Here is a 54,619-nt window from a genome sequence, read left to right as displayed (position 1 = left end):
CCGGCGTCTCGCTATTGCGATGCGGCAATAACTCCTCTTCCAGTCCCACCAGAAATACCTGCGGAAATTCCAGCCCCTTCGCCGCATGCAGGGTCGACAAGCGCACGACATCGCGATCATCGTCCTCTTCCCGTTCGAGCATGGTATAGAGCATCAGACGTTGCAGCAGCTCACCGAGATCCTTGGGACCATCCTCCTGCTCAAGCAGACGGCCCATCCAATCCAACAATTCCTGCAGATTCTCCCAGCGGCGCCGGGCACTGCGCTCATCTTCCTCGTCCAAAAGATATTGCCAGTAGCCAATCTCTTCTGGGATGCTTTGCAAGACCGGGAGCAATTCTGCAGCGCGCTGTACTTCGTCATTTTTCTGATTGATCCAGTTGGCGAATTCTTCCAAGGCGCTGCGACTGCGCACCGGCAACTCCAAATCTTCCGCAAAGATGCTGGCGAAGAAGGACTGCTCCTGGACCCGCGCATGTTGCCATAGGCGTTCCAGACTTTGACTGCCGATTCCTCGGCGCGGGGTGTTCACGGCCCGCAACAGCGCTGGATCGTCTTCGGGATTGTGGATCAATCGACAATAGGCAAGAAAATCCTTGATTTCCGCACGCTCGAAAAACGAGATCCCACCGGAGACCTGATAGGGGATCCGCGCCGCGCGCAACGCTGCTTCCAGCGGGCGAGACTGATGATTACTGCGGTATAGCACCGCATAATCGCGATACGCACCATCACGTTGAAAGCGGTCACGCAAGATCGTGTTCGCGACTCGCTCCGCCTCATCACTCTCATCCACACAGGCATGCACCTGGATGCGCTCGCCCTCCCCCAGATCCGACCACAATCGTTTTTCGAATAAGTGCTCGTTTTGCGCGATGACGGCATTGGCAGCTCGCAGAATACGGGCCGTAGAGCGATAATTCTGCTCCAGCTTGATCACCTTTAGGGTCGGAAAATCTTCGGCCAGACGATGCAGATTGTCCGCAGCGGCGCCACGCCAGGAGTAGATGCTTTGATCATCGTCTCCCACCGCCGTCAGATTCTGGCGCTGTTGCAACAACACGCGCAGAAGCCGATATTGCGCGCCATTGCTGTCCTGATATTCGTCTACCAGGAGGTAGCGGATGCGATCCTGCCAATAGGCGCGCGCTGCCTCGTCGGTGCTGAGAATGCGGGTGGGCAGCAGAATCAGGTCGTCGAGATCCACGCCATTACAGGCACGCAAGGACTTGTTGTATTCGGGGTAGAGGGCCTGCGCCAACGCACCGATCTGATCTTCGGATACGACTTCTTCCGGCGTCAGGCCATCGTTCTTGAAGCGCGAGATGCGGGCCTGGATCACCTCGGCAAGATCGGCCGCCGCTCCGTTGCTCTCACGCAGCAGTCCGCGCACGATTGCCAGCCCATCACCGGGATCGATGACACTGAAAGCCGGACCGTAGCCCAGGCGCGGCAGCTCTCGTCGTAGAATCTGCAAGCCCAGACGATGAAAGGTCGAGACCATCAGCCCGCGCCCTACTCGCCCCTCCAGACGCTGAAAAACCCGCGCCTTCATCTCGCGCGCCGCTTTGTTGGTGAAGGTAACGGCGGCAATGTGCTGCGCCGCGACCTGCTCGTTCTGAATCAGGTGGATGATCTTCTGGGTGATCACCCGGGTTTTTCCCGAGCCTGCACCGGCCAACACCAGCAGTGGCCCATGCACATGGCGCACTGCTTCCCATTGCGGCCCATTGAGATCGGGACGGCTACTCAGCCTGAGCCTCCAACGGCGCCGGCGCGCTGCCCGCCTGTTCGGCAAAGCCACCACGATAGGCCCACCAAATGATGACCGGCCCGAGAATGATCATGGGAATGGAAAGCACCTGTCCCATGGTCAGCGGACCGAGGACAAAGCCCAACTGAATATCGGGTTGCCGGACGAACTCGACCAGAAAGCGGAACACACCGTAACCAAACACAAACAGTCCACCCACCGCGCCGATGGGACGGGGACGCCGACTGTAGATCGCTAGAATCACGAATAGCAGAACTCCTTCAAGCAGGAATTCATAAAGTTGTGACGGTTGGCGCGGCTGCGGTCCCCCGGCCGGGAAGACCATCGCCCAGGGCAAGTGACTCACCCGGCCAAAGAGCTGATCATTGATGAAGTTGGCGATGCGGCCGAGACCCAAGCCAATGGGAACTGCGGGTGCGATAAAATCGAGCGTGGGTAGGAAGCCATGCTGCGGCTTGCTCCTGGCAAAGAGCCAGCAAGCCAGTACAACCCCCAGCAAACCGCCGTGGAAGGACATGCCGCCATCCCAGATAAAGAGCATGTGCAAGGGATGCTGCACATAGTAGGGGAGGTTGTACCAGAGAATATACCCCACGCGGCCGCCGAGTATGGCGCCGATCGCCACAAAAAATTCGAGATCGACCACCTCGGATTTCTTCCAGGGCGTGTGGCTGCGGCGCCCGCGGCGAATCAGCCACAAGGTGGCAATGACAAAACTAATGATCTCAAGCAGACCATACCAATGGATGGTGATGGGCCCCAATTGAAAACCGATGGGGTTGATATTGGGATAGTGCAGCATGGAACTACTCCCTTACAGATAAGTCACGATGGCCATCTGATACGATTCTGTCAAGCAGAGCCTGCGGCGGGAATCTGCATGGTGACACAATGCAGACTGCCATGCTGGCGCGCTAGTTCGATACAGGGGAGCAGGACGATTTCGCGATCCGGGAACGCCGCCGCCAGCCGCTCCGCCGCTACCGCATCGGCAGGATCATCATAGCTCGGGACCAGCACAGCACCATTGATGATCAGAAAATTGGCATAGCTAAGGGGCAGTCGCTCGCCATCTTCATCATAGCGAGCAGCTGGCCAAGGCAACGGAATCAGGTGATAGGGGCGGCCATCGATCTGGGGAAATCCCGCCAGTTCTGCTGCCATCTGCTGCAGAGCGGCGAAGTGATCGTCCAGGGGATCATCGCAGGACTGATAGGCAATGACGCCCGGGCTGCAAAAACGCGCCAGGGTATCCACATGGGCATCGGTGTCGTCGCCCTGCAAATAGCCCGACTGCAGCCAGAACACCCGCTCGACACCGAGCAGAATGCAAAGTTGGCTGCTGATTTCTTCTCGGGACCATTGCGGATTGCGATTGGGCGAAAGCAGACAGGCCTCCGTGGTCAACAGCGTGCCCTGGCCATCGCTGTCGATACTGCCGCCTTCCAGCACCATACCCAAGGATTGCAGGGGCAGATCACCATACGCTCCCGCAGCGTGCAGGCGCCGCGTCAATTGATTATCGAGGTCGGCGGCAAACTTCAGGCCCCAGGCATTGAAGGCAAAATCCAGCAGTCGACGGCGTCCATCCGGGTGCCGCAGGGTAATGGGGCCATGGTCTCGCGCCCAGGAATCGTTGCTGGGACCACGATGAAAATGGCAACGCGAGAGATCAGCGCCCGCTGCGCGCAGCTGTCGTTCACCTTCGCGCTGGCTGGCATCGTCATGCACGGCCACCAGCAAATCTTCCCGCTGACTGACAGCCGCGCCGATGGCAGCAAAGACCGGTAAGACCTGCTCCAGCCGCGGCGCCCAATCCGTGGCCGGATGCGGCCAAGTCAATTGCACCGCCTGCTGTGCTGCCCACTCTGCAGGCAGGGTAAACCCGTCGGCCATGATCGCTCCCCGAAGAAAAATCAAGCCGCATTGTAGGTCCTCGCCACGCTTCCGTCACCGCCTTTTGGCGGCTACACTCCGCTGATGACCATCAGACAGGAGCGCCTCGACCATCTTCTTTCCCGACTGGGCTATTGCAGCCGCTCGGAGGTACGGGACTGGCTGCGCGCAGGCCGCATCAGCGTCCCCGGTGTAACGGAGAGGCTACGATCTGGAAGCAAGGTCAATGCCGATCAAGTCCGTGTCGATGGCGAGGCCATCGATCCAGCACGCCCTCTCTATCTGCTCTACCACAAAGCTCTGGGCACGGTCTGTGCGCACGACGATCCGCACAGCATCTATGATGACTTGCCCATGCGCTGGCGCTACCGCCGTCCGGTCGTGAGCAGTGCCGGGCGCCTCGATCGCGACACCAGTGGCCTGCTGCTGCTGAGTGACGACGGGCAATGGCTGCACCGCTGGAGTCACGCGCGTAACCTCGTTCCGCGTCACTATCGAGTGCTGCTGGCGGAGCCATTGCGGAACGATGCGGAGCAGATTCTCGCCAGCGGCAATCTGCTTCTGGAGGGCGAAAACACCCCTTGCAAACCGGCGCAGGTACAGAGACTGGGCGAGCGGGAAATCCGCCTGACCCTGCGGGAAGGGCGCTACCATGAGGTACGCCGAATGATGGCAGCTTTGGGCAATCATGTGCAGGCACTGCATCGCGAGGGCTTTGGCCCCTTTACTCTCGGCGATCTGCAGCCCGGTGCCTGGCGCTTTTTGCAGGAAAACGAGATGCAGCAGGAGACCGCCGAATGAGATGGAGCCCGCATGTTACCGTTGCCGCCGTCACCTGCGATACCTCCGGGCGTTTCCTTCTCGTTGAAGAGCTCATCGATGGTGTACCCTGCCTCAACCAACCTGCCGGTCATTGGGAAAGAGGGGAGAGCCTGATCGAGGCCGTCATACGTGAAACCCGGGAAGAGACGGGTTACGATTTTGTCCCGGAAGCCATTTTGGGCATCTACCACTGGCAACATCCGCACAAAGACCTCACCTATCTCCGCATTGCCTTCGCCGGCCACACCAACGGACATGATCCGCTGGCGCCCCTCGACACAGGTATCCTGGGTCCGCGTTGGTTGCGGCGGGAGGAACTCCCCGCAGCAAGGCTACGTACGGTAATGGTAGAGCAATGTATTCAGGATTTTCTTGCCGGACAACGCTGCTCCCTCGATCTCCTTCATTCGCTCTAATCTGCAAATTTGCCATCCGCAAGCGCCCATGACCTCTCCCCAGAATTTTGTTACAGTGGAATAAATTCTGTAGAGAGACACAGCGATGATCGACGCAGACGGCTATCGCCCCAACGTGGGCATGATCATTTGCAACCAAGACAATCAAGTACTCTGGGCAAAAAGAGTAGGTGAGAATGCCTGGCAGTTCCCCCAGGGCGGTATTGATGGCAACGAGAGTCCCGAACAGGCGGTATTCCGTGAGCTCCTGGAAGAAGTCGGCACCAACAAGGTGTGTATTTTGGGCCGTACCCGGGGCTGGCTACGCTACGACGTGCCCAATGCGCGGAATCGCAGTCGGCAACGGCGCTATCGCGGACAAAAACAGATCTGGTTTTTATTGCGCTTTGAGGGTAGTGAGGCGGAAATCAATCTGAAGACGGCGCACCCAGAATTTGAAGACTGGCAGTGGGTGGATTATTGGCGCCCGGCGGCAGAAATCATTGCTTTCAAGCGGCGCGTTTACTGCCTGGCCCTGCAGGAGCTGGCGCCACTGATCGGCGCGCCACCGGCGCCCTTCCCCGTTCCAGAACGGGGCAACACGCTGCCCCATCGGGGAAGTCGTTACCCACAACGTCGTCGGCACCCCAGCAGCGCAACGTAAAAAGGCTGGCCGCGGCGCGGCCAGCCTTTCCGTCCTTCACGAACCTGAATTACTTCTTTTTCAGACAGCTGCTCATGAAAGCCTTGCGCTGCTCGCCCTTCATGCCCTTCGCACGGGCATTGCAGGTCTTCATCTTTTCCTGCTGTGCGGTGAGCTTGCGCGGAGCCTCGGTTTTCTTCTCCACTTTCTTTTCCATCTTGTGCTGCTCTACCTTCTTCTCCATCTTCATCGGCGCGACCGGTGCGGCAGTTTCCGCAAAAGCGGCACCGGAGACCAGGAACGACACGGCAACACAGGAAGCCAATACTTGTTTCAACATGGTGTTCTCCTTTGGTTTTGAGTACAACAGCAACTACAACAATCCTTTCAAGCTTTGCAGGGCCTGATCCAGACCTCCTGCGTCCGGAGTCTGACCTCCCGGCGTCAAACGATCGATGATCCCCGGGAGGACTTGACTCAACCCCTGCGTGAGGGTTTGCGGATCCACACCGATCACGCTGGCGATGTTTTGAATTCGATCACTGCCAATGGCGGATTCGATTTGATCCGCGCTGATCGGCTGGTTCTGTCCATTGGCGATCCACGAATCGACAACTGAACCCAATCCGTTGTCGCGCAGCTGTTGCAAAGTGCCGCTCACCCCGCCTGGCTGGTTCTGCAAAAAGCGCAGTGCAGTGCCCAAAAAGCCATCCTGATCCGCGCCAATGGCCGCCATACCACTGGATAACACATCGTCAAGCAGGCCCATGTCCGCCCTCCCGTTTTCGTATATCCGCGGTGGAAAATACCGCAGAGCATCAGGCCATTCAAGGGTCAGCGTGGAATGCTGCGTCGCTTACGCACTTCCACGGTCACGGATCGTGTGCTCGAACGAGAGGCGGGTTGAGCAGTGACCGGATGCGCCGTCTCCTCCGGGATGGGAAGGTCTTTTGGATACCAGAACTGCGGTCGACCATTCTGATCGGCATTTCCGACAGGCGTCGACTCGGCCGGACGCCGGGGGACGCGCTGATCCGTCCCACTTTCCTGATCCCGCGCACGCTTGCGCTCCGGGGTGATACCATACTGCGGTGCAACGATGGGCATAACGCTCCCTTCTGGGTCAATCCTGACTTACTTGCTCAAGGAGGGGCATGGTGGAGCCTCCCCTACCTTGGAACTCTAGCATAGTTCGCAAGGAAGAAAAAGAAATATCAGGCAGTTCTGGAGGCGAAAAGCGGAGAACCCGCCCGACTCCACCGGGTTAAAGGGCAGGAAAATCAATTTATAAGAGAACTTTAATTTAATAATAATTAAACTTAACCAATAACTATCAATAATAAATGTTATAGGATAATCAGAAAAATAAAAAAATAATAGTTGCTTTGCGTTTTCCATTTGACTATAAAACAGATGAAAGAATGCTTTTTCTCATTCTTTACTAATTTTCGGGACAGGAACAAAGGAGATACACCTATGAATACACAGACACTCGGGCGGGAAGACCGTATCACATTATTCTCCTGGCAACTGCTTTTTGCCCGCGGTATTGCCGCGTTGGCATTCGTGATTGCCGCGCTGCTGGATTTCGGTGCCACCATGACACTGCTCATCTGGTTTTTTGCTATCTATGTCTTTTTTGACGGCGGCTACTCAGCGATTCGTCTGGCACAGAAGGGCTCAGGCGCCTGCCCGCGGGTTTTGATCGCCCTGAAGGCCGTCGTTGGCGTCGCTGCCGGCATCGCCGTTATCATTTTGGCCACGCAGGGCAACATGGTGTTTACCCTGTTGACCGTATTTGCCTGGGTCGCCATCGTCGGCGTGCTGGAAGGGATCTGGGTAATTCGCAATGTCCAGAACAAGGAAATGGTCCTGATCATTGGATCTTCGGCCTACCTCGCCCTGGCCGTTTGTTTGCAGGTGATCTTTGCCGTCGCTCCACAGGCAGGCTCTGGCATCTACAATTGGATCGTCATCGGATTCTCGGCAGCTTTTTCGGCAGCCATGCTGGGTATGAGCTGGGCGATGCGGCGCAATGCCCTGCGCACCAGTGGAGGCAAGCCTTCCGCTGTTGCCGCTCACTAAGATCCATCCACCAGAATTTCCTGTTCCATGGGTGCGAGGAAGTGCTGCAAAGCTTCCTCCACCCTAATTGCCACCCGACAACCGACTACGAATGTTCAACAAAAATACTGAATGTGCTCTGCGCTGTTTGCTGTTCCTTGCGGAGAAGGGGATTGGGGTACCGATTCTCTGTCGCGACATCGCGCACGCCATAGGGGTTTCTGAACCCTGCGTGGCGAGCGTTTTACGGATTCTGGCCAAACGCGGTGTATTGGAGTCCCTCAAGGGTAAGGGTGGCGGCTTTGCGCTGCGACCTGAGGCTGCGAGCCTGAGCGTCTACGACATCCTGCAAGCGGTAAGCACCGCCCCAGAAAAACAGGTACACTGTATTCTCGGACAAAAAGAGTGTTCTGACCTCCACCCCTGCCCTCTGCATACCGCGTGGATGGAGCTGCAGGAACAACAAAACAAGCTGCTCAGGGGATTTCTTCTGGCAAGCCTACTGCCGTCCTGAGAGACAGCAGAGGAGGCGTCAGACATTGAACAGGAAGTTCATTACGTCACCGTCGTGGACGACATAGTCCTTGCCTTCGGCACGCAGTTTGCCGGCCTCTTTGGCACCCGTCTCGCCACGATAGTGAATATAATCTTCGTAAGAGATTGTCTGCGCTCGGATAAAACCACGTTCGAAGTCACTATGAATTACACCGGCGGCCTGTGGGGCGGTGGCCCCTACCGGGATCGTCCAGGCACGCACTTCCTTTTCACCCGCCGTGAAATAGGTCTGTAGACCCAAAAGCTGGTAGGCGGCGCGGATGATTCGGTTGAGTCCTGGCTCCTGCAGTCCCAGGTCCTGCAAAAACGCGAGCTGCTCTTCTGGCTCCAGCTCCGCCAGCTCGGACTCGATGGCGGCACAAACCGGTACCACCCGAGCGCCCCGCTCCCCTGCCCAGGCCTCCAGGGGCGCGCGCCATGGGCCATCTTCGAGCTCGTTCTCGGCTACATTGGCAATGACCATCAACGGCTTCAAGGTCAGCAAAAAGAGTCCGCGTAGCGCTCGGCGTTCCTCTGCCGTCAACGGCGCGCTTTGCGCCGGCTTGCCAGCATCCAGATGCGGCTGCAGTTTATTGATGGCGGCAAGCTCCTCGATCGCCTCCTTGTTGCCGCCCTTGGCTTGCCGGGTTGCGCGCGCCTGTGCCTTTTCCAGGCTGGCCAGATCCGCCAACACCAGCTCCGTCACGACAGTTTCCAGGTCAGCAACGGGATCGATTTGCCCATTCACATGCACCACATTCGGATCGACAAAACACCGGGTCACTAGGGCAATGGCATCGGTCTCGCGAATGTGCGCGAGAAACTGATTGCCCAGACCCTCGCCTTGGGCTGCGCCAGCCACCAGTCCGGCGATATCGACAAACTCCATCACCGCCGGCACCACCTTCTGCGGATGAACGATCTCGGCAAGGGCGTGCAAACGGGAATCGGGGACACTGACCAGCCCCACATTGGGTTCGATGGTACAAAAGGGGTAGTTTTCTGCCGCAATTCCCGCCTTGGTGATGGCGTTGAAAAGAGTGGATTTACCAACGTTGGGGAGACCAACAATGCCACAAGCCAAACTCATGGAGAGCTCCTATTCGCTGTGCAGGGTCTTCATGGCAGCTTCCTGCCGCCCGGCGAGAAAATCATCCAAAACACCCAAGCTGCGGTCGATGGCGGCATGGATTTCCCTTTCTTCCATCGCCCCAGGGCGTGCCAGCACATAATTTACGACACGATCCCGGTGGCCGGGGTGACCGATGCCGATGCGCAGGCGCCAGTAATCCCGCGTACCCAGAGCACGGTCGAGATCGCGCAGGCCGTTGTGCCCACCATGGCCACCCGACCACTTGAAACGCGCCACGCCCACGGGGAGGTCGAGATCATCGTGCACCACGAGGATACGCGCAGGAGGAATTTTGTAGAAGGCGGCAGCGGCCTGCACCGGCGCACCCGAACGATTCATGAAATCCTGCGGCTGTAGCAGGAGGACATCATTGCCGTCCACCTCGATTCGGGCCAACTCCGTCTTCCACGCCTTTTCCAGGCGCCAGGACGCATGCTGACGTAGCGCCAGCTCCTGTACAAAGCAAAAACCCGCATTGTGGCGGGTTTTTGTATAGTCCGACCCGGGATTGCCCAGGCCAGCGATCAGCCAGTCCATGGAATGGTTTACTCTGCCGCGGCGCCTTCCTCTTCGTCAGCCGCCGGACCATGGGGGCATGGATCGACACCACTTCTTTGTCGTCCCCATGCTTGAGCGCGACGAGTACGACACCCGCGGGAAGCGTCAGATTCGACAAGTGGATACTCTCTCCCACCTGCAGCTCTGCCACGTCGACTTCGATGGCTTCCGGCAACTTGCCGACTGGGGCCTGGATCTCGACTTCCGTCAGCGCACGATGCAGCAGACCGCCTCCCATCTTCACTCCCCTAGCGGTCTGTTCGTTACGCAGATGCACAGGCACATTCAAGGTCACCAGCTCGCCCTGATGCACGCGCATGAAGTCCACATGGAGGATCTCATCCTTGTAGGGATGCATCTGCAGGTCGCGAATCAGCACGCTTTCCTTGCGGCCACCCAGCTCCAGGGTGACGACGTTGCTGTATACCTGTTCATTGCCAAGAAACTTGTAGGCGGCAAAGACGTCCAGGCTGATGGATTCCGCCGGCTTGCCGTCGCCATAAACGACCGCCGGGATCCGGCCCGCACGGCGCAAGCGCCGGCTGTTACGGCGCCCTTCTTCACTGCGTGTCTCGGCAGCAAGGACAAAATTTGCTTCGGTCATTGATGATCACTCCTTCTATTGCGTTGTCACGAGCGGGGCGAGGGACGACCGTGCCTTTCTCCCCTGAATGAGGCGCAGACTATACGAGGATCAAGTCCCTGGCGCAAGGTGCTGCTGGCCGCGCCGCAGCAGGATGGTGCGGGTCATTCCCTGCCTGGGGGCCGGCCAGTGACAGCATCTCGGGAATATGCCTCGCCCGTACCGAGGGCCTCGGCACGATCGGCAGGTACGCCGACCTCGCGTGCCGCCTGGGTCATCAGACGCCGATAGTAGTAGCGTGCCAATGCCGGATTCTTGCGCACGCCAAGACCCTTTTCATACGCAAGACCCAAGTCGAAATCGGCCTTCGCCACCCCCAGGTCGGAGGCGATGCGATACCAGTGCAGTGCCTGTTCCCAACTCTTGGGCACCGTGCGTTCCGCTTTGCAAATGGGCGGAGCGTAGAGCGTACCCAGGAAAAACGCGGCCTCAGCATGGCCGCTGCCCGCCGCTTGCTGTAGTCGCGCCAGAGCCTGCGGATCCTGTTCCGCCTGATTACGCAGGGCTTCCCAATCTTGGGCAAACGCCGCCGTTGCAAGAAAAGCGGCGACCAAGGCAACGGCGCGGAGGGGCAATCTCATGCGCCGGCGTGCTCACGGGTAGCATGGAAGGTGATCTCTGGCCAGCGCTCTTGGGTCAGTTCTAGATTCACCCGTGAGGGAGCAAGGTAGGCCAGCCGATTGCCAGCATCTTCCGCCAGATGTTCTTCCAGCTTGCGGCGGAATTCCGCCAGGCGTTTGGCATCCGCGCATTCCACCCAGCGCGCCGTCTGCACATTCACGGGTTCAAAACTGGCCTCGACGGCATATTCGCTTTTCAGCCGCTCTGCAACTACATCAAACTGCAGGACCCCGACCGCACCGAGGATGAGGTCGCCCCCTTGCAGGGGCCGGAAGACTTGCGTTGCGCCCTCCTCCGCCAGCTGCTGCAGGCCTTTTTGCAACTGCTTGGCTTTGAGAGGATTGCGCAGGCGGACGCGACGAAACAGTTCCGGGGCAAAGTACGGGATCCCGGTGAACTGAAGGTCCTCGCCCATGCTGAAGCTGTCACCGATTTGGATACTGCCGTGGTTGTGTAAACCGATGATGTCACCAGCGTAAGCGTCTTCCACCAGTTCACGTTCACGCGCGAGAAAGGTGATGGGATTGTGAATCTGCATCTCCCGACCCAGGCGCAGGTGACGCACGCGCATGCCGCGCTGGAAGTGTCCGGAACAGATGCGTAGAAACGCGACCCGGTCGCGATGCTGCGGGTCCATGTTGGCCTGAATTTTAAAGACAAAGCCCGAGAACTTTTCTTCCTCAGGCGCGACCAGGCGACTGGTAGCAGGACGCGCCAGCGGTCCCGGCGCCCAGTCGACGAGGGCCTGCAGCAATTCGCGCACACCAAAGTTATTGATGGCCGAGCCAAAAAAAACCGGTGTTTGGCGTCCGGCGAGAAACGCCTCGAGATCGAAGGGGTTGGCGGCGGCACGCAACAGCTCGATTTCAGCGCGCAAGTCCGCCATTTCCTCTGGAAATCGCTCGTCTAGCGCAGGATTATCGAGACCAGAGATGATTTCCAACTCCTGCTCACGACTCTCCTGTCCCGGCACAAAAACCAGCATCTCGTCGCGCAGCAGGTGATACACCCCGCGAAAGCGCTTGCCCATGCCCACCGGCCAGGTGACCGGGGCACAAGCGATACCGAGTACGGATTCCACTTCATCCATGAGCTCGGTGGGGTCGCGGCTTTCGCGATCGAATTTGTTCATGAAGGTGATGATCGGGGTGTCGCGCAGCCGACAGACTTCCAGCAGCTTGATGGTCTGCGCTTCGACGCCATTGGCCGCGTCGATGACCATCAGCGCCGAATCCACTGCCGTCAGCACCCGATAGGTATCTTCGGAGAAGTCTTGGTGGCCTGGCGTATCGAGCAGATTGATCACGTGATCGGCATATTCGAACTGCATCACCGAACTAGCTACGGAAATTCCGCGACTCTTTTCGATGGCCATCCAGTCGCTGGTGGCGTGACGATTACTTTTGCGGGCCTTTACCGTCCCTGCCATCTGTATGGCCCCGCCAAAGAGCAGCAGCTTCTCTGTCAGGGTCGTCTTACCGGCATCCGGGTGCGAGATAATGGCAAAGGTACGACGGCGACGAATCTCGTCCAGACTGTGGGGGCGCGCCAGCGCCTCGGCATTTTCCGACATCTCGTTCAACTCTCAGACAAAGTGGGGAGGGCATTGGCCAAGGAGAGGGATAACACCAAGGCGTCCTCGCGACCCTCTTTGTTCCGATAATACTGCAAACGCACGCCGATTTCATGAAAGCCCGCCTGATGGTAGAGCTCCTGCGCAGCGCGGTTAGAAACTCGCACCTCGAGAAACGCCCGTTCGGCGCCCAGTTGTCTGGCACGGCCCAGCAAGTGGTGGAGCATTTCCCGGCCATGTCCACGGCGCCGATGGAAGGGATTGACCCCCAAATTCAGCACATGGGCCTCCGCCGCCCCCACCGAGAGGACGCCAAAACTCAGCAGCTGGTCGCCTGCCACACCCACCCAGGCGTCGTAACCGGCGAGCAGACAGTCCCGAAAAATCCCCCGCGTCCATGGACCGGGAGAAATCTGTTCTTCCAGGGCCGCTACGGCATCGAGATCATCGCTGGTCATGATCCGCAGCGGCATTATTTGCCCTCCTCGGCCTGGGAAGGACGGATGTAATGCGGCTCCAGTGCTTCGGGCGGGATTCCTGGATCGCCGGCAGCGGCGCGCAGGCGGGCAAGTTGCAAGACCTGCAGCGCTTGGGGATACGCGTCACCGCGCCAGCAACGAACCTCGGACCAGTGCTGTGCATAGGGAGTCCAGCCGGTGCCCAGGCCCCGCCACGGCTCTGCTGTTGGCGGCCAAGCGAGGTCTTCAGGGCGGCAGACCCGTTCTGCGTCAAGAAGCTCGGGAACACCAGCGTCATCGGGGCGAAAGGCCGCCGCGTAGACCTCTCCTTTGCGGGCATCGAAGGCTGCCAGAACCCGTTGACCGGGTGTCGAGGCTGCCAGGGCCTGCAGGCTGGAGACGGGATAGAGTGGCCGATCCGTTGCGATGGCCAAACCTTGCAAGGTGCTGATCCCCAGCCGCACAGCAGTGAAGCCGCCCGGACCGACGCCGCAGGCGAGAGCTTCGATTTGCCCGAGCTGCAGGCCGGCGTGAGCCAGGAGGGCATCGATCATCGGCAAAAGCAGATCGCTGTGGCGGTTGGGGGCGATGACCATGTCCTGCCAGAGATCCTGGCCATCCGCAACGGCTACTGAACAGGCCTCGGTCGCGGTCTCGATGGCCAACCAGATGTTCTTCATGCGCTTGCCCGCCAAAAGTCCCGCACTTCTGCGAGCTCACTACTCTGCCGCATGGGCGGCAAACTCTGCAAGAAAATGCGACCGTAGCCCTTACTGCGCAAACGCGGATCACAAAGCATCAACACCCCACGGTCCTGCTCCGAGCGAATCAAACGGCCCGCCCCCTGACACAAGGCAATGACCGCCTGCGGAATCTGCAGGTCGCGAAAGGGGTCTCCACCTCGCTCCCGAATACGCTGCATGCGCGCCTGCAGCACCGGATCGCCCGGACTGGCAAAGGGAAGTTTGTCGATAATCACCGTCGATAGCGCCTCCCCTTGGACATCGATCCCCTCCCAAAAACTTGCCGCTCCGAGCAAGACTGCATCGCCCGCGGCGCGAAAGCGTTCGAGCAAACGCGAGCGCGGCGCCTGCCCCTGCACCAGTAACGGATAGCGCAGACGACTGGAAAGAAGCGTCGCGGCCTCTTGCAGGGCACGATGGCTGGTAAAGAGAAAAAAGGCCCGGCCTGCGCTGGCCTCCAGCACCGGAAGGGCCGCCTCCAGACAGGCGCGGGTATAAGCGGGACTGCTCGGCTCGGGAAGGCCATCGGGCAGATACAGCAAGGCCTGGCGTGCGTAGTCGAAGGGAGCTGCGGCAAGAAAATCCTGACTGTCGTGCAAACCGAAAAGCTTTCGCGTTTGCACGAAATCACCACCGATACGCAAGGTGGCACTGGTGAGCAAGACCGTATCGAATTGCGAAAACAGGTGTTTTTGCATGGTCTCCGCAGGGTCGAGAGGGGTGGCGTGCAGCAAGAGACCACGCCCACGTCGCTCACACCAGCGGACTTCCTGTTCCTCCAGACCGGGGGCGGCGAAATGCGCCAACATACCTTGCAGCTCTTCACCACGGCGCTTGCACTGCTCGAGGCCCTTGCCGCGTATGGCCGCAGCGTGCAACTGCTCCTGCAGGGGTTCGAAACAGCGCAGTAGCGCGCGAAATTGCTGGGCCACGTGCGCATCATCATCGGGTCGCCACTCCTGCCTTCCCTCGCCAGCACTCTCCTGCCAGCTCTGTACGGCACGCTCCCAGTCCTGCACTGCGGTGCACAGGGCAAGATCGTCAGCGGCCTCTGCCAGGGCTGCAACGCGCAGATCTCGCCCCCATTCGCTCAGGCGATGGGCACTCAAATGCCGGCCGAAAAATTGTGCGGTGAGCTCCGGCAGTTGATGCGCCTCGTCGACGATCAGCGCATCGACAGCTGGCAGCAAGTCGCCTTTTCCATCCGCCTTCAGCGCAAGGTCCGACAGCAGAAGATGATGATTGACGACGATCAGCTCCGCTTCCTGCGCCTGGCGCCGGGCCTCGAGGACCGGGCAGGAGGATTGTTCAGGGCAGTCCCCGCCGAGGCAATTGTCTCGGGTCGAAGTCACCAGCGGCCAGACCGCAGAATCCTCGGCCACGCTGCGCAATTCCGCAATATCGCCCTCCCGGCTGCTGGCAGCCCAGTCTGCAACCCGCAGCAAGTCGCGCTGCAGAGCAACCGCCACGCCTCCCCGCAGCGCTTCCTGCAAACGATAGGGACAGAGGTAATTGCTGCGCCCCTTGAGCCGCTGGATACGCAGCGACTGCGGCCACGCCTGGCGCAAGAGCGGCAGATCCTTTTCAATGAGCTGGTCCTGCAAGGCGCGACTGCCAGTAGAGACAATGACCTGCCGACCAGAAAGAAGCGCGGGTAGGAGGTACGCAAAACTTTTGCCCGTTCCCGTGCCCGCCTCTATCAGTGCCACCCCGCCGTCCATCAATAATGCAGCCACCCGCGCCGCCATCTCCTGCTGTTGGCCACGCACGCGAAATCCCGGCAGCAACGCGGCCAGGGGACTTGTCGCGCCCAGTATTTCCTGCCAATCAGACAGACTCCCGGCAGCGCTCAAGGACCGGCCCACCTGAGGCCTCGACAAAAGCAGTGGCGCGATTTACCCTGCCGGGCATGTACAAGCGCCGCGCTCGCATGGTCTTTTTGCACGAACAGCACCCGGAAGTCGCCAAGCGCGCGGTTGCGCTGGCCGAACAGTCTGGCGGAAGATGGCTGGAAGCGCGACATGAGCACCTGGATCGAAATTGGCCTGATTTGTTGATCCTATTGGATGGACGAAGCCCAGACAAGCTGGAACTTTCCCGTCACACTCGCGGGAAGTCGTGGCCCTTGGGGCCAGACTGGGAGTCAGAACTGCAGCAGCGTATCGCCGGCATGATTGGCGGCTTCCGCCTGCTGGCCCGCCTGGATGACAGCAGCGCGCCATCGCAATGACGTCACCGCTGTTTTTGTCCCGACCTGGGCAGTTTTTCGAGCCAAACTGTGCGGCTCGGCCCAGCCGAGACTCGACTATATACTCCAAAGCATGATTCTGCGGATATCCATCCTAAGGTCCCAGAATTGCTACAGGTTGCAAGCAAAATAGCAAAACAGGGAGGCAACCGCATCATGTCTGTTCAACTCGAACAGCAGTATACACGTTATGACAAAACGTTTCCGAGCAATTTCAAACAAAATCTCGCCTGGACGGTCTTTCTCACTGCTGGCGCCCTCGGCATCTGGGTCGTTTTTCGGGCACAGTTCTGGATGTGGCAGTATATCATCCTCGCTCTGTGGTACGCCGGTCTATTGTGGTTCGGCCTGAAATGGCCGCACTTTCGTTTGTTCACTCTGGCAGTGTTGGCGATTGCCAGTGTTGGCGTAGGACTGTATGGCCTCGGCTACCGGAATGGGGATAGCCTGCTTCTGCGCTACTTTCTCCACAGCAACGCCATGTTTGACTGGATGAGCGTCGCCATTCTCTGCAGTGCCGTTGGCTACTATGCCTACCTTTTTCGCGGGAGCGAGACTGGCGGACGCTGGGGCCAACGCTTTGCCTGGGTTGGATCTGCCTTGGGCTTCGCCGGGCTCGCCATTCGCTGGCGGGAAACCTACATCGGACACCCGAGTTGGGGGCACATTCCAGTCAGCAACATCTACGATGTCATGGCCTTGTTCTGTGCCATGACCATCCTGTTCTACCTGTACTATGAAGAAGAGAGCCAGAGCCGTGGCCTGGGAGCGTTTGTTCTGCCCTTGGTGCTGATTGCCGATATCTTCATGTTCTGGGTGGGCGCGGCTTATCACCTCGACCGCATTGCGCCGTTGATTCCCGCACTACAAAGCTTCTGGATGAAGATCCACGTACCCTCGATGTTTGTTGCCTACGCAAATTTCTACATCTCTGCCATGGCCGGTCTTGCCTACCTGCTCAAGGAGCGCGCAGTCAAACGGGGGGGTTTTTTGCGTGATCGGCTGCCCAGTCTGGAAATCCTGGAGCGCAGCTACTCGGGGACCATCGCTTTCGGATTCCTGTTCTTTACGGTCGGCACCATCCTCGGAGCGGTCTGGGCGGCAAAGGCTTGGGGTGGTTTCTGGTCCTGGGACCCAAAAGAGACCTGGGCTTTGATCGTCTGGCTGAATTACGCTGGTTTTCTGCATGCGCGCAGTCAGAAAAACTGGCATGGACGCCCGATGGCCTGGTGGGCGCTGATCAGCCTCATTGTCGTCACCATCTGTTTCATTGGCGTCAATCTTTTCTTGGGCGGTCTCCATTCCTACGGGAAACTCTGAAGCGCAAGGGCACCCCAAAAGGCGAGGCAGCAAGCCTCGCCTCTCATTAGGTGGACATCAGGAAAAGCTGACCCCGTGCGGCAGCCGACGTGCACCATCAAAACGCGCGGCCCAGTAGGGGTCGCTAAGACTGGCTACCTGCACGCCCGTAGCCGGCGTTTGTGCACTCACAAACTTGTCATGACCGATGTAAATGCCAACGTGAGAAAACGCGCGATGCATGGTGTTGAAAAAGACCAGATCGCCCGGCTTCAGGTCCCGGCGGGGGATTGCCGGAAGGCTGGCCGCCTGCGCGTAGGACGTACGCGGCACGAAGATGTCAAACTTGGCGAAGATGTACTTCACGAATCCGCTGCAGTCGAAGCCCGTGCGCGGACTGGTCCCACCCCACACATAAGGCGCACCGATAAAACGCAAAGCAGCGGAAACCAGACCGTGCGGTGAAAGCCAGCTGCCATTGTCGGAGGCAGCTTCCGCCGTCGCGTCCTGAGCTGCCAAAGCCACATCATTGCGCAGTTCAGATCGGGCATTTTCTCCGCCAGCAAAATCCCCTTCCTGCTGCAACGCCTCCAGAGGGTGGCTCGCCCAGTAGTAGGCCTGGCTGGCGAGCATCTGCAAGGCAACACCCAGGGTTCCACCCGGGCGCGACGCTTCGGCATTTCCTTCGGCCGGAGTCACGGCCACGGCCTCACTCGCTTTGACCGCCGGAACGGCAGCCGCAGGCGTGTTGTCTGCCACTTTGTCGAGGATTAGGGAGGCGTTGATGAAGTGCGCCGAATCCACTGCGTGTACTTCGTCAGGGATGGGGCGCGAGAAGGAATAGTGTGGCAGGGGGTTGGGCTGTGGTGCAGCACCCACCCCGGCGAAAGGCACAGGGGAAAGGTGCATCAGTTGTAAGGCGCTTGGAGCCAGGCTATCGAAACTGGCCGACTGACTATCCACAGCATCAGCAACGACTTTGGCCGCGGGGGATTTTCGATAGGCCTTTAGCCCAGCGACCCGCGGCTTATGCTGCCAGCGCTCATGCACAACGTACGTTTTCCGGTGATGGTCAACAACAGCATGCAAGTGTTTGGTGCCTTCGTGATGGCGCGTCGCGGTATGCGCCTGCGCTATGACCGTTCCCGAAAAAAATACCGCCAGCGTTACCGCCACCCCCAACAAACTTCTACGCATTGCGTTTCCTCCAAACGCTCTGGAAGCATCGCTGCATGGGTTCTATCGCGAGAACCACAGGCAGAGACACACCCCGACGACACACCGCACCACGCCACGACGGCAGGTCGCCTCCCTACACCCGATGCACTGTATTAGCCATAACTAACACGAATGCCCCATAACTCTCCTTTGGGAATCTAGGCGAAAATGTTCCATCACGCAAGCCTCTGTAAGCCCCCGAAACAGGAGAAAAAAGTTCCGCTGGCGCAAATCCTGCTTCTTCCTGAGGGACCTGTTCTTGGGGAGGTGTATTGTGGCGACGCGCAAAGCTTTCTGGTCCAGCGTTTTGATGAATTCTATATTTATTATAAAGGGTTACAAAAGTATCCGGCTAGGTTTCGCCCTCACTCTGCTGAGTCTGCTCCTGGTCACTGGCTCGGCACTTGCGCGGGTTGGCGCAGTCCCGGCGAAGGTATGGTCGCAGTTGGGACACAGCCACTGGATCGCGCAAGGGACTGGTACGCGCGTGCTCTATGTGATCTTCGATCCCAACTGTCCTTATTGCCATGTACTCATCGATGAGCTCCAACCCCTGATCCAACCGATGCATCTGCAGGTACGCTACCTGCTGGTCGGGTTTCTGGATCCAGGCAGCAGTGAGGAAAAGGCCGCTTATATCCTGCAGGCGAAGGATCCTCTTGCAGCCATTCTCGAAAATGAAAAGAAGTTCAATATGGAACATTTCGGCGGCGTACCCGAAGTACTTCCCGATGCCCGCAGTGAAAAGATCCTCAAAGACAACCTTGCGTTGCTGACCAGCATCGGGCAGAAACTCGTACCCACCATGATCTACCCGGAAAAGGACGGTAGCTATCAGGTCGTTCAGAAGGCTCTCGGGCCAAATAGCCTGCGTGACGTCCTGAAGGATATCCCGGAGCAAGGTAAGAGCTTGCCAGCTCAGTAGCCCCCACGTATCCTTCGGCGAAGGAAAATCGCGGGGGAATCATGCAAGTACGGGTGGCTGCCATACAGATGGCGATTTCGGAGGAGCGCTCCGCCAACATTGCCAAGGCCGAGCATTGGGTGCGCCAAGCAGCAGCCGCCGGCGCTAACATCATTCTCCTGCAAGAACTGTTCAGCACCCCATATTTTTGCAAGGATCAGAACATCGATTTTTTTGCCCTTGCCCGCCCCCGCACGGATGACCCTGCACTGCTGCGCATGCAGGCCCTCGCGGCCGAACTTGCGGTCGTGCTGCCTGTCAGTTTCTTTGAGCGCGCCGGCAACGCCTATTTCAATAGCCTCGTCACCTTCGATGCCGATGGCCGCGACCTGGGTCTGTATCGCAAAGCGCATATCCCTGATGGTCCCGGCTATCAGGAAAAATTCTATTTTAGTCCTGGAGACACCGGTTTTCAGGTCTTTTCCACTCGCTATGGTCGGCTTGGTGTCGCCATCTGCTGGGATCAGTGGTTTCCTGAAACGGCGCGTATCCTCGCCTTGCAGGGGGCGGAGATACTGCTTTACCCCACCGCCATCGGTTCAGAGCCCATGGCGCCCGAGATCCATAGTCGCGACCACTGGACACGTACCATGCAGGGTCACGCCGCTGCCAACGTCATGCCGGTCATTGCCGCCAACCGCGTTGGCAGAGAGGATGGGGAGAGCGCCAGCATCACTTTCTACGGCGGCTCCTTCATTACCGACGGTACGGGTGCTCTCCTGGCCCAGGCTGATCTGAAAGAAGGATTCATACACGCCGACCTGGATCTGCAGGCCATCGCTCGCCAGCGCATCGATTGGGGACTGTTCCGCGACCGGCGCCCCGATCTCTATGCCCCCATTTGCAGTTTTGACGGCCAAACTGGTAATTGACTTTCCGCAGAAAGGAGACCGACGTGCGCATGATCACCGCTTTCCGCCACGCAGTTTTTCATAATTATGCCCGCTTTGATGGACGCATGTCCCGTGCCGAATTCTGGTGGTTTACCCTTGCCAATTTTCTTATTGTTATGCTTTATGCTCTGTTTGCCGGCTTCATCGGAGCGTTCTCCGCTGGAGAGAATTCCGTACTCGGCGGCCTGGTGATCGCAATCTACGCAATATACATGCTTGCCCTATTGCTACCCAATCTCGCCGCGCAAGCACGTCGCCTACATGACGCTGGGCTTTCAGCTTGGCTACTGCTGCTCAACCTCCTACCGTACATCGGTGGACTCATCCTTTTGATTTTGTATATTTTCCCAGCGCGGGCAACAGGTGAAAAATATGGCCCGTATTACGACAACGTTACGCCCTGACCATACGCCCTACACGGACGCCCGTCGCCGGTTCTGCAGCCAGGCGATAATCGCCGGGAGCAAGGAAATCAGGATGATCAACAACAGGAATGGAGTCAGGTAGGCCTTTACCCAAGGTAAGCTGCCCAAAAAGAACCCAGCAAGGAGCAGACCAACGATCCATAGGACGGCGCCGACCACGTTGAAAGAGGTAAAACGGGCCCAGGGCAAGCGCGCAATACCAGCAACAAAAGGCACAAAGGTGCGGATGATCGGCAAAAAGCGGCCAATGATGATGGCCTTGCCACCGTGCTTGCGATAAAAGGCCTCGGTCATCGCCAGATGACCGGGCTGCAGACGCCAGCGACCCGAAAACAGATGCGGCCCGAAACGTCGGCCCAAGCTGTAATTCAGAGCATCTCCCAGCACTGCCGCGGAAACCAGCAAAGGAATCAGGATCGCCAGCGACATATGGCCCGCTCCGGCCAGAGTGCCACAGACAAAAAGCATGGAGTCACCGGGCAATACGGGCATGATCACCAGCCCCGTCTCGGCAAAGAGGATGAGGAAGAGTCCCAAATAGACCCATGCCCCATATTCTCGCAAAAACAGCGCCAGCCATTGATCGAAATGCAGGACCACCTGCAGCAGGTGCAACATCAAGGCTCGTCGCGATAGCGCTCGTAATGGCGCAGAAAAAGGCTTTCCAGCTCAGCGATTGCTTCTTCTGCGGGCAGGCCACCGACGGCGTGCTTCGACATCACCGAGGCGGTGTCGTTGAGCATCAATTTGGCATCGAGCATGTGGTATGCCTCGCGCAGACGTTTGATGGCCCCAACCACTGTCTCCCCCTCCCGCGCGGGAATCGGCAGAGGCTCATGCAGGGTAGGATTGGCGTTGGCTGCGGTATCCTTCCTGCGACTGACGAGAAACTCGGCGAAAGTCAGTAATTGCTCACGCTGCGAATCATCCAGCTTACGACTCACGCGCAGTAAGCGGCGCTCATAGGCGTTCATGACTTCTCGGCTGGGGCAACGTTGAGAGCAAAGACCCGTGGCTTCCGCTTCTCGGACATCAAGGAAAGTTCCTGCACCAAGGCCACCAGTACTCGATCCGTGGTCTTCTGCATCTCGGGCCAGAGCTCGCGCGCCTGCGCCAGTAACTCCCCAATATTGTCCGGGGTTTCCCGATCTTCTTCCATGAGTATGTCTTCAATCAGGCCCGGCTTCATTTCCGGGCGGAAGAGCATGGCCATGGCGCCGCCGTCCTTCGGTCGGAAGGCAATCCAGCGCCCCTCATCATCGACTACCAGGGGCTGTATGGACTCTGGTAACTTGGCAGTACCCGCAGACCACACCATGACCTGACGTCCATCGACCGCCCGCGCCAGTGGATCGTCACGCCCGGCAGCGGTCGCGTGCGCGGTCGTGAAGTAAGCATTGTGATAAGGCTCCAAGCTAAGCTCCGCACCTTCATACTGTGCGATCAGCAACGCTCCCAGTCCCAAACCGACAATGGGACGTCCAGCCTTGCGAAAGGCACCGATGGTCTGTAATTCCTGTTCCAGCCAAGGATATTTGTCCTGCTCCATGGGCGACATGGGCCCACCAAGCAGAAATAATGCGTCAAAAGTCAGAGCGCTACTCGGCAACTCCTGGCTGAGAAAGACGCGGAAATAACTGAATCCAATATCCCGCTTTTCCAGCTGGCTCTCGATAATGCCCAAGAACTCTGAATAACTATGCTGTACGACGGCAAAATGCTTCATGATCGGATCACCCCGCGTTGCTTTGGCAAGCTGAGGAAGTCCTTGGCACAACGCTCTTTGGAAAATTCGAGGAACTCGTCCATCACCAGACTACGGAATTTCTGCTTTTGGTAGACGAAGAAATAGGGTCGCGCCAGCGGCGGGTCGAGCGGACGGGCGACAATCGAACCCAGGGCGAGCTCCTTGAGGACCGTCGCCTCAGAGACAACTGCAACCCCCAAGCCACCCTCTACGGCACCCTTGACCGCCTCCGGACTGCCCAGTTCCATGGTGATATGCAGATCTTGGGGATCGACACCTTCCTGACTGAGATATTCCATGGTGACTTCCCGGGTGCCAGAACCCTCTTCTCGCGATACGAAGGGGAAGTCGAGCAGCTCTCGAGGCGAAACCGTCTGATGTTCCGCCAGCACATGATCCGCCGGCGCGATGACGATCATGTTGTCCATGCAGCACTTCAGCGTGGCCAGACTCTTATTGGTCACCACCCCTTCGACCAGACCCAGATCGATGCTGTTGTCTTCAATCATGTGTACGATCTTGTCGGTGTTGCCGACGTGCAGCCGCACCTGGACATCCGGGTACTTCATTTTGAAATCGCCCAAGACGCGCGGCAGCATGTATTCGGCAATCGTCGTGCTCGCGCCGATCAGGAGATGGCCGCGGAGGTCTCCTGTCATCTCGCCGACACGGTTGGACATTTCTGAATACAACGATAAAATCCGTTCCGAGTATTCGTACACCACCATGCCCGCCTCCGTGAGGCTGATGCGGTTGTGGGTACGATCGAAGAGGCGGGTATTGAACTGCTCTTCCAGTTGCTTGACCTGGAAGGTCACCGCCGGTTGCGTCATGTGCAGAGTCTCCGCCGCTTTGGTGAAGCTCAACAGACGCGCCACCGTGTGAAAGACCTGCAATCTTCTATCTGCCATACTTTTCCTGTCGCTCGCGACTTTGCCAGAGTTTAGGGGTAATATCAGAGCGGTTCAACACATTTTCCGGGAGAATCACTGGTGCCGAAAGCCTGGGAGAAACTCGACCTCAAGGGCGAGGGGCTGCAGAGCGTGCAGATTCGATTACAACGACTGCAGAAGAAGACCTCTACCGCCTATCTGAGTTGGCTGGGGTTTTTCCTGGGCCTACACCGCTTCTACTTGCAGCAGCCGCTGGCTTGGCTCTATCCAATGGCCAGCCTGGTGGTCGTCATCCTCGCTCTGACACTGCCATGGTCGTTTCCCCTGGGCCTTGGCGTATTGATGCTGCTCTTCGCCCTGATCGACCTGCGCCAATTGGGCAACTGGGTCAGCCGGTTCAACCGCGAGCAACGCAAGGCCGCGTGGTTTGCCCAGCAAACGCCGGCAGCACCCAAAGATTTTCAAGGACGCCCGGAAAATCTCGATGCCGGCCAGCAGTGGGAGAAGGAATTACGGGAATACCGGAACATCAAAGAAAGCGAGCGCGCTGGTCATCCGGCCGCACCAGGTGCAACGAGCAAGGGCTTCACCGCCGGCAGCCGCCGCATGTCCTTTGCCGAACAAGAGCGCCTCCTCACCGAGATCAGTAGAAAGAAAAAGGGAACTGACTCCGATCAGCCATAGGAAACGCGTCCCCTGCTCCGATAATGGCGGCCGCTGCCGTGGGAGAAAGCAAAATTCAACCCAACTACTTATGTTTTGCGAAAAACGGCCCGATTCTCTCGGCTTCTCTCGCAACCCGCTGATTTATCGCGCTTGCATTTAACATGATAATGGCGAAGAAAAGCATCAGACCTACCAACACATTGGCAACCAGTAACGCCACGCAAAGACTTCGCCTTGTGGTTAGACCCTACTTCTCCTTCTCGAACATGGCCAGGAAGCGCTCTTTCTCCAGGGGTGGCTGTTTGGCAACGGCGAGGAAATCAGCCATGTGCAGGGGATTGCTCATCCCCACCAGAGTCACCGCAATTCCTGGCGTCGAGCGGACGAATTGCGTAGCGCGCTGCGCAGCGTTGGCCAGCTCGGGCATGGCCTCTTGCAATGATGGCACCTCTTCCCGCCCGAGAAGCCCTTTGCCGAGCGGGTGACTGGCCATGACCGTCAGTTTGAGCTGATAGGCTGCCTGAATGGTGGAGGCGATGTTACCTTGGCCGGTCACCTGACTGAAACGTGTATAGGCCTCGGGCATCAGGGCGTTGAAGGGCAGCTCAACGATGCGCAGGTGGTGGCGTTTGCCCTCCCCCGCCGCCTTTTCGGCCAGGCCCAGCAGGCTGGTCATCGATTGAAACAGGGGATTATCAGTCTCTACCCGGCAGGCGTTGAAGGTGGAAATTCCGTAGTAGCGCAGTTTGCCCTCCGCCACCGCCCCCTCCAGGGCCGCAAAAACATCGATCAGCTTACGGTAGACCTGCTCCTTGCCAATGACGGGGATCTGCACTTCGGGTTGGTCCACCAAGAAGGCGTCCAGGGTTGCCAAACCGGTCTGCGCGCGCAGCTCATCCAGTTGCCAAAGGAGATATTCTGGGCTGAGGCAGTGGATACCGTGAGCAAGATCTTCTTTTTTGCCGCGTCCTTTGGCCTCGACTTCCTCAGCAAAAAAGGTTTCGAGATTATCTGGTTTCCCGTTGGGAAAAGTGAGAAAGCCCCCCTTGCCCAAAACAAAGAATTCCTCTCGCTTGATCCCCGCTTGTAGGGCCTTGGCAATCCCGGCACCCACCGCACGTCCCGCGTGCCCATAGCGATAGTTGGCGCCGGTATCGATCACATTGATTCCTGACTGCAGGGCCTGCACCACGATGGCAGCCACCGCCAGATCCGTTACCTCGTCGATGGCGCCGGGGAAGGTGCCTACTCCAAGGGAAGAGAGCTTGATACGGGTATTGAGGAAATCGCTGTAGTGTCCCTCGGGCAGGCCCGCGGCAACAAAACGTTCGGCGTACTTCTTGGTCGCCAGACTGTTGGCGGCGCCAGGGATCAAATCAGGGGATTCACTCATGCCCAGACTCTCCTATCGATAAAAAGGGGATGCTGTCGCAAAAGGATTTGCAACCGCTCGCTGATTTCCGGTCGTATCGGGCCCTGATGGGGCAGGTCATCGAGGCGTTCGAATTGACGCGAATAATCCGGGGCATCTTCATCATCCAGTTCCCATTCCACGTCTTCGAGCAACGTACGACCAGTGGCAGGCATGGCGTTGGGCAACTCCCGGCCGGAGAGGATGGCCCAAAGGCCGGTCCAGCAACGCGCCAAGGCAATGGGATGATAGCCGCCCCCTCCGAGTACCAACAAACGCGGACTCTCGGCGACGATGCGCCGCGCCATTTCCCAAAAAAAGACGTTGCTGATACGAAACTTACTCAACGGATCGGGAGCGAGGATATCGGTACCCGCCTGCAGCACCACCACATCGGGAGCAAAGGCCTCCAGCACCCGCGGCCAGAGGCTGGAAAAAACCTGCCGGTACTCGCTGTCGTTGACCTCCGGCGGCAGCGGCAGGTTCACGGCGCCACCCGCTTGGTCCATCAGGCCACCGCCCTGGAAAGGATAGGCATAGGCAGTATCCATGTGGATGGAGACGGTCTGTACCTCGGGGTCGGCGACGAAGGCCGCTTCTACCCCATCACCATGGTGCGCATCGAGATCCCAGTACAGTACCCGCAGACCCGCACGGCGCAATCGCTGAATGGCCAATACGGGATCATTCAAATAGCAGAACCCGCGCGCCTGATGGGGCGCGGCATGGTGCATCCCTCCCGCCGGACTGAAGGCCGTCTGCCCCTGCAAGACGAACTCCGCCGCCTGGATGCTCGACCCCGTTGCGAGATTGGGGGTATCAAAAAATCCCGGGAAACAGGGGTTCTCCAAGGTGCCAAGCTGGTAGACGCGGCGATCTTGATCGGTGACACGACCGCGAAATTGCGCTTTCTCGAAGGCCTGAATGTACTCGCGGGTATGAAAGCCCCAGAGCTCGATATGGCTGGCGGGCCGGCCCAGGCGATACTCCGCCGAGCCCATCGCCCCATAGCTGTTGATGAGATCCAGGGTCAAGGACACGCGCGGAATGGCAAGGGGATGATTTCTGCCGTAGCTATTCCGCCGATAGCGCGCCGCCCCCACGAAGAGCGCCGGACGCGTTGCTGGAATCCGCTCCCGCAGGAGCCGAGCCTCGTTCATCGATGGCCTCGTAGACGCAGATAGATTTCCGGGAGTCGCTGCGGCAAGTGGTCGATCTGGGGCAGGACCAGATAATGCCCCTGCCCGAAGACCAGAGGCAGATAGTCGCCACCGCGTGGGTCAAGGCTGATACAAAAGGCATGCACCCCCAGCTCTCTCGCCTCGCGCACCGCCATACGCGTGTCTTCCTGCAGATAACGGGGATCGCCACCATCGTCATAATCGGCAGGACGGCCGTCGGAGAGGATCAGGAGCAAGCGCCGCTGTGCAGGGCTGCGCAACAACTGGCGGGTACTGTGACGAATCGCCGCTCCCATACGCGTCGCCAGACGTCCGCTCAAGCCCCCGAGGACCGCCCGCGCCCGCGCGTCGAAGCGCTCGTCGAAGCGCTTGATCGGATAGAGCAATACCTCCTGATGGTACTTGCTGGCAAAGCCATAGAGGGCGAAGGGATCACCTACCTCGACCAAGGCCTCGCCAAAGAGCAGCATGGCCGCGCGGAGACGATCGACGACGCGGATGCCGGTATCTGCCGCCTCGGCCATGATCGAAGTGGAGAGATCGGCAAGCAGGAGCACCGCGGTATCGCGCTGCAAGGGCCGACGTTGTCGGTAGATATTGGCCTTGGGGCTCTGCCCGGCGCGCCGCTCGACGACAAACTGTACGGCGGCGTCAATGTCTGGCTCTTCCCCCTCCTTTTGTCGCCGCAGAGGTGACATGCGCGTGGGCTTCTGTGCCTGCAGGGCCTTCTTTAGACGGCGCATGGTGCCGTCATATTCCGCAGCAATCTCCACCGCTCGTGCCTCGTCATGCTCCCGCAGTTTGCGCTCGTGTACCCGCGCCCAGTGATCTTTGTACTTTTCCTGCCGATAGTCCCACTCCTTGTAGGGCCAACCACCCTTCGGGCCTTTTACGGCGCGGCCACTGCCATGGACCTTGGCAGGCATGGGAATCCCCACTCCTACCCGACCGCCAGTACCTTGAATGTCCTCGGGCGGAATCTCCAGATCCGGGTCGTTGCCTTCTGCTTGCTGCGGCGCCTCGCGCGGCTTTTCTTTGTGGCCGGCTGCACCGAGCTGTCCCCCGGCGTCCATCTCCACCGCCTCACTCTTACCCTGTTTACGAGGGTAGACCGGGCGTGCCGCATTGGGGGAGTGTCCGGGCAGGAATGCTGCCGCCCGTTCCGCCAGAGTGATGGGAGGAAGCTCGGTGTGCGCGTAGCGCGCCAGCGCCAAGCGGAAGGCGTCGAGGATACCCGCAGACGGAGATGCGAGAATGGCCAACTCCGCCGGAAGCTGGGCGGACGCCGCTAGACGAGTGAGATGCAGGGCTTCGCGCCAGTAGGCCCCGGCCGCACCCGGGGGCAGCGCTCGCTGCCCCGCGGCGCGCAACAGCCGCGCCAAATACCCCGGCATTTCCCGCTCCATGGCGAGATCGACGCGCAAATCTTCCAAGATATCGAAGATCAACTGAAAGCGCAGCAGATCCGCACCGAACTGGGCAAAAAGCGGACGCCAGGTGATGCGCTGGTCGGCATCGAGGGGCGGATGCTCGCTGCCGATCTCCCGGAACAAGGCGCGAATGGCCTCCTCGTCGTAACTACCAAAGGCCAGATGGGCGCCGGTGTGATAGAAGGCAAGAATGGCCTCTTCTCGATCGGGCATCACTGCGGGAACGAAAAGACTGCGCCCATCGGTTTCCAGGAAGCTGCGTCCTCCTTCCACACTCCAGTCGCCGTCCTCGAAGGGCAGGTGCAGCCCCGTCCAGGCCTGCAAAAGCAGGGCGAAGAGACGCTTGTGCGGACCAATGCGGAAGCCCGGCAAGACCTCCAGCAAAAAGGCACGGGCCTCGTCGCTCTCGAGTTTGTACCAGGCCTCGCCCCGGATACGACCGGCAGCAAGAATGTCGCGACCGCGCAGCGCCCAGTCCTGCACCCCCTCCAGCCCACAAATGGCACGCACCTTGATCGCGCCCTCGAGATAGCTGGCCAGCCCCAGACGACCCTTGGCCAATTCCCGTGCCGGCGCCAGCAGGATGCGCAGGTCTTCGGCCGCATAGGCACCAAAGAGCCGGGCTATGGGCGTGCGAAAATACGCTGCAGCGCTATCGACATGACGGTCGATCCAGTCCGCGCCTTCCTCATACCAGATCTTCTCTCCGGCTACGCCGTATTCCTCGCGAACCTGCGCGGCTTGCTCGAAATACCCCACTGCTGCGCGAAAGGTGCCGCGCTGGGTGAGAAAGACGCGCGACTGTTCCAACCACGGGTCGAGACCACCAAAGGCACGCACCAGAGCCGCAGTTGCATGGAAAAAGGCCTTGCCCGCTTCGCGATCGTAAAAAAACAGATCTCGACCCGTCTCCAGATACCGCAGAACTGCTGCATCGCCCAGCGCCTCGACAGCGGGCAGGGCTGCTCGAGCGTCGCGACCGGCTACAAAACTGATCGCTTCGAGATGCTCGAGGATCTCCTCGCTGGCAGCAGACACGTCGGCCTCAGGCGCCAAAGAAGGTGGTAAAGATTTCCGTCAGTGCCGAGGCGAGTTCAGGATCGTCCGTTTGTGGACTGATGATGGCCGCCTCGATGGCCTCGAGCGGGGCCAGGCCCGCGGCCATCAGGGTGCCGGCATAGACCAGGGCTCGGGTGGAAGTAACCTCCTGTAGGCCCTGATCCTTGAGATTACGAGCTTTCGCCGCCCCCTGCACCAGCTTATTGGAACGATCGGCATCCAGGCCCGACTCGCGCATCACGATTTGCGCCTCCAGCTCCGCCGGCGGGTAGGTGAAGTTCATGCCGACAAAACGCTGCTTGGTGGAAGGCTTGAGATCTTTCAATACAGTCTGATAACCGGGGTTGTAGGAAATCACCAACAAAAAGTCGGGGTGGGCGGTGAGTTCCGTTCCCAATTTATCGATGGGCAGGTGACGGCGATGGTCGGTCAAGGGATGGATGACGACGGTGGTATCGGTGCGTGCCTCAACAATCTCATCCAAATAACAGATAGCGCCTTCCCGCACTGCCCGAGTCAGGGGACCATCCTGCCAGACCGTTTCGTCGCCCTCGATCAGGAAACGTCCCACCAAGTCCGAGCTGGTCAGATCCTCATGGCAAGCCACGGTGATCAGGGGACGCTTGAGGCGCCACGCCATGTGCTCGAGAAAACGGGTCTTGCCACAGCCCGTCGGACCCTTGAGCATGACCGGCAGGCGCCGCCCCCAGGCCGCCATGAAGATCCCCAGCTCACTCCCCACCGGCTGGTAAAACGGTTCTTCGCTGATATAGCGCAGGGCGTTGTCGCCATGGCTGCTCCGACTCATGATGTCTCCTCTTGCGATTGTTCGGTATGGCTGCGGGCGTAAAGATACAAATGCCGCAGGGTGTGCAGCAGCATTTTTTGTGGTTGCGGCGGCAAGGCATCTGCGCGATCCATTGCCAGACAGTTCTGGTAATACACTAACTCGCGGCAATTATCGCGGATGGTATTCCAGTGCGGCTGCCCCTTCACCAGAGTTTTCCAAAGCGCGAGCAGATCCGCGTTCGGATCGGATTCCTTACCCTCCGATGCCAGCAACGCCTGCAATATGTCGCCAGCAATCGCCATGCCTTCCTGCAGATTTGCAGAGAACTCGCGATTTGCAGCATTGCGCCCAAGCCCCTCGATACGGGCTTGCGCCGCGTCCAGCCGCGCCAGCGTCAGGGTTTTGTCGTACATGAGAACTCCTCTCGCGTCGCTCTAAGCTACCTTTTTTCCTCTGCTTCGTCTAGGATAGGCGTGTTTTACCTATCGACATCCACAATGGATTTTATGCACGGAAAAGGGGCTTTCATGAGCAAGAAACTCGTCAAGATGGTCAAACTCAACAACCTCCAATACAACACCAATCGTGACCCGCAGGTCTATCGTCGGGTGGTGGGGCATCCCTTCCGCATCCAGGCCATGCTTGACGGGCAAGGTAGCGCCAAGGTGACCCTGACCTGCGAGGGCAAGACCTTGAAAGAGAGCAATGTCGAGTTGCCCGGCATGTTCTCCTACGAACTGACCTTCAAGGATGCTGGCGTTCGCGTTGCCACACTGACAGTTTCCAGCGACGGACAGAGCGAGAGCCATGAGCTGCTCCTCGACACCGAGGCGCACGCCAAAGTCGGCTGATCGACTGCGGTGCCCGCCTACTGACGGGCACTGACTTCCCTCACCAGGAAAATTGGCGCAGGAACTCCGGCAGTTTTTGTAGGATTTCCTCCTGGTTGAAGAAACGGTCGGCCCGCGCGGAGCGTGCAGCCAGGCGCTCTTCTTCGCTGCCCCCATAGCAGAAAATGGGGATGTTCAACTGGTGTTCACGGCGGATTTCGTCGATCACGCTGTGGTCGATCGCCGGATCTCCCAAGTCCAATACCAAAAAGCGATGCAGCAGGATCTCCTGCCAGTCGTCAAAATCCTCCACCGCCAAGGCCGCGGTCAGCGACCACTCGGCCGGCAGGCTGTCACGCGCCAGCTTGAGCATTTCCTCATCGCTCGTCATCCAGATCAAGCGCTTGCGTAAGCGATCTTCTATCGTCGGCATCCCATTCTCCTGTTCTTCATGAATCGGACCAGACAGAAAGTTCTTCCAGTCGTTTCTGCCAAAGCCTCGCGCTGCTACCGAGATAGCCATCCAACAGGCGCGGAAGCAAGGTGGAGCCCGCGGCAACTCCCTGCAAAGCCCAGCACAATTCCTCTGGCCAGGTATCACTCCCGATTTCCCGATAGTAACCGTCTTCCGTCCAGACCCGCAGCCAGCCATCCGGCCAGTGTTCTTCCGTGAGGAATGCCTCAGCGCGCAGTTTGATACCATTGCGCACCCGGCGGCGGCCCTGGCTCCACCAATCCACTGGCTCGCACTCCACCTTTTGCCATGCTGAACGATTTGTGCTGCCAAGCGTCGCCTCGGAAATCTGCCAGTCCTGTGCCAGCAGTTGCGCCTTCCACGCATTCTTCAGATCGCCATGACTGGGCAGCATCGTGGACCCGAGCTCTGCTTTCCAGCTGGTGAGCGAAGCGGACAAGGCGCGCGCCAGCGTGTTGCGGAACTCCGGCGACGGCGTGGCGACACTGGCGACGAGGGGGCGCCAATCGGTCTGCAGCAGAAAACTCCCCGCCAGCACCAAACTCTTGCCGATGGTAGCGGCACCGGTACTGCCAATACGCCGCCCGCGACAGCGAAACTCCTGCCCCGCCGCCAGCTCTATAGGCAACCCATACTGCGCGTGGACGGCCTGGATGGTCGGTGCCATCCGCCCCAGCAAGTCCTCCGGACGTCGACACCGCGCATCCGGGGTAGCCAGGAAAAAATAGTTCAGATGCGCCGGCTCCACCCAAACCAGCCCACCACCAAGAGGACGCTGAACGACGGCTACGGACGCGCAAGCGGCCTCATCCAGCTCCGCAGAGGCAGTCTGGGCGGCACCGAGACTCAGATGCGCATCGGCAGTCGCCAGCAAGAAAAAGATGGGATCATCGGCACGGCGCAACTCGGCCAAGGCCTGATAGGACTGGTGGAGTTCCCCTGCACCCAAATGCCCGAGATCCAGCCAGCGCAGTTCCCTTCGCACTCCGGGCACCACGCTCGACTCTACTCTGCGCGCTCCTTGGGGCGATAAAAGGAGGAAAAATAGAAATCGCGCTGGTTCAGCTCCTCATGCCAACGGGCACGGTCTTCCACCCCCTGCTGCATGATCCCTGCCATGGCCATGGCCTGTTCTCCGTCGAGGATGAGAATACCGTCGATCAGATCTTCATCGAGCTCAATGAAATGCGCAGCCAACCCTTGCGGCTCCTGCACGTGGACCAGATAGGACTTACAGGCGGGATCCTCGGGGTCGAGAGGCGCCATCACCAGCCGCCCCAGATAGGCCATGCGAGCGAGTTGGTTGAAGCGAGGAATTTCGAGCTTCTTGCCCTTCTTGTACTTGTTCAGCTCATTCTTGAGGGTACTGACATCGGCAATCGGTATCGTCTTCATAGGCTCCTCGCGTATCCAATGCCGCCTAGTGTCTGGCCTACCGACCTTCGATGCAAGCCCGCTGAGCGCAAAAAGGGGGAGACTTGCGTCTCCCCCGTACCCTTGAGGAGGGGTAACAGTCTCAGAAGTCGTAACCGACTTGGATACCGTAGGAGTTCTCGGCAAGGGTCGAAGATGCTGCTTGCAGAGGATCTCCAGGAGCGAAGGGCGCGGAGCCGGGGGCACCAGTCATCGTATTGCTGAAGGCATGCATGTAGGCCTCGGTCAACTTCCAACCCATTCCCAGCTTTTGCGTTGCACCGAAGGTAATCGCATTCTGGACGATAGCGGGGAAGATGGTGTTGGACGCAATTGCCGCACTGGTGTTCGGCACCGGGTTGGAGCCCCAAGTGTAGCCCGCACGCACTTGCAGCCAATTGTTGACATCATACTGCGTGCCAATATTGGCTACCCACTGGTTGCGCCAGTTGAGTGGTAATGCCACTACATTGGTGCCCTGCCAAGGACCATAAATATTGAAGGTGTTGAGGGTATTGTGCCAATTGATCCATTGCCCTTCCACACTGACTAACCATTGCGGGATGGGTCGGATAGCCAATCCCAGAGCGATCTGCTGCGGGTAGTTTAGATGACCACTGTATTGACCAGGATTACCTTGCGTACCGTTAGGCGTTGCTTGAGCACCAGCCTGGAAAGTGAGAGGAGTAAAAATCATTGGTGATTTGTAGGTCGCACCCAAGGTGACCATATCATTGACCTTGTACAACGCACCAATGGTCAAACCAACACCATAAGCCCAAGAAGGCGTGGACAGATTCAGACCACCACCAACGTAGGCGTTCAGTCTGTTGTTCACAACAACAGGGCTATAAGGGGAAAATGTTTGCTGAAAAGATCCCTGTTCCGCCGCGATGTTTAGTGAGGCTCCTACTGCGAGATGCGAATTCACCTTCATCGCAATGGACGGAGCCATCTGGATGAAGGTGATGCTGCTGTAGGCCTGCGCCACACCTTGCGCTAATGTGGGGGTAGGCATTTGAACCTGATTATTCTTGACATACTGATATGCCGGACCCATCACATTAGGTTGCAGATAGTTCACGCCCAAACCAGAGGTGCCGTAGACGCCACCGCCGAATACGATCCCGTCGCCAAAAGCCGGTGCCACCCAACCAATTGCCGGAATACCATAAACGTTACTGTGGCTACCAATCTCCCCGAAACCCATGTTGGTCTTGCGAGTAGGGTTGAATATCTCGGCAGAGAAGGCCGCCTGCGGCCGCATCAAAGCCAGACCCGCAGGATTGCTGATGGCCGCAGACAAAGGATCATCAGGAGCAGCCACAACCGCACCGCCCATACCGATTGCATACTGACCGATACCGATCAGCTGGTAGCCGTTGGTGGCAAACGCATTACTGGAGAAACCCGCAGCAGCAATGGCCGCGGCAACTGCATAGCCCAAGATTTTCGTCTTCTTCACTTCCTCGCCCTCTGTTGTCAAAACGTGTTTTGATTGTGGCGGATAGAACAAAGTGTTGCAATAACCGTCACAATCAAAGTTTTTTCGCTTGGATCAAAGGAGAAAATACTGTCATTTGATGATATGTTGGATCATAAAATTCTAATGGACTGAAAAAGGGGCCATTCTGGCCCCTTGTTTCGGTAGTAACCCCGATCAGCCGGGGAACTGCAGATCCTTCAGGCGCATCTGGCGCCGCACGATCTCCACGTCCTGCTTGTTGAGGGCAAAGGGGAAGGAGCGAATGTCCGAAGGCGAAGAATCGCCATAGGGACGATTGCAGGCGCTTACCTCTTCGTCGTCCTTGCCCGGGCAACCGGAGGTCTGGAACGGCTTGCCCGAGTCGATGATGTCCTCAAGCTCGGCTTGCGGGAAGCCAAAGTCCGCCACCCGGCCGTATTCGTCAAAGCTCATATCCTCAAAGCGACCACCGGCATAGTCGATGAGGAAGCGTCCGAGCTGTACCCGCCGCCACTGGTCCTGCGGCACCGGATCCCAGTCTTCCATCATCGAGCCCTTCTCCGGGAAGAAGGCAAACATGTGGTTGTGCCCGCCCATGTCCTTCATGCGTTGACAGACCTGCAGGATTTCCTGCTCGGTCTCGCCCATGCCACAGATCAGGTGGGCGCCGAACTTCTCTGGCCCATAGATCTCCGCTGCCCACTCGATCGTCTGCCAATATTTGTCCCAAGAGTGGGGGCTTTGCACTGTTTTACCGCGAGTACGCTCGAAAATCTCCGGCGTTACTGCATCCAGTGCCACGGTAAAGATATCCGCGCCCAATTCCTTCAGCGTGATGAGATCCTGCTTTTCCATGGTAGTGGGGTTGGAAAGAATGGATGCAGGAATATGTGGTGCCACTTCCATCCAGCGCTTGAGCACCACCTGGGTGTCGTAGTCGGAATCGGGATGGGTGATCATGCTGATGCACATGCGCTCAAACTGCCCCTTATCGCTGTTGGCGGCAATGCGCTCGAGCATCTCGTCCACCCGCACCGTCGGCCAATCAACGCGAATGAAGTTGCGATCGGCATAGTCCCGGCTCTCTTCCCGATGGCGCGCCAAGCCGCAATAGGTGCAATTGGCGCGACAACCCTCGGGATAGGTCATGAGCAGGTTCAAACAATGAGTGCAGCTGGTGCGGTGCATCACGCCAGGAATGAGTCCGAGAGTGATGGCTGCCGCCGTGCTCAACTGCACATAGTCGGGAGAACGCATGGCCGGCGTCTTGACAAAGTAGTCGGGCCGATAGAAGTTCAGGGGTTGATTGGTTTCCGGGGCTACCGCACTCATGTGAAATCCTCCTCGACAAGCCACCCTCAGGCGGCAAAATATTCCTCAAAAGCAATCCATCCAGACCGCATCACGCGATCCTCTTGTGCCGCCGGCTTGCGCCAGACCGTCTCCAGTTCGCGCCGCCGCTGCACGGCACGCTGGAGCGCCGGACCAAATTGGTCCGTCATATCCTCTGCGTACTCTTCCAAGGCACCCGCATCACCAGCCAACCAGGCGACCGTCGCCTGCCCGGCGGCTTCACCGCTGATGACTGCCGCAGGTATGCCGGCACCGGTGATGGGATGCGTCAGACCTGCAGCATCCCCCAGCAACAGGGCCCGTTCATGTACCATGGGGCGGATCCCCCCACTGGAATCGCGCCCCCCGTGCGTCCGAGGATCTCCGCCCCGACGATACCTCGCTCCTGCATCTGCCGATGTAACGTCTCCAAAGGCGCCTTGAGGTTGCTCTCGAAACGACGATCCGCCCCCAGACCCAAATTGGCAACCGGCCCGCGCGGAAAGAGCCAGGCGTAGCCGCCAGGGAAAGCATCGGACAGAAAAATATCGGTGTCGAAGTATTCCTGCAAAAGCGGCACCGTATATTGGCGGGTAAAAACCACCGGCTGATCCGGCACACCGAGAGCCGCCGCCACCGCGCTGTGGGGCCCGTCAGCGCCAAGAAGAAAACGTGGGCGCAGAGCGATGCTCTCCCCATCGCGTTGAATTTCGGCGATCTCGCCGTCCCACGAACGGAATTGCGTACGCCGCCAGATCGTTGCACCTGCCATTTCGGCGAGTTCTGCCAAGCCCTGATCGAAACGCGCGCGATCGATCATCAGACCGGGAAACGCGGAATGCTCCGCGGCCCCTGAGGGCAGAACGGTGAGCATTCCGCTTACTTCCTGCACCCGCGACAGCGTCTCATGCACCGTGCGCATGAGGGGATTGGGCACAAACTCGGCACATTGCACCGGGACACCAATCTCGCTGCGTTTGTCAACGGCGATGGTATGCAAGCCAGCGGTAGCGGTGATCCGCGCCGCCGCCGCGCCGCCCGGTCCCACACCGACCACGAGTACGTCACAGTCGATTACCCGCATGGCAATGCCTCGCGCACCACCTGGACAAAATCGCTGGGCTGCAGTCCCAACGCATCGACAGGGGTCTCGTGGTACCAACGTTCGACGATCTGTGGCAAGTCTTCAATATGGCTGTTACGCAAGGCAGCCTCCAAATCCAGGACCGCGCGGCGCGGTTGGACAAAGAAATCGCCACTAAAAGCAATTTGCCGAATCCGCTTACCACGCTCGTCCCAGAGCAGCTCACTGCGCAAGGTGCCACCCCTAGCCCGATGCACGGCCTGCAAGAGAGCTTGTTCACTGCGCGGGCGATCCTGCAGTTGCAGCCATTCCGGGTCGCGCACGGTGGCCAAGGCCGTGGGCAGATAGGTTGTCAGCGCTTCCGGTACGGGGGTCTCGCGCATGTCCCAAGCGAAGTGGGCGCGGAAACCGTCGACCAGCGCCTCTTTCACCTCTGGCTTGCCGGGCAGCCGCCCCAGTAAGGCATGTAGACTGGTCACCCGTTCCGCGACCGACTGTATCGCATGAGCATCCAGCTTTTCGACCGGGACACGCAGGATACGCAGCATCCGCGGAATATCCAAATCGATCAGGACGGTACCCTGAAAGAGCACTACCTGACCATCGATGATGCCGCCGGTGCCGGAAATTTTCCGCCCCTCCACTTCGATATCGTTGCGGGGACGGAACTGTGCATCGATGCCTAGCTGGCGCAGACCCAGGGCCGCGGCTTGGCAGATTTCCTGCGCCAAAAAGCTCATGTCTCCGGCAGGCAGCTCCTCGCGCCGACAGACCAGCTCCCAGCCAAGTTGCGTTTCATCGAAGATGATCGCTCCGCCGCCAGTCAGACGACGCTGTACCTGCACGCTCTCGCGAATGCAAAAGTCGAGATCGAGTTCCTGCCGGGGGGATTGATGATGCCCAAGTAAGGCACAGTCCCGGAAATGCAAAAAACGAAAGGTGGAACCTTGCATTCCATCGGCTACTGCAGCCATCAGGGCATGGTCAAAGGCCATGTTTTCGTCGGCATCACGCAGGCCAGTGTCGATCACTGCCCATTGCGTCTTGCCCCGCCCGTGTACTGCGCCGCGCTCACCCATCATCGCCTGCTTATGCGCTCAGGCGGTTACAACGATGGGGATATCCCGCAGCGCCGGGCGACGTTTCGGTGCAGCCGGAATATGGTCGAGCGGGATGGCCCCACTTTCCTCGCCGAGCGCGAGAACCTCTTCGCCGACGATCATCGAACAGCAGGATGGGGTAACGAAAACATCGCGATCCAGGTGTTTGGCCAAAGCCAGCATGCCATCAGAGGGGAAGGCAATACCGTTCAGCCCCGCCATCACCGCATAGCTGTCGGTTTCCATGCGATGCAGGCCACTGGGACGCGCACAGCCAAGCAATACCGGGGTATCCGGAAGGCTCGCACGCGCGTCCATAAAGAATTTACCGACCTCGTTGCTAGGTGGCGTGGCAAACGGTCGACTCTGACTGGCGTACTGCGACATGATCACTACCAGCACCAGAGCGCTAGGCAAATGACGCTGCACGATTTCGAGAGAGTTCCACTCGCCCAGCATCTCACCGTAATGGAGCCCAATGACGATATGCGGCACCACCTTCATCTTGGTAGCGACCAAGGCCTCCAGCGCGGCTTCGAAATCGTCAACACTGCGGCGCAAATGGTAGACCTGGGAAATGGTATCCTGGGCACCGATGACGTCCATCATTGCAACATCGACACCGGCATCCTCCATCCCGCGAGCAAACTCTGGGGTAGCGATACCCGTGTGCATGGCAATCTGCAGATTGGGATAGCGCGCCTTGATCTTGCTGACGGTCGGGAAGTAGGGCTCGTAATGAACCACGTTCTGATGGTCGGAACCACCCGATAACAATAATCCGCGTCCGCCATCCAGTACGATCTGATCGACTAGACGATCGAGCTCCTCGGGAGAGCGCACGGGGATCATCGGTTCGAGAATTTTAGCCTTGCAATGATCACATTGCAGCTTGCAATCACCACCGGTGATCGAAATGGCCGGAAAAGCATTTTTGCCACAACTGGTGGTGGACAGTTCGGAGGTTTCATGATGCCGAAAGGATGGAGTATAGAAGTTCATCCGTCCGACCTGACTGCCCGAGAGTCCCTGCCAACGCTCACGCATCGACGCAACCAGATTGGTATCGAGTTGCAAATCTTCAAGGGCCTCTACCCGGGAAACAGCGTCCAACCATGGATTCATGAGTTCGTCCGTCCTGCGTCAGCAAAAAGACTGCAGCGGCTACCGAGGCAGCCGCTGAGCGCTAGCGAGAAAAATCTTAGCAGCCGCCGAAACCGTCAGCGTTCATCTTCTCTTCAAATGCCGCCAAGGCATCAGCTCCGGTCTTGAGATCGGCGGAGTCGCCAGCAAAATCCGCCGGATTCAGCTTGGCGATCCAACCGCTGCCGTAGGGATCTTTATTGATCAAACCCGGATCTTTGGCAACCTCATCATTAGTTGCGGTGACCGTCCCACTTACCGGGCTCTTCAACGGACCCACCCATTTTCCAGACTCAACGGTGGCGGCCGATTTATCCTTCTTGATGTCCTTGCCCGCGGCCTTCGGGGTGTACGATACGATCTGACCCGCCAGAGCACAGGCGTACGAGGTCATACCGATGGTCACGCTGCCATCGTCTTCCTTGCGTAGCCATACGTTGTTTTCGACGTTGTACATCAGATCTTCAGGAATTTCACAACCACGAACAGTACCCATAATGCTCTCCTTCGGGTGTACGGAAAATTACAGTTAGAGATAAATCCCTTAAAAAAACAATAAGCGATCGACAGACAAAATCAGGTCGGCCAAATCCCCAGCTGAAGCTACGTGGTCGACCTCATCGATCAGGCCCGTCTCTTCCATGGCATAGCCGGGCAACGCGGGGCGACATACGTAGAGCTCCGCTCCGGCATTTTTGGCATCACGAATGAATTCGATGATGCGTTTGCCACCTTCCATGGCTGCCATGTTCTCGGCAACACCTTTCTCCATGAGCTTGACCGCCTCCATGGTGCAAAAAATCTTAACCTCTGCATCCATGGATGACAACAAGGAACCCAAATAAAAAGGCGTCGCACAACGATGCGCCGTGCTCGGTCCGCTGGTCATCACGATGACCACGGTCTTTTCTTCGTCGTCTTCCAGATAGTGACTGCTCATCTCATTCCCCGCTCACAGTGAATGTCGTCCCGCAGGCAGCGTGCCTTGTACATTTCAAAGGCGGCATCACCCGTTACCATATCCTTCAACGCGACTTCCAGACTCGCCACCGGACGCACGCGTGCGATCCAGGCCTCGTAGGGTTCGATGTTGAGTAGATTAGGGTCTTCCAGGACATCCTCGTTGGCAAGTTCGATCACACAGTCGAAAACATTGGGAACCGGCCCCGCCCATTTTCCACTTTCAATGGTGGCAACTGGCTTGCCAATGGGCCGCCGGGTACCGGGTCGGCGCACGCGCACATGTAGAATCTTGCCGGCAATGGACTGGGAAATATCGGTCATGCCCACCGTGAGCGTGCCATCATCCTCACGGCGCGCCCAGACCTGACTTTCCTTGTCATAGTAGAGCTCGGCGCGAAATTCACAGCCGTTACATTCCATGGCCTGTTCCTCGTTATCTGCTGCGACGAAAAAAAACGCCCCCGATTAGGGGGCGCATTTCGCAACTCGGTCAGACGATCCCTTTGGCGGCAAGAAGATCCATGGAGTCGCTGACGTTGTCGGGGATACCGACTTTCCGCGGCGAGAGTCCCATGGCCAAGCCGAGCAGCTGGGTGAAGTAGATGACCTTGACGTTCGATTTGATACCGAACTCCACTTCCGCACGCACCTGGTGCATTTCCAGACCGGAATGACAGGTCGGACATTCGGTGGCGATGACCTCGGCGCCAGCATCTTCAGCGGCCTGGAGGATGTTCAGGACCAGCTGCGTGGAGGTGTCGGAATCCGAGAGGGTGTGAGCGCCGCCACAGCACGCGGTCTTCAGCGGAAAATCGACGGCCACGGCGCCGGCGGCATTGAGCAGATCATCCATAAAGTGCGGGGCATAGGAAGATTCAGAACCCGGACCCTGATCCTTCTCTGGGAAAATCTGCCGCGGCCGGGTGTACATGCAGCCATAATAGTTGGCGATTTTCAGCCCGTTCAGGCTCTTCTTGACCCGACTCTTGATGCCCTCCGGCCCAATTTCTTCCATGAACCATTCCAGGGCGTGCAAGCTGCGCACGTCGCCGTCGTAGACCGGATCGCCAGACTTTTCGGCGAGCTCCTGAACCGTTTTCATCGTCTCTTCCGAGGTCGCACACTCATACTCGGTCTGCTTGAGATTGCGATAGCAACCATTACAGGGGGCCATAACGGTGTCACAACCCTGGAGTTTGCTGGCGATTGCCAGATTCCGCGCCGACATGTAGGTCTGCAGCATGGGGTGAATGTTTTTGACCTCCATGGCTCCGCAGCAGTTGTAATCCTCAAGATTTTCCATCTCGAGACCCAACTCTTTCACCAATACGCGAGTGGACTTGTCGTACGGCCCGCCAGAGCCCTCCAGGGCACAGCCGGGATAATAAGCAACCTTAGCCATGATGCGCGGCCTCCTTCTGCGTCTTCACATACTCCGCAAGCACTTCGCCAGTACGGCCCCAGGACTTGGTCTTGGGGCGAAACACAACGTTCAGGCCCATCTTGGCCAACTGACCCAGGGGCATGTGCTTGCTGAGATTCTTACCAAAATTGATGATCCAGGTCTGCACGAGTGGCTGGCCGGAACGCTTGAAGAAGCCCATCATGACTTCCGTGTCCTCAATGCGGCCGAACTCCAGACATTGATGAGTAAATTCCTCATCAAAGTGAGTGGATGGGGTCTTTGGCGTGTAGCCATTCTCTTCCAGCCAGTGTGCGGTGGCCTTCATCACGCCTTCGGGGCGGACGTCCTTGGGGCAAATGTTGGTGCATTTGTTGCAGGACACGCATTGCCAAATGATGTCTTTATCCTTCATCAGCTCGGCCTTCAGACCCAGGCGAATCAGGTAAATCCAGTAGCGCGGGTTGAAGTCCACATTCTGCGCATACATGGTGCAGGAATTGGTGCAGGAACCACACTGCCAACAACGATGCACGTTCTCGCCACCGCCGTAGCTCTGAATGATCTTTTCGAAATCCGGCTCGTAATCCACCAGGGTACGAGGGGAGATCATGGTATTCCAAGATCCCGACACATCCACACCATCCACGACCAAATGATCATGTTGGAGAATGCGATCGGGATCGATCAGTGTCTTCTCATGAATAGCCATAACCAGGAACTCCTAAATTTGGAAAACTAGTGAACGTCTTTGCCTTTGATCCGTGAGCCGCCCATGCGCCGCTGCGTTTCGACTCCCAGCAACTTATGAATCTGCTCGATGAAATCCGATTGCCCGCCAAAATCCGAGCGCAGGAACCCTTCTGCCATGGCCCGCAAATATTGTGAGTATTGATATGCCAGCAACACATCGATGAGGTAGGGGAGATCGCGATACACTCCAAGCTCGGACAGCCCTTGCCGCATCCACTCCCGCACACCCTCAAACATCTCCGGGCTCTCCCCTAGGGGAAAGTCGGTGATGTAGTCACCGCCACGTACGAACTCGCGTACCGCTCCAGAGCTCGTGCCTTGGTCCCAGACCCAACGGGTCATAAGCGGATACACTTCTGGATTGGAGAAGTGCAACAGTTCCGCCGCCAAGTCTCGCAGGGCCCTCTGCGCTTTGCCCTGCGCAGGTATGGCTTCTTGGAAACGTTGCATGCGTTGCGGCAAATCTCCGTGACCACTGAGCAGGTCAGCGATCGCGGAGCGCAAGGCCGACGCTCCGTAGGCCTCCAGGGTTGGCCAAAGCTTTCGCCGCGCAGTGAACATTCGCTCCACCAAGGAACGCATTCCGTCCTCATCCAACCCCTTGTCAATATCCGAAAGAATGGACTGAAATACTGCCCCCTTCTCTTCCAGCATGGCAATGAGATCAGACAAACCTTGCTGCCCTTCGAGGGCCTCCTCAAGCTCGTAGAACGACTTCTTGAGCAGGCCGATATCCAGGTCGATGGGCAACTTGGCCGGCGTAACGGACTCTTGCATCAGGATCAAACGGCGACTTTCTGTGCCGAGAAGAGATCCGCTACCGCACGGGAACCAGCCGACTGGCCTTGGGCGATCGAGGTATCGATGTCTTCCGGGCCGGTAGAGGCGCCGCAAGTGTAAATACCCTTCCGCGTAGTCCCCTGACTGTTGGTGTACTGCTCGGCCTTGTCGATGAAACCGTGTTTTTCCAAACCGATACCAAAGGTTTTGGCGATTTCGGGGTTCAGTGCATTCGGATCCATGCCAATAGCATGTACGACGATGTCCATCGGGATCACGATCGGACGCTTGACCAAGGTATCTTCGCCTTTTACCAAGAGGCGGCCATCAGGAGACTTGGTCACCTCGGCAATACGCGCCTTGACGAACTTGGTCTTGTACTCTTCCTGGCTCTTCCAGTAGAACTTGTCTTCGTAGAGCCCGAAGGTCCGGATATCCATGTAGTAAATGAACACGTCGGTGCTCGGAGAGATCTCTTTGATCTCCATGGCCAAGTTCGCAGAAACTGTGCAGCAGATCTTGGAGCACCACTCGCGGCCAATCTGCCGGTCACGGGAACCGACGCAGAGTAAAATGGCAACACGCTCCGGCACACGACCATCAGACGGACATTGAATCTTGCCAGTAGCAACCATCTGCTCCATCTGCGAGGTGGTCAACACGTCTTCATAAGTACCGAATCCCCACTCAGGCTTGTTGATAGAGTCGAAGTGGGTAAATCCGGTAGCGAGGACGATACTGCCGGCCTCGACCTTTTTACCGTTGCTCAGGGTGGCAGTAAAATTGCCAGCTTCGCCATCCAGCTGGGTGACCTTGGTAGACTTGTGAATGCTGACGTTGCCGTCCCCTTCTACCCGACTCACCATACGGCCGATGGCATCTTTGGCCCACTCGCCCGAGGGAACCAACTTGGCATACCCCGAGATGATCGGGGCACCGCCAAGAATGTCTTCCTTCTCGACGATGACTGCTTTCTTGCCCATGGCTGCCACGGTGGCCGCCGCGGAAAGGCCCGCCGGGCCCGCACCTACTACTAGAACCGTATCTTGTGCACTCACTGATCGTTCTCCTCAAGCACCCGTCTTCATATTGATTTGCTGATTGGTAGCGAGTTCGGGGTTGTAGAGGTACTCCACATTCCCTTGCTCGACCTGCTTCAGGTATTCCTGGAAATCGGCCTTGGCCTTATCCCAGCTGATGCCCATCTTCTCCACCAGATCCTCGCAGGGGGAGGCGTGCCACTGCAGCTGCACGATCTTGAACGGATCGGCACCACAGGCCAAGGCCGCCAACTGCACGTCGGCAATGATCGGCACGGAATAGTTCATGTCGTGCGCCTTGCCGATCCACTGGTTCTTGTCCATGGTGGTGATGCAGCCGGTGTCGATGCCGATCATCACATCCGCCTTGGCTTCTTCCCGCGCGACCTTGATCTTGCGGTTCATGGTGAAGCTGCGGGTGAACTCGCGCTCGGAGATGATGTGGCGGAAACCAAAGCCGCAGCAGTCATACCAGGTGGAGTAGTCGATGACCTGCGCCCCCAGGGCCTGGGCCACCGAAGTACCCACCGCCGTGCGGTTGCCACCGAGAACCGTGTTGTCATACACCGCATCCTCGGCCACCATCTTGTAGTAGTGGCAGGCAGCGTGCACGGTGACGCGGATGTTGCTCATGTCGATGGTCTGCAATTCGCTGGCGATGCGGTTGCGCATCACGTGCAGCCACTCGCTGTAGTGCACCACTTCTTCGGGAATGACGATCTTGCCATCTACCAGACGCCCGAGCTTGCCGAGGATCTTCTTGACCTTTTCGCGCAGTTCGGCAGATTCGATCAGGTACTTGCGAATCTCCTTGTAGTTGCCGAAGGAGGTGCCACAGTGTACCAGGGGGTAGAAGTGGCCATTCTCGAAGCCGTGCTGTTTGCCGGAGACGTAGGCCTGGTGGAAGTTGCGCAGGAATACGGCGGCCAGGGATTCGACGTTGCCGATGCCGGAGCCATGATAGTTCCAGGCGGTGCAGGAGGTCTGGTCGGTCTCGTCGAGGTAGTCGATACCGAACTTGTTCATGAACCACATGAGGCTGGTGGGATAGCCGGGGATGTTGCCGCACTGCCCGCAGCTCTTGTGATGCCAGAGCTGGTTGGTGGGCACCCGCTTCTTCCAGCCGAAGAGGGTTTCGACCTCGATCGGCTTGTGATCATCGGTGATGCGATGGACGATGATCTCGCCCTCTCTCTCCAACTCCCACATGTGCTCGCGGATGTCGTCCATGCGCTCGCCCAGATCCACCGAGCGCCGGTCAACATGGTTGCGCACCCACGCCGTCGCCGCTTCGGCTTCCTCGGCTTTCAGATTGGTGTCCTGAAAAAAGGCACCGTGCCCGGCTACCCCTTGCTGCGTCGTGTTTTCACTCATTTTCGTCACCCCTTACTCGTCGCCATGGCTTTCGAGCCAGTCTTCGTAGTCCTCGCGCTTCTCATCGATGAAATCCTCGATCACGTCAAAGAGATTTTCATCCATGGTTTCCAAGGACTTGAGCACGCCAGTCATTTCCCAAATGGTGTACATTTCCACAGAAGTTTTGAGGGAGACTTCCCACGCAGTTTCAACGGTCTGCAGGGTGCGCACCGGAATCGCCTTGCGCAACACGCGAAGGTCACCCTCCACCTTCTGAATATTTGGACCCCAGTCCGGGAAGTGATCCGGCTGGATCATATCCGGGGACAGCTGGTTACCGGTGGTGATGAGCTTGAGCATCACGCGCCCGAAGGGCCGCAATACGTCCTTCGCAGACTGCATACCATGGCGAATGGAAACTTCGCGCATGATCATCACCAAGCCACCAGGAGAGTTTTTGAAGGGGCAACGCGCGGCGCAGGTCATGCATTGCGCGCAAGCCCAGATCTTCTCCTGCATGGCGTCATAGATCTGTTCCACGTTTTCCGTCCACAAGAGCTGGACGATCTCCCGCGGGCTGTAATCGTAAAACTGTGCCGACGGACAGGTGGCGGTGCAGATACCGCAGTTTAGACAACCATTGAGTTCGTGATCGTACCGGAAGTCGGCACGAATCTCGTCGAACATCTCTTTCATTTCAGCGTAAGTCGCCATTTACTTGCTCCTCACTAGCAGTAGTAAGCCGATATCTGTCTGACCGCCACACCCCTGATCCGTTCCGATCAGATGAACAAGGTGATGTCGGACTCGCCCGCAAACTCAAAGAACGCAGCAGCACCGCCCAACTCGATGCCGTCGATGAAATCGGCCGTATCAAACTCGAAGAGATCCACCGTCATTTGGCAGGCAATCATGCGCACTTCCGCCTCGACGCACAATTCACGCAATTCTTCGAGGCTTGCCACACCCTTGGCCTTCATCTTGCTCTTCATCATGGAGGTTGCCATACCTTCCATTCCGGGCAAGACCATCATCAAGGTCGGCATGGGCACCGGCATCGGCATGGCCGGGTTCCCGAGCGGGCTAACCCGCAGATGCCCAAGATCTTTCTTCAGTAACTGCAGGCCATAGAAGGTGAAGAAGATTTCTACATTGTAACCCAGGGCCGCAGCGGTAGAGGCCAAGATGAAGGGCGGATACCCCCAGTCCAGCGTACCTTTGGTAGCGACAATCGCCAGCTTTTTTTCATCCATGATTCACTCCTCGAGGGCACCAGAGATCAAATCGCTGGTGCCACAGGCTCATCAGGCCTTTTGAATGAAGAATACGAACTCGCCGCCGGCTTCCGCCTGATCGAGCAGAGGATTCTTGGTCTGCTTGGAGAACGCCTCAAAGTCCTTCACTGCACCGGGATCGGTAGCGACGATTTTCAGGACTTGTCCGGCACTCATCTCTCCCAGGGCCTTCTTGGTGCGCAGGATGGGCAGCGGGCAATTCAGTCCACGGGCATCCAGCAGTTTGTCTTCTTGTACCATTGCAACCTCCACTCTCAAGTCAAACAACAGCGTACGAATGTATCAGGATTTGCCTGCCAAGCAAGGCAAAGATTTTAATTTGTTGATTAGTTCGGCATATTTCAGCATATTCTTATACGCCGGACTAGACAATGGGGTAAGAGCGGTTGGCCCAGCCCGAAATCCCACCTCGCAGATTGTACACCTCCGAGAAGCCTTGTGCGGCCGCGAACGCGCAAGCCTGCGACGAGCGCCCCCACTCAGACAATAGAATACCAAGGGCTTCTCTTTGTCGATCTCGGCCATACTCATCGGCAACAGATGCAGGGGAATGTGTTTTGCGCCACTGATCATCCCGCGGGCAACCTCCGCCGGTGAGCGCACGTCAATCAGAGTGAAGGCCTGCGCCTTCTCCTGCATCTCCTTCAACTGCTCGGCGGTCACTTCTTTGAAACCATACATGATCTTCGGTCCACTCCACAAATCGCATCCGCTAATGGTAACACCTCTGTCGATCAGAATTCTAATCTATCTCAGCCCCCAAGACGCATCATAAATATCTTTGAAGAGCGGTTGCGATCCCGATCGAAGACATGCCGTTCGGGCTTTTCTTGCCAGATACCCTGTGCGATCGCCTTGCCAAGTTCGGCCATATCGATGCCAGAGCGGAGCAAGGGACGCAACTCCATACCCGCCTCCTGACCAAGGCAAAAAACGAGACGACCGGTTGCGGTCAGACGCACCCGATTGCATGTTGCGCAAAAATTGTCGCTGATGGGAGTGATGAAACCAATGCTACCGTGTCCGCCGGCCAGGGTGTACCGCCTTGCCGGACCTTGGTCGCGACTATTCGCAAGCGGCAAAAGCGCCCCGAACTCCCTCTCAATCATCGCCCGTGCCTCACTGGCAGAGAGATAGTCCTGGTCCTGACTGCCGCTACCCGCACTACCCAACGGCATGGTTTCGATGAAGCGAATCTCCAAACCACGGGCGACCGCATAATCGACCAAAGACGCCAGTTCCAAGCCGTTGACACTGCGCAGCAAAACCGTATTGATCTTGATGCGGGGTATGCCAGCCGCACGCGCGGCATCAATGCCGCGGAGCACACGCGGCAACACCCCTCCCCGGGTTATCTGTTGGAATTTTTCGGGGTCGAGGGAATCCAGACTGACATTGAGGCTGTTGAGACCCGCCTGAGCAAGGGGCTCGGCCAAGCGATCAAGCAGATAGCCATTACTACTGAGACTGATTTTGCCGATACCCAACTTTTTGGCAAAACCAACGTGGCCAAGGAGCTGTGGATGAATAAGAGGCTCGCCCCCGGTGAAGCGCAGATGTTGCAGACCCAGGGCCTGAAAGCTGCGTAGGACGAGGTGGATCTCATCAGGACGCAAGTGGTCTTCGCGTGCGAAGTACGGCGTACCCTCCGCTGGACTACAGTACTGACAGCGAAAGTTACAGTGTTCGGTGAGGGATAGCCGCAGGTAGGTGATGCGTCGGCCAAACTGATCCCAGAGCCCCTCTCCCAGACCAGTCACCTCGTCGGGAGAGGAGATGATGCTGGCGGACTCAGCAGCGCTGACGACCATGATACAGGTTCACCACGTGTTGTGCCTCGACAAAGAACAGCCAGCGCTCCACACCCAATCCAAACACGATGGACACCGCAGCGATGACCGCCGCAACGGCAGACTGATCCGCCACCGCAAAGGCCAGTCCAATGATCGGCACGATGACTGCGAAGAAATACATCATCAGCTTGATACCGCGTGCCTTGTCTCGTGCCAGAGTGTGGCCAAACTCCTCCGTCAGGAAGGTACCGAAAGTATGCCCTTGATCCAGAATACGGACCGTAAAGCGATTGAAACCCGTTGCCGTGCGAATCGTTGGCCCGGACGGACGCGCAATCCAGAAGTAGTAGATTGCCTTCATTACCGCTACAGCGGCAATCAGAGCGATGGCAATCCCAACGAAAACGCCGGCGTCGTCGCCAGTGGAGACACGAATGGCAGCGAGAAGCGTCGCTCCGATGGCCAGTCCCATAGCGTAGAAATTGGCCGGTACCAGAGCCGTATTCCACTGCCGAATGGTGCGTAGAACGGCGTAGATCATGCCTTGACAGAAGATGGTGATGAGCCCGATCAGCCCCGCCAGACTGGCCAGAATCAAACCTATCGTCGCATCCGGAGCGCCCGAAACAAAGGTCCAAACCAAGTAGGCGAAAGCAAAGGGATAATAGGCGACGGCAAAGATGCCTTCGCGTGCCAACCAGGAAGTACGCCAGCGGGTAAAGGCTCGCCACGCATTTTTCGGATTGGCGAGATGCGCCGTTGAAGACAGCATGCCAATGGTGACAAAGATCAAAGACAAAATCACCGCGGCAAGGGTTTGCACGGGACTTAGCCCACCGTCGATATGGAGATCGTTGACGATGGCGATGAGCGCCATCAGACCAAATCCGCCGCCAGAAAAAAGGGTGAGAAATATGACTGCCAGTGCCGCGTGCATAACGTCTCCTTAGCGCTCCACCACACGATTGACCCACTCCTTGACCTTCGCGCCAGCCTTCTTTTTCAAACCCTCCGTAGGGATAGGAGCGTGTACGCGCGGCGGCAGATAATGATTGCTCGGGTCATAATTCAATTCCGGCATGAGCTGGTAGCCACCGCGCTCGCGCACGGCGCGACTGACTGGACTCTCCGGATCGTCGAAATCACCGAACATGCGCGCATGCGCCGGACAGGTCAGCACGCAGGCCGGCTGACGCTCTTCTTCGGGGATTTCCATGTCGTAAATGCGGTCGATGCAGAGGGTGCACTTCTTCATCGTGCCGGAGACCCGATCCAGCTCGCGGGCGCCGTACGGACAGGCCCAGGAGCAGTAATTACAGCCCATGCACTTGCTTTGATCGACGAGAACGATGCCATCCTCTGGGCGCTTGTGGCTCGCACCGGTGGGACAGACGGTGACGCATTCCGCATTTTCACAATGCATGCAGGACATCGGAAAATTGACCGTCTTATTGTAGGGATATTCGCCAATTTCATAGTGCCGGATGCGGTTGAACCAGACCCCGGACGGCTTGGCGCCGTACGGATTATAGTCAGTCAACGGCGCCGTGGTACCGCTGGTATTCCATTCCTTACAGGCAACCGCACAGGCATGACAGCCAACACAGGTGTCCAGATCAATGACTAATCCAAGTCTCATATCGCGCTCCTTGCCTACTCAGGACTTGAGATTGACGGGCTCGTGGGTGTGATACCGCAGCACGTCGGGTGCGGGAGTGTCGCCGGGTAGCGGTTTCATGGTCGGGAAAGTAGGCCAGGTGCCCTCTTCGCCCGGCGCCGCCGGATAAATTTTGACCATCAGATCATACCACGCCGCTTGACCGGTGATCGGATCGGAGTTGGTCAGTCGCCGCTCCCCCTGTTTGGGGGGTAGCAATTCCGAAATCAGGTGGTTCATCAGGAAGCCACGAGTGGCCTCGGCGGCGTCAGGCTTGAGACCCCAGGCCCCAGACTGCTTGCCGATGGCATTCCAGGTCCAGACAGTGTCTTCCTGACAGCCTTCGATCAGCTTCACTTGAACGCGGATCTTGCCATTGTGACTCTCGACCCAGACCCAGCTCTTATCCCGAATGCCCATCTGCTCGCCGCGCTGCCGGTTCATGTACAGATAATTCTGCGCGATGATCTGACGCAACCAGGCATTCTGGCTATCCCAGGAGTGATACATCATCATGGGACGCTGATTGACGGCAAAGAAGGGATACTCCTTCTTGTCGATACGCTGCTGCTCCAAGGGCTCATAGAAGTCCGGCAACGGATCGAAATAGGTGGCCAGACGTTCGCGATCGACGGGATCCTTGGGCATCGGACCGTCGTAGAGTCCCTGCCCCGCCAGGCGGAAGCGTTGGAAAGCCTCAGAATACAATTCGATGACGATGGGGTCGGCCGTAGGATTGAATCCCACCCGCTGCGCCAATTCCAGATATTCCTTGTTCGCAAAGCGATAGAAGCGCTGCGACTTGGGCAGATGATACTGGAAAAACCCCTGATTTTCGATGTAGCGATCCCACTGGTTGGGGTTCGGAGCGCCACGCAGGTGCGTCTCACCATCCTTGCCTCGCCAACCTGCCAGAAAGCCGATCCCCGGAGCACGCTCGAAATTGGCGATGAAATCCTTATAGCCACTGAATTTCGGCGTGCCATCTTCCTTGGTGAAGGCCGGGAACTTGAGCCGTCCTGCCAATTCAACCATGACGTCCTGCCAAGGCCGCACATTACGATCGGGCTTAAGGATCGGATGGCGGATGGAATCACAGATAGCGTCCGGCTCGGAGATGGGACGATCGAGCAGAGAAATCGAATCGTAGCGCTCCAAGTACGTGGTATCGGGCAGGACCAGATCGCCAAAATTCACCATCTCCGAATGGAAGGCATCGATGACCACCAGAAAGGGAATCTTGTACTCGCCATTCTCGTCCTTGGCTTTCAGCATCTCCTGCACATTGGCGGTGTTCATGGTGGAGTTCCAACTCATGTTCGCCATGAAGAAGATCAGGGTATCGATGCCATAAGGATCTTTGTTGACCGCGTTGGTGATCACCATGTGCATCAGACCGTGGTTGGCAATCGGCGCCTCCCAGGAATAGGCCTTGTCGATCCGCTTCGGGTTGCCATTCTCGTCGATGACCAGGTCCTCGGGCGCGGTCGGGAAACCCAGCGGCAAGGACTTGAGCGGCGTGTTGGGCGCACTGTGCTGCGCCGGCTTGTTTGGCGGCGGCACCGGCTTGGGGTACGGCGCCTTGGCGCGAAACCCTCCGGGGCAGTCAATGGTACCCAAAAGAATCTGCACCAGATGGATGGCACGCGCTGCCTGCATACCGTTGGAGTGAGCAGAGATGCCGCGCATGGCGTGCATGGACACCGGTCGCCCGATGAACTTATCGTGCTTGCGGCCGGCCCAGTCGGTCCACTCGACTTCGATCTCGATGCTTTCCTTGAACGCAACATGGGCCATTTCCAGGGCCAGGCGCTCGATGGTTTCGGCAGGGATGCCGGTGATCTTGCTGGCGTTGGCCGGGCTATAGCGGTCGTCCAGGTAGCGCTCGGCGAGGATCGACATGACGGTGCGCACGGGCCGACCATCGGGGGTCTGGAATTCACCAAACAAAGCCGCCTTGACACCTGGCTGCATACCATTGACGTAGGCCTGCTGTTCGAGATCCCAGACCAGGGGATGCCCCTCGGCATCGCGCCAAATCAGGCCGTCGCCCTTCTGGCCGGGGGTATTCACTACCAGGAAGGGAGCGTTGGTATAGCGCAACAAAAAGTCCCAATCGAACTGCTCGTTCTGCAGAAGAACATGCACCATGGACAACGCAAACATGCCGTCCGTGCCCGGACGGATGGGCACCCACTCGTCGGCAATGGCCTGATAACCAGTGCGCGCCGGATTGACGCCCACGAACTTACCACCGTTACGCTTGAGCTTTTCCAGACCAATCTTCATCGGATTGGAGGAGTGATCCTCAGCGACACCCAAAGCATGAAATATTTGGTTCGATCCCAGTCCGGGTCACCAAACTCCCAGAAGGCATGTCCAAGCATGTACAGGCCGGCAGTGGCCATATTGACGGAGCAGAAGCCGCCATGCGCGGACCAGTTCAGGGTGCCAAACTGCTGCGCCCAGAGCCCAGTCAGCGCCTGCATCTGGTCACGACCGGTGAAGTAGGCCAGTTTGTCCGGGTCCGTAGCGCGAATGTGCTCAAGGCGCTTGGTCAGGATATCGAGGGCCTCATCCCAGGAAATCTCCTCGAACTCGCCGGCACCACGCTCGGTGCCCGGCTTGCGTCGCAAGGGATTGCGCAGCTTGCCCGGGGAATACTGTTTCATAATCCCCGCCGAGCCCTTGGCGCAGAGCACCCCTGGTTGATCGGATGATTGCGGTTACCCTGGATGAAACGCACCTTGTTGTCTTCTACGGTGACCTTGATACCGCAGCGACAGGCGCACATGTAGCAGGTGCTGTACTTGATTTCCTGCTTCTTGTGATCCTCGAACTCCATGACCGTAGCCATCGCCTGACCTCACTGAAATTTTGAACGGACCCACCGGAAAGGTAGGGGGAGAATGGTCGCCGAGCCATGGCGATAAAGCAACTCAGCTTTTTTGATTTTGTAATAAGGGAGGCTTATTTGCCTGGAGTGTCCAAAGTGGATAAGTTCATCTTGTCCTGAAACTTGTGGAGACCAGAGATGAATCGTAGCGACTTCAAGGAACATACCCGGATTACCGTCACTTGGAAAGACAAGGAAGGCAAGTTGCGCCCCGGCAATTTCTATGTCTATGCCCTATTGAAGGACGCTATGATCGTCCGTGCCACCGACAAAGACGGACTGCTACGCAAGCTGCCTTTCTCCGATGTGCTGCGGATCGTCAAGTGCCAGGAGGTGGCGCCGCAGGATCGCTACATGATCCCGGATGAAATTCTGAAAGAGAGCAACTGGAAGGACCGCGACGTGATGATGCGGTACAGCTCCTCTCCGCACCGCGGCAAATAATAGCCAATACCACAACGGAGGGCGCTGCAATTATGCCCCTCCCCGTTTCATTGATCAGAGCTTGGATTGCGTTCCCAGACGCCAGATTTGCCTCCCTCCTTACGCAACAGACAGATCTCCGTCATCATCATGCTCCGGTCGACGGCCTTGCACATGTCGTAAATGGTCAGCAAGGCGACACTCACTGCGGTCAGCGCTTCCATCTCCACGCCGGTCTGGCCCTGGCAGCGCGCCTCAGCTTCGCAGCGTACCTCGCTCGAGTCGGCATCGAGCCGAAAGCGAATTTCGACGCCAGTCAAGAACAATGGGTGTGCCAAAGGGATCAATTCAGATGTGCGTTTGCTGGCCTGAATCGCGGCAATTCGCGCCACCGCCAGCACATCTCCCTTGTGCATGTCTCCGGCTCGGATACGTGCGAGGGTTGCTGGGGCCATACGAATGGCGCCGCCCGCCAGGGCGCGCCGCAAGGTGACCGGCTTGGCACCGACCTCCACCATCTGCGCCTCTCCCTGCTGCGTAAAATGCGTTAGAGGTTTTTCCTGCATTGGATATTGGCACTCCTTTTGCTTAGCCTAGCCCATCGTCTGATCACTGGTTTCCCATGCGTTCGCGACTCTTCTTTCTCGGCATCTGCCTGAACTTGCTGCTCTGGCCACTGCAGGGCCAGGCCGAACTGCGCTTCTTGCTGCCACCGGTGAGCAGCCCGGCGGTCATGTTTGCGGCTTTTGAGCCTCTCGCGACACACCTGCAAAAAACCCTTGGCGATCCGATTCGACTCAGCTTTAGTGCGGATCTGCACCAATTCTACCTGAAAGCAAGAGAAAAACGAGCGCAAATCGTTTTACTCTGCCCAATTGCCTACCTGAAGATCGCGCACAGCAATCCGTATATCCCTCTCGCAGGTTTGGTTCCTCCACCCGGTGGCAACGAGAGTGTGATCGTCGTCCGTAACGACAGCCCCATCCAAACGGTCCTGCAATTACGCGGAAAATCCTTCATTTTAGGAAACCCCGCCTGTGCGGCGTCGGCGCTGGTGCCTCTTTCTCTGCTGGATGCTGCCGGCATCAAACGACAAGAGCTCAGCGAATTGGGGCAAGGTGGCAGCGATAGCAATGCATTGATGGATGTCGCTGCGCGCTTCTATGACGCGACTGCCGTTGCCGAAAACATTGCTGAACCGTACCTGCGTGCAGGCACCCTGCGAGTGATAGCCCGCAGTACCGTCGGGCCTGGCGATCTCATCGCCGCATCGGAGAGCGTCCCTGCGCCGCAGCGAGCGGCAATCCGTCGGGCCTTGCTCGATCTCGCGCAGCAGGAC

General features: G+C 58.1%; 65 protein-coding genes and 1 pseudogene (2 of these 66 running past the window's edge). 14 read left to right on the top strand and 52 right to left on the bottom strand.

The genetic code is table 11. The features are described from left to right. The 3 genes in view from ORD17_RS08210 to ORD17_RS08200 are tightly spaced (at most 50 nt apart) and all read right to left on the bottom strand, a layout consistent with a single transcriptional unit that may run on beyond the window. Positions 1–1,711: the 5' portion of a UvrD-helicase domain-containing protein gene (locus ORD17_RS08210; RefSeq protein WP_374693364.1), read on the bottom strand. It extends 242 nt beyond the left edge of the window; the window shows 1,711 of its 1,953 coding nt (coding positions 1–1,711); it begins with the start codon at positions 1,709–1,711; its stop codon lies off the left edge, out of view. A 34-nt stretch (positions 1,712–1,745) separates the two neighbouring features. Beyond that, positions 1,746–2,576 carry a prolipoprotein diacylglyceryl transferase gene (gene lgt / locus ORD17_RS08205; protein WP_308387887.1) on the bottom strand — a complete coding sequence of 277 codons (831 nt, stop codon included), beginning with the start codon at positions 2,574–2,576 and terminating at the stop codon, positions 1,746–1,748. Between the two features lie 50 nt (positions 2,577–2,626). Next, entirely contained in the window at positions 2,627–3,670 is a 1,044-nt protein-coding gene (locus ORD17_RS08200; protein ID WP_308387886.1) for an agmatine deiminase family protein, read from the bottom strand. A gap of 84 nt (positions 3,671–3,754) precedes the next feature. Here ORD17_RS08200 and ORD17_RS08195 point away from each other — a divergent pair, with 84 nt between their 5' ends. The 3 genes from ORD17_RS08195 to ORD17_RS08185 all read left to right on the top strand — a co-directional run bounded on the left by ORD17_RS08195 (position 3,755) and on the right by ORD17_RS08185 (position 5,551). Then, positions 3,755–4,471 (top strand): pseudouridine synthase, encoded by a 717-nt coding sequence (locus ORD17_RS08195; protein ID WP_308387884.1) that lies wholly within the window; start codon positions 3,755–3,757, stop codon positions 4,469–4,471. Beyond that, on the top strand, positions 4,468–4,908 hold the full coding sequence (locus tag ORD17_RS08190; protein WP_308387883.1) for an NUDIX hydrolase: 441 nt from the start codon (positions 4,468–4,470) through the stop codon (positions 4,906–4,908). Before ORD17_RS08195 ends, ORD17_RS08190 begins: the two co-directional genes overlap by 4 nt. Before the next feature lie 85 nt (positions 4,909–4,993). Continuing rightward, positions 4,994–5,551 carry an RNA pyrophosphohydrolase gene (locus ORD17_RS08185; protein ID WP_308387881.1) on the top strand — a complete coding sequence of 186 codons (558 nt, stop codon included), beginning with the start codon at positions 4,994–4,996 and terminating at the stop codon, positions 5,549–5,551. 49 nt (positions 5,552–5,600) lie between these two features. Here ORD17_RS08185 and ORD17_RS08180 read toward each other — a convergent pair whose 3' ends face one another. The 3 genes from ORD17_RS08180 to ORD17_RS08170 all read right to left on the bottom strand — a co-directional run bounded on the left by ORD17_RS08180 (position 5,601) and on the right by ORD17_RS08170 (position 6,637). Further along, positions 5,601–5,867, bottom strand: a complete 267-nt coding sequence (locus tag ORD17_RS08180) for a PsiF family protein (protein ID WP_374693363.1) — start codon at positions 5,865–5,867, stop codon at positions 5,601–5,603. 36 nt (positions 5,868–5,903) lie between these two features. Then, positions 5,904–6,299, bottom strand: a complete 396-nt coding sequence (locus ORD17_RS08175; RefSeq protein WP_374693362.1) for a YidB family protein — start codon at positions 6,297–6,299, stop codon at positions 5,904–5,906. 65 nt (positions 6,300–6,364) lie between these two features. After that, complete coding sequence (locus tag ORD17_RS08170) at positions 6,365–6,637, bottom strand: hypothetical protein (protein WP_308387878.1); 273 nt, start codon at positions 6,635–6,637, stop codon at positions 6,365–6,367. A 369-nt stretch (positions 6,638–7,006) separates the two neighbouring features. On the opposite strand from ORD17_RS08170, the gene ORD17_RS08165 reads away from it, so the two are divergent. Both ORD17_RS08165 and ORD17_RS08160 read left to right on the top strand, forming a co-directional pair. Beyond that, positions 7,007–7,615, top strand: a complete 609-nt coding sequence (locus ORD17_RS08165) for a hypothetical protein (RefSeq protein WP_308387877.1) — start codon at positions 7,007–7,009, stop codon at positions 7,613–7,615. 91 nt (positions 7,616–7,706) lie between these two features. After that, positions 7,707–8,108: an Rrf2 family transcriptional regulator gene (locus ORD17_RS08160; RefSeq protein WP_308387875.1), complete on the top strand. Its 402-nt coding sequence runs from the start codon at positions 7,707–7,709 to the stop codon at positions 8,106–8,108. A gap of 18 nt (positions 8,109–8,126) precedes the next feature. Here the strand turns inward: ORD17_RS08160 and ychF are convergent, their stop codons facing one another. The 8 genes and pseudogenes from ychF to ORD17_RS08120 all read right to left on the bottom strand — a co-directional run bounded on the left by ychF (position 8,127) and on the right by ORD17_RS08120 (position 15,709). Continuing rightward, positions 8,127–9,218 (bottom strand): redox-regulated ATPase YchF, encoded by a 1,092-nt coding sequence (gene ychF / locus ORD17_RS08155; RefSeq protein WP_308387873.1) that lies wholly within the window; start codon positions 9,216–9,218, stop codon positions 8,127–8,129. A 9-nt stretch (positions 9,219–9,227) separates the two neighbouring features. Further along, positions 9,228–9,797, bottom strand: a complete 570-nt coding sequence (gene pth / locus ORD17_RS08150; protein WP_308387871.1) for an aminoacyl-tRNA hydrolase — start codon at positions 9,795–9,797, stop codon at positions 9,228–9,230. Between the two features lie 85 nt (positions 9,798–9,882). Further along, positions 9,883–10,422 (bottom strand): annotated as a pseudogene (locus ORD17_RS08145) (50S ribosomal protein L25/general stress protein Ctc); the annotation flags it as partial. A 143-nt stretch (positions 10,423–10,565) separates the two neighbouring features. Next, positions 10,566–11,042 carry a sel1 repeat family protein gene (locus ORD17_RS08140; protein WP_308387869.1) on the bottom strand — a complete coding sequence of 159 codons (477 nt, stop codon included), beginning with the start codon at positions 11,040–11,042 and terminating at the stop codon, positions 10,566–10,568. Beyond that, positions 11,039–12,655: a peptide chain release factor 3 gene (locus tag ORD17_RS08135; protein WP_308387868.1), complete on the bottom strand. Its 1,617-nt coding sequence runs from the start codon at positions 12,653–12,655 to the stop codon at positions 11,039–11,041. The genes ORD17_RS08140 and ORD17_RS08135 overlap by 4 nt, the downstream gene beginning before the upstream one ends. 5 nt (positions 12,656–12,660) lie before the next feature. Further along, positions 12,661–13,128, bottom strand: a complete 468-nt coding sequence (gene rimI / locus ORD17_RS08130; RefSeq protein ID WP_308387867.1) for a ribosomal protein S18-alanine N-acetyltransferase — start codon at positions 13,126–13,128, stop codon at positions 12,661–12,663. Next, a complete protein-coding gene (gene tsaB / locus ORD17_RS08125) occupies positions 13,128–13,793 on the bottom strand; it encodes a tRNA (adenosine(37)-N6)-threonylcarbamoyltransferase complex dimerization subunit type 1 TsaB (protein ID WP_308387866.1) in 666 nt (221 codons plus the stop codon). The genes rimI and tsaB overlap by 1 nt, the downstream gene beginning before the upstream one ends. Then, positions 13,790–15,709, bottom strand: coding sequence for an ATP-dependent DNA helicase (locus ORD17_RS08120; RefSeq protein WP_308387864.1), 1,920 nt, complete (start codon positions 15,707–15,709; stop codon positions 13,790–13,792). The genes tsaB and ORD17_RS08120 overlap by 4 nt, the downstream gene beginning before the upstream one ends. Positions 15,710–15,741: 32 nt before the next feature. Between ORD17_RS08120 and ORD17_RS08115 the strand changes: the two genes are divergently transcribed. Both ORD17_RS08115 and ccsB read left to right on the top strand, forming a co-directional pair. Further along, positions 15,742–16,086: a hypothetical protein gene (locus ORD17_RS08115; protein ID WP_308387862.1), complete on the top strand. Its 345-nt coding sequence runs from the start codon at positions 15,742–15,744 to the stop codon at positions 16,084–16,086. Between the two features lie 174 nt (positions 16,087–16,260). Then, positions 16,261–17,424, top strand: coding sequence for a c-type cytochrome biogenesis protein CcsB (gene ccsB / locus ORD17_RS08110; RefSeq protein ID WP_308387860.1), 1,164 nt, complete (start codon positions 16,261–16,263; stop codon positions 17,422–17,424). Between the two features lie 57 nt (positions 17,425–17,481). Here ccsB and ORD17_RS08105 read toward each other — a convergent pair whose 3' ends face one another. Then, positions 17,482–18,600, bottom strand: coding sequence for a C40 family peptidase (locus ORD17_RS08105; RefSeq protein ID WP_308387858.1), 1,119 nt, complete (start codon positions 18,598–18,600; stop codon positions 17,482–17,484). A 295-nt stretch (positions 18,601–18,895) separates the two neighbouring features. Here ORD17_RS08105 and ORD17_RS08100 point away from each other — a divergent pair, with 295 nt between their 5' ends. From ORD17_RS08100 to ORD17_RS08090, 3 genes are read left to right on the top strand one after another with little or no spacing between them, the layout of a single operon-like run. Next, positions 18,896–19,546, top strand: coding sequence for a thioredoxin fold domain-containing protein (locus ORD17_RS08100; RefSeq protein ID WP_308387857.1), 651 nt, complete (start codon positions 18,896–18,898; stop codon positions 19,544–19,546). 41 nt (positions 19,547–19,587) lie between these two features. Further along, complete coding sequence (aguB, locus tag ORD17_RS08095) at positions 19,588–20,457, top strand: N-carbamoylputrescine amidase (RefSeq protein WP_308387856.1); 870 nt, start codon at positions 19,588–19,590, stop codon at positions 20,455–20,457. 29 nt (positions 20,458–20,486) lie between these two features. Further along, the gene (locus tag ORD17_RS08090) at positions 20,487–20,882 is read left to right on the top strand and encodes a DUF805 domain-containing protein (protein WP_308390077.1); all 396 of its coding nucleotides are present in this window, start codon (positions 20,487–20,489) and stop codon (positions 20,880–20,882) included. A gap of 9 nt (positions 20,883–20,891) precedes the next feature. On the opposite strand, the gene ORD17_RS08085 is transcribed toward ORD17_RS08090, so the two are convergent. Genes ORD17_RS08085 through ORD17_RS08070 form a run of 4 tightly spaced genes read right to left on the bottom strand, consistent with a single transcriptional unit; the run spans position 20,892 to position 23,561 of the window. After that, positions 20,892–21,521 carry a VTT domain-containing protein gene (locus tag ORD17_RS08085; RefSeq protein WP_308387855.1) on the bottom strand — a complete coding sequence of 210 codons (630 nt, stop codon included), beginning with the start codon at positions 21,519–21,521 and terminating at the stop codon, positions 20,892–20,894. Further along, the gene (locus tag ORD17_RS08080) at positions 21,521–21,877 is read right to left on the bottom strand and encodes a hypothetical protein (RefSeq protein ID WP_308387854.1); all 357 of its coding nucleotides are present in this window, start codon (positions 21,875–21,877) and stop codon (positions 21,521–21,523) included. The genes ORD17_RS08085 and ORD17_RS08080 overlap by 1 nt, the downstream gene beginning before the upstream one ends. Further along, positions 21,874–22,629: a GMP synthase gene (locus ORD17_RS08075; protein ID WP_308387853.1), complete on the bottom strand. Its 756-nt coding sequence runs from the start codon at positions 22,627–22,629 to the stop codon at positions 21,874–21,876. Before ORD17_RS08075 ends, ORD17_RS08080 begins: the two co-directional genes overlap by 4 nt. Continuing rightward, positions 22,626–23,561 carry a selenium metabolism-associated LysR family transcriptional regulator gene (locus tag ORD17_RS08070; RefSeq protein ID WP_308387851.1) on the bottom strand — a complete coding sequence of 312 codons (936 nt, stop codon included), beginning with the start codon at positions 23,559–23,561 and terminating at the stop codon, positions 22,626–22,628. Before ORD17_RS08070 ends, ORD17_RS08075 begins: the two co-directional genes overlap by 4 nt. An 81-nt stretch (positions 23,562–23,642) precedes the next feature. Between ORD17_RS08070 and ORD17_RS08065 the strand changes: the two genes are divergently transcribed. Continuing rightward, positions 23,643–24,227, top strand: a complete 585-nt coding sequence (locus ORD17_RS08065) for a TM2 domain-containing protein (protein ID WP_308387849.1) — start codon at positions 23,643–23,645, stop codon at positions 24,225–24,227. A gap of 229 nt (positions 24,228–24,456) precedes the next feature. Here ORD17_RS08065 and ORD17_RS08060 read toward each other — a convergent pair whose 3' ends face one another. From ORD17_RS08060 to ORD17_RS08040, 5 genes are read right to left on the bottom strand one after another with little or no spacing between them, the layout of a single operon-like run. Further along, on the bottom strand, positions 24,457–25,602 hold the full coding sequence (locus tag ORD17_RS08060; protein ID WP_308387848.1) for an aldo/keto reductase: 1,146 nt from the start codon (positions 25,600–25,602) through the stop codon (positions 24,457–24,459). Further along, a complete protein-coding gene (locus tag ORD17_RS08055; protein ID WP_308387847.1) occupies positions 25,599–26,780 on the bottom strand; it encodes an acetoin utilization protein AcuC in 1,182 nt (393 codons plus the stop codon). The genes ORD17_RS08060 and ORD17_RS08055 overlap by 4 nt, the downstream gene beginning before the upstream one ends. Beyond that, positions 26,777–29,269 carry a VWA domain-containing protein gene (locus ORD17_RS08050; RefSeq protein WP_308387846.1) on the bottom strand — a complete coding sequence of 831 codons (2,493 nt, stop codon included), beginning with the start codon at positions 29,267–29,269 and terminating at the stop codon, positions 26,777–26,779. Before ORD17_RS08050 ends, ORD17_RS08055 begins: the two co-directional genes overlap by 4 nt. A gap of 7 nt (positions 29,270–29,276) precedes the next feature. Next, positions 29,277–30,098: a CbbQ/NirQ/NorQ/GpvN family protein gene (locus ORD17_RS08045; RefSeq protein WP_308387844.1), complete on the bottom strand. Its 822-nt coding sequence runs from the start codon at positions 30,096–30,098 to the stop codon at positions 29,277–29,279. Continuing rightward, positions 30,095–30,493: a hypothetical protein gene (locus ORD17_RS08040; protein ID WP_308387843.1), complete on the bottom strand. Its 399-nt coding sequence runs from the start codon at positions 30,491–30,493 to the stop codon at positions 30,095–30,097. Before ORD17_RS08040 ends, ORD17_RS08045 begins: the two co-directional genes overlap by 4 nt. Before the next feature lie 114 nt (positions 30,494–30,607). Here ORD17_RS08040 and ORD17_RS08035 point away from each other — a divergent pair, with 114 nt between their 5' ends. After that, a complete protein-coding gene (locus ORD17_RS08035) occupies positions 30,608–30,931 on the top strand; it encodes a hypothetical protein (RefSeq protein ID WP_308387842.1) in 324 nt (107 codons plus the stop codon). A gap of 40 nt (positions 30,932–30,971) precedes the next feature. On the opposite strand, the gene ORD17_RS08030 is transcribed toward ORD17_RS08035, so the two are convergent. The 27 genes from ORD17_RS08030 to ORD17_RS07900 all read right to left on the bottom strand — a co-directional run bounded on the left by ORD17_RS08030 (position 30,972) and on the right by ORD17_RS07900 (position 52,755). After that, positions 30,972–31,343, bottom strand: coding sequence for a hypothetical protein (locus ORD17_RS08030; protein ID WP_308387840.1), 372 nt, complete (start codon positions 31,341–31,343; stop codon positions 30,972–30,974). Positions 31,344–31,359: 16 nt separating this feature from the next. After that, the gene (locus ORD17_RS08025) at positions 31,360–32,370 is read right to left on the bottom strand and encodes a lipoate--protein ligase family protein (protein WP_308387838.1); all 1,011 of its coding nucleotides are present in this window, start codon (positions 32,368–32,370) and stop codon (positions 31,360–31,362) included. A gap of 20 nt (positions 32,371–32,390) precedes the next feature. Then, the gene (locus ORD17_RS08020) at positions 32,391–32,780 is read right to left on the bottom strand and encodes a hypothetical protein (RefSeq protein WP_308387837.1); all 390 of its coding nucleotides are present in this window, start codon (positions 32,778–32,780) and stop codon (positions 32,391–32,393) included. A gap of 121 nt (positions 32,781–32,901) precedes the next feature. Further along, on the bottom strand, positions 32,902–34,263 hold the full coding sequence (locus tag ORD17_RS08015; RefSeq protein WP_308387836.1) for an outer membrane protein transport protein: 1,362 nt from the start codon (positions 34,261–34,263) through the stop codon (positions 32,902–32,904). A 195-nt stretch (positions 34,264–34,458) separates the two neighbouring features. Continuing rightward, entirely contained in the window at positions 34,459–35,595 is a 1,137-nt protein-coding gene (locus ORD17_RS08010; RefSeq protein WP_308387834.1) for a radical SAM protein, read from the bottom strand. A 26-nt stretch (positions 35,596–35,621) separates the two neighbouring features. Further along, a complete protein-coding gene (locus ORD17_RS08005) occupies positions 35,622–35,930 on the bottom strand; it encodes a hypothetical protein (RefSeq protein WP_308387833.1) in 309 nt (102 codons plus the stop codon). Beyond that, complete coding sequence (locus ORD17_RS08000) at positions 35,885–36,679, bottom strand: FAD-dependent monooxygenase (RefSeq protein WP_308387832.1); 795 nt, start codon at positions 36,677–36,679, stop codon at positions 35,885–35,887. Before ORD17_RS08000 ends, ORD17_RS08005 begins: the two co-directional genes overlap by 46 nt. After that, positions 36,670–37,761, bottom strand: coding sequence for a lipoate--protein ligase family protein (locus tag ORD17_RS07995; protein WP_308387831.1), 1,092 nt, complete (start codon positions 37,759–37,761; stop codon positions 36,670–36,672). Before ORD17_RS07995 ends, ORD17_RS08000 begins: the two co-directional genes overlap by 10 nt. Before the next feature lie 15 nt (positions 37,762–37,776). Next, positions 37,777–38,904 carry a radical SAM protein gene (locus ORD17_RS07990; protein ID WP_308387830.1) on the bottom strand — a complete coding sequence of 376 codons (1,128 nt, stop codon included), beginning with the start codon at positions 38,902–38,904 and terminating at the stop codon, positions 37,777–37,779. A gap of 76 nt (positions 38,905–38,980) precedes the next feature. Further along, positions 38,981–39,418, bottom strand: a complete 438-nt coding sequence (locus tag ORD17_RS07985; RefSeq protein WP_308387829.1) for a glycine cleavage system protein GcvH — start codon at positions 39,416–39,418, stop codon at positions 38,981–38,983. Between the two features lie 48 nt (positions 39,419–39,466). Then, complete coding sequence (locus tag ORD17_RS07980; protein WP_215872341.1) at positions 39,467–39,862, bottom strand: DsrE family protein; 396 nt, start codon at positions 39,860–39,862, stop codon at positions 39,467–39,469. After that, positions 39,859–40,305, bottom strand: a complete 447-nt coding sequence (locus ORD17_RS07975; RefSeq protein ID WP_215872342.1) for a glycine cleavage system protein H — start codon at positions 40,303–40,305, stop codon at positions 39,859–39,861. Before ORD17_RS07975 ends, ORD17_RS07980 begins: the two co-directional genes overlap by 4 nt. Before the next feature lie 70 nt (positions 40,306–40,375). Continuing rightward, positions 40,376–41,287: a CoB--CoM heterodisulfide reductase iron-sulfur subunit B family protein gene (locus ORD17_RS07970; protein ID WP_308387828.1), complete on the bottom strand. Its 912-nt coding sequence runs from the start codon at positions 41,285–41,287 to the stop codon at positions 40,376–40,378. Then, entirely contained in the window at positions 41,280–41,999 is a 720-nt protein-coding gene (locus ORD17_RS07965) for a 4Fe-4S dicluster domain-containing protein (protein ID WP_308387827.1), read from the bottom strand. The genes ORD17_RS07970 and ORD17_RS07965 overlap by 8 nt, the downstream gene beginning before the upstream one ends. A 26-nt stretch (positions 42,000–42,025) precedes the next feature. Then, the gene (locus ORD17_RS07960; RefSeq protein ID WP_308387826.1) at positions 42,026–42,817 is read right to left on the bottom strand and encodes a hypothetical protein; all 792 of its coding nucleotides are present in this window, start codon (positions 42,815–42,817) and stop codon (positions 42,026–42,028) included. A 5-nt stretch (positions 42,818–42,822) separates the two neighbouring features. Then, entirely contained in the window at positions 42,823–43,878 is a 1,056-nt protein-coding gene (locus ORD17_RS07955; protein ID WP_308387824.1) for an FAD-dependent oxidoreductase, read from the bottom strand. A 12-nt stretch (positions 43,879–43,890) separates the two neighbouring features. Then, the gene (locus tag ORD17_RS07950; protein WP_308387822.1) at positions 43,891–45,234 is read right to left on the bottom strand and encodes a heterodisulfide reductase-related iron-sulfur binding cluster; all 1,344 of its coding nucleotides are present in this window, start codon (positions 45,232–45,234) and stop codon (positions 43,891–43,893) included. Positions 45,235–45,246: 12 nt separating this feature from the next. Continuing rightward, positions 45,247–45,930, bottom strand: coding sequence for a 4Fe-4S dicluster domain-containing protein (locus ORD17_RS07945; protein ID WP_215872244.1), 684 nt, complete (start codon positions 45,928–45,930; stop codon positions 45,247–45,249). A 68-nt stretch (positions 45,931–45,998) separates the two neighbouring features. Further along, complete coding sequence (locus ORD17_RS07940; protein ID WP_308387821.1) at positions 45,999–46,469, bottom strand: DsrE/DsrF/DrsH-like family protein; 471 nt, start codon at positions 46,467–46,469, stop codon at positions 45,999–46,001. A gap of 51 nt (positions 46,470–46,520) precedes the next feature. Beyond that, positions 46,521–46,751, bottom strand: a complete 231-nt coding sequence (locus ORD17_RS07935; RefSeq protein WP_308387819.1) for a sulfurtransferase TusA family protein — start codon at positions 46,749–46,751, stop codon at positions 46,521–46,523. Between the two features lie 42 nt (positions 46,752–46,793). Then, positions 46,794–47,192: a rhodanese-like domain-containing protein gene (locus ORD17_RS07930; RefSeq protein WP_308387817.1), complete on the bottom strand. Its 399-nt coding sequence runs from the start codon at positions 47,190–47,192 to the stop codon at positions 46,794–46,796. A 71-nt stretch (positions 47,193–47,263) separates the two neighbouring features. Continuing rightward, entirely contained in the window at positions 47,264–48,322 is a 1,059-nt protein-coding gene (gene moaA / locus ORD17_RS07925) for a GTP 3',8-cyclase MoaA (protein ID WP_308387816.1), read from the bottom strand. Continuing rightward, complete coding sequence (locus ORD17_RS07920; protein ID WP_308387815.1) at positions 48,303–49,241, bottom strand: DmsC/YnfH family molybdoenzyme membrane anchor subunit; 939 nt, start codon at positions 49,239–49,241, stop codon at positions 48,303–48,305. Before ORD17_RS07920 ends, moaA begins: the two co-directional genes overlap by 20 nt. A gap of 9 nt (positions 49,242–49,250) precedes the next feature. Then, positions 49,251–49,943 carry a 4Fe-4S dicluster domain-containing protein gene (locus tag ORD17_RS07915; RefSeq protein ID WP_215872250.1) on the bottom strand — a complete coding sequence of 231 codons (693 nt, stop codon included), beginning with the start codon at positions 49,941–49,943 and terminating at the stop codon, positions 49,251–49,253. A gap of 18 nt (positions 49,944–49,961) precedes the next feature. Next, on the bottom strand, positions 49,962–52,250 hold the full coding sequence (locus tag ORD17_RS07910; protein WP_308387814.1) for a molybdopterin oxidoreductase family protein: 2,289 nt from the start codon (positions 52,248–52,250) through the stop codon (positions 49,962–49,964). Further along, complete coding sequence (locus tag ORD17_RS07905) at positions 52,247–52,633, bottom strand: molybdopterin-dependent oxidoreductase (protein WP_308387813.1); 387 nt, start codon at positions 52,631–52,633, stop codon at positions 52,247–52,249. The genes ORD17_RS07910 and ORD17_RS07905 overlap by 4 nt, the downstream gene beginning before the upstream one ends. Next, positions 52,630–52,755, bottom strand: a complete 126-nt coding sequence (locus ORD17_RS07900) for a hypothetical protein (RefSeq protein WP_308390076.1) — start codon at positions 52,753–52,755, stop codon at positions 52,630–52,632. Before ORD17_RS07900 ends, ORD17_RS07905 begins: the two co-directional genes overlap by 4 nt. A gap of 240 nt (positions 52,756–52,995) precedes the next feature. On the opposite strand from ORD17_RS07900, the gene ORD17_RS07895 reads away from it, so the two are divergent. After that, positions 52,996–53,301, top strand: a complete 306-nt coding sequence (locus ORD17_RS07895; RefSeq protein ID WP_308387812.1) for a hypothetical protein — start codon at positions 52,996–52,998, stop codon at positions 53,299–53,301. Between the two features lie 47 nt (positions 53,302–53,348). On the opposite strand, the gene moaC is transcribed toward ORD17_RS07895, so the two are convergent. Further along, the gene (moaC, locus tag ORD17_RS07890; RefSeq protein ID WP_308387811.1) at positions 53,349–53,846 is read right to left on the bottom strand and encodes a cyclic pyranopterin monophosphate synthase MoaC; all 498 of its coding nucleotides are present in this window, start codon (positions 53,844–53,846) and stop codon (positions 53,349–53,351) included. A gap of 56 nt (positions 53,847–53,902) precedes the next feature. On the opposite strand from moaC, the gene ORD17_RS07885 reads away from it, so the two are divergent. Further along, positions 53,903–54,619, top strand: partial view of a PhnD/SsuA/transferrin family substrate-binding protein gene (locus ORD17_RS07885; protein ID WP_308387810.1) — the 5' portion only. 363 nt of this gene lie beyond the right edge of the window; the window shows 717 of its 1,080 coding nt (coding positions 1–717); the start codon lies at positions 53,903–53,905; the stop codon falls past the right edge of the window.

The organism is Acidithiobacillus sp. AMEEHan, from assembly GCF_030996345.1.
Classification (GTDB): Bacteria; Pseudomonadota; Gammaproteobacteria; order Acidithiobacillales; family Acidithiobacillaceae; genus Igneacidithiobacillus.
This window is presented reverse-complemented; position numbering and strand designations above follow the sequence as displayed.

Coding starts and splice junctions, on each gene's coding strand:
- lgt (WP_308387887.1), bottom strand. CDS start 2,576: ATGCTGCACTATCCCAATATCAACCCCATCGGTTTTCAATTGGGGCCC.
- ORD17_RS08200 (WP_308387886.1), bottom strand. CDS start 3,670: ATGGCCGACGGGTTTACCCTGCCTGCAGAGTGGGCAGCACAGCAGGCG.
- ORD17_RS08195 (WP_308387884.1), top strand. CDS start 3,755: ATGACCATCAGACAGGAGCGCCTCGACCATCTTCTTTCCCGACTGGGC.
- ORD17_RS08190 (WP_308387883.1), top strand. CDS start 4,468: ATGAGATGGAGCCCGCATGTTACCGTTGCCGCCGTCACCTGCGATACC.
- ORD17_RS08185 (WP_308387881.1), top strand. CDS start 4,994: ATGATCGACGCAGACGGCTATCGCCCCAACGTGGGCATGATCATTTGC.
- ORD17_RS08175 (WP_374693362.1), bottom strand. CDS start 6,299: ATGGGCCTGCTTGACGATGTGTTATCCAGTGGTATGGCGGCCATTGGC.
- ORD17_RS08170 (WP_308387878.1), bottom strand. CDS start 6,637: ATGCCCATCGTTGCACCGCAGTATGGTATCACCCCGGAGCGCAAGCGT.
- ORD17_RS08165 (WP_308387877.1), top strand. CDS start 7,007: ATGAATACACAGACACTCGGGCGGGAAGACCGTATCACATTATTCTCC.
- ORD17_RS08160 (WP_308387875.1), top strand. CDS start 7,707: ATGTTCAACAAAAATACTGAATGTGCTCTGCGCTGTTTGCTGTTCCTT.
- ychF (WP_308387873.1), bottom strand. CDS start 9,218: ATGAGTTTGGCTTGTGGCATTGTTGGTCTCCCCAACGTTGGTAAATCC.
- pth (WP_308387871.1), bottom strand. CDS start 9,797: ATGGACTGGCTGATCGCTGGCCTGGGCAATCCCGGGTCGGACTATACA.
- ORD17_RS08140 (WP_308387869.1), bottom strand. CDS start 11,042: ATGAGATTGCCCCTCCGCGCCGTTGCCTTGGTCGCCGCTTTTCTTGCA.
- ORD17_RS08135 (WP_308387868.1), bottom strand. CDS start 12,655: ATGTCGGAAAATGCCGAGGCGCTGGCGCGCCCCCACAGTCTGGACGAG.
- rimI (WP_308387867.1), bottom strand. CDS start 13,128: ATGCCGCTGCGGATCATGACCAGCGATGATCTCGATGCCGTAGCGGCC.
- tsaB (WP_308387866.1), bottom strand. CDS start 13,793: ATGAAGAACATCTGGTTGGCCATCGAGACCGCGACCGAGGCCTGTTCA.
- ccsB (WP_308387860.1), top strand. CDS start 16,261: ATGTCTGTTCAACTCGAACAGCAGTATACACGTTATGACAAAACGTTT.
- ORD17_RS08105 (WP_308387858.1), bottom strand. CDS start 18,600: ATGCGTAGAAGTTTGTTGGGGGTGGCGGTAACGCTGGCGGTATTTTTT.
- aguB (WP_308387856.1), top strand. CDS start 19,588: ATGCAAGTACGGGTGGCTGCCATACAGATGGCGATTTCGGAGGAGCGC.
- ORD17_RS08090 (WP_308390077.1), top strand. CDS start 20,487: ATGATCACCGCTTTCCGCCACGCAGTTTTTCATAATTATGCCCGCTTT.
- ORD17_RS08085 (WP_308387855.1), bottom strand. CDS start 21,521: ATGTTGCACCTGCTGCAGGTGGTCCTGCATTTCGATCAATGGCTGGCG.
- ORD17_RS08080 (WP_308387854.1), bottom strand. CDS start 21,877: ATGAACGCCTATGAGCGCCGCTTACTGCGCGTGAGTCGTAAGCTGGAT.
- ORD17_RS08075 (WP_308387853.1), bottom strand. CDS start 22,629: ATGAAGCATTTTGCCGTCGTACAGCATAGTTATTCAGAGTTCTTGGGC.
- ORD17_RS08070 (WP_308387851.1), bottom strand. CDS start 23,561: ATGGCAGATAGAAGATTGCAGGTCTTTCACACGGTGGCGCGTCTGTTG.
- ORD17_RS08060 (WP_308387848.1), bottom strand. CDS start 25,602: ATGAGTGAATCCCCTGATTTGATCCCTGGCGCCGCCAACAGTCTGGCG.
- ORD17_RS08055 (WP_308387847.1), bottom strand. CDS start 26,780: ATGAACGAGGCTCGGCTCCTGCGGGAGCGGATTCCAGCAACGCGTCCG.
- ORD17_RS08045 (WP_308387844.1), bottom strand. CDS start 30,098: ATGAGTCGGAGCAGCCATGGCGACAACGCCCTGCGCTATATCAGCGAA.
- ORD17_RS08040 (WP_308387843.1), bottom strand. CDS start 30,493: ATGTACGACAAAACCCTGACGCTGGCGCGGCTGGACGCGGCGCAAGCC.
- ORD17_RS08035 (WP_308387842.1), top strand. CDS start 30,608: ATGAGCAAGAAACTCGTCAAGATGGTCAAACTCAACAACCTCCAATAC.
- ORD17_RS08030 (WP_308387840.1), bottom strand. CDS start 31,343: ATGCCGACGATAGAAGATCGCTTACGCAAGCGCTTGATCTGGATGACG.
- ORD17_RS08020 (WP_308387837.1), bottom strand. CDS start 32,780: ATGAAGACGATACCGATTGCCGATGTCAGTACCCTCAAGAATGAGCTG.
- ORD17_RS08010 (WP_308387834.1), bottom strand. CDS start 35,595: ATGAGTGCGGTAGCCCCGGAAACCAATCAACCCCTGAACTTCTATCGG.
- ORD17_RS08005 (WP_308387833.1), bottom strand. CDS start 35,930: ATGGTACATGAACGGGCCCTGTTGCTGGGGGATGCTGCAGGTCTGACG.
- ORD17_RS08000 (WP_308387832.1), bottom strand. CDS start 36,679: ATGCGGGTAATCGACTGTGACGTACTCGTGGTCGGTGTGGGACCGGGC.
- ORD17_RS07995 (WP_308387831.1), bottom strand. CDS start 37,761: ATGATGGGTGAGCGCGGCGCAGTACACGGGCGGGGCAAGACGCAATGG.
- ORD17_RS07990 (WP_308387830.1), bottom strand. CDS start 38,904: ATGAATCCATGGTTGGACGCTGTTTCCCGGGTAGAGGCCCTTGAAGAT.
- ORD17_RS07985 (WP_308387829.1), bottom strand. CDS start 39,418: ATGGGTACTGTTCGTGGTTGTGAAATTCCTGAAGATCTGATGTACAAC.
- ORD17_RS07980 (WP_215872341.1), bottom strand. CDS start 39,862: ATGAGCAGTCACTATCTGGAAGACGACGAAGAAAAGACCGTGGTCATC.
- ORD17_RS07975 (WP_215872342.1), bottom strand. CDS start 40,305: ATGGAATGTAACGGCTGTGAATTTCGCGCCGAGCTCTACTATGACAAG.
- ORD17_RS07970 (WP_308387828.1), bottom strand. CDS start 41,287: ATGGCTAAGGTTGCTTATTATCCCGGCTGTGCCCTGGAGGGCTCTGGC.
- ORD17_RS07965 (WP_308387827.1), bottom strand. CDS start 41,999: ATGGCTATTCATGAGAAGACACTGATCGATCCCGATCGCATTCTCCAA.
- ORD17_RS07960 (WP_308387826.1), bottom strand. CDS start 42,817: ATGCAAGAGTCCGTTACGCCGGCCAAGTTGCCCATCGACCTGGATATC.
- ORD17_RS07950 (WP_308387822.1), bottom strand. CDS start 45,234: ATGAGTGAAAACACGACGCAGCAAGGGGTAGCCGGGCACGGTGCCTTT.
- ORD17_RS07945 (WP_215872244.1), bottom strand. CDS start 45,930: ATGGCGACTTACGCTGAAATGAAAGAGATGTTCGACGAGATTCGTGCC.
- ORD17_RS07940 (WP_308387821.1), bottom strand. CDS start 46,469: ATGGATGAAAAAAAGCTGGCGATTGTCGCTACCAAAGGTACGCTGGAC.
- ORD17_RS07935 (WP_308387819.1), bottom strand. CDS start 46,751: ATGGTACAAGAAGACAAACTGCTGGATGCCCGTGGACTGAATTGCCCG.
- ORD17_RS07930 (WP_308387817.1), bottom strand. CDS start 47,192: ATGTATGGTTTCAAAGAAGTGACCGCCGAGCAGTTGAAGGAGATGCAG.
- moaA (WP_308387816.1), bottom strand. CDS start 48,322: ATGGTCGTCAGCGCTGCTGAGTCCGCCAGCATCATCTCCTCTCCCGAC.
- ORD17_RS07920 (WP_308387815.1), bottom strand. CDS start 49,241: ATGCACGCGGCACTGGCAGTCATATTTCTCACCCTTTTTTCTGGCGGC.
- ORD17_RS07915 (WP_215872250.1), bottom strand. CDS start 49,943: ATGAGACTTGGATTAGTCATTGATCTGGACACCTGTGTTGGCTGTCAT.
- ORD17_RS07910 (WP_308387814.1), bottom strand. CDS start 52,250: ATGAAGATTGGTCTGGAAAAGCTCAAGCGTAACGGTGGTAAGTTCGTG.
- ORD17_RS07905 (WP_308387813.1), bottom strand. CDS start 52,633: ATGAAACAGTATTCCCCGGGCAAGCTGCGCAATCCCTTGCGACGCAAG.
- ORD17_RS07900 (WP_308390076.1), bottom strand. CDS start 52,755: ATGTGCGCCTGTCGCTGCGGTATCAAGGTCACCGTAGAAGACAACAAG.
- ORD17_RS07895 (WP_308387812.1), top strand. CDS start 52,996: ATGAATCGTAGCGACTTCAAGGAACATACCCGGATTACCGTCACTTGG.
- moaC (WP_308387811.1), bottom strand. CDS start 53,846: ATGCAGGAAAAACCTCTAACGCATTTTACGCAGCAGGGAGAGGCGCAG.